45 protein-coding genes (2 of these 45 only partly in view) are annotated in these 57671 nt (G+C 70.8%); 15 read left to right on the top strand and 30 right to left on the bottom strand.

Going from position 1 to position 57671, the window contains the following annotated elements:
- The 11 genes in view from K8640_RS21530 to K8640_RS21480 are tightly spaced (at most 38 nt apart) and all read right to left on the bottom strand, a layout consistent with a single transcriptional unit that may run on beyond the window.
- Positions 1–156, bottom strand: partial view of an aminotransferase class I/II-fold pyridoxal phosphate-dependent enzyme gene (locus K8640_RS21530; RefSeq protein ID WP_223748736.1) — the start only. The gene continues 936 nt to the left of window position 1, outside the view; 156 of the gene's 1092 nt are visible here — the first part of the coding sequence; the start codon lies at positions 154–156; its stop codon lies off the left edge, out of view.
- Between the two features lie 2 nt (positions 157–158).
- Positions 159–1175 (bottom strand): TauD/TfdA family dioxygenase, encoded by a 1017-nt coding sequence (locus tag K8640_RS21525; RefSeq protein WP_141323952.1) that lies wholly within the window; start codon positions 1173–1175, stop codon positions 159–161.
- Entirely contained in the window at positions 1172–1729 is a 558-nt protein-coding gene (locus K8640_RS21520; RefSeq protein ID WP_141323953.1) for a GNAT family N-acetyltransferase, read from the bottom strand. The genes K8640_RS21525 and K8640_RS21520 overlap by 4 nt, the downstream gene beginning before the upstream one ends.
- Positions 1726–2220 carry a GNAT family N-acetyltransferase gene (locus K8640_RS21515; RefSeq protein ID WP_223748735.1) on the bottom strand — a complete coding sequence of 165 codons (495 nt, stop codon included), beginning with the start codon at positions 2218–2220 and terminating at the stop codon, positions 1726–1728. Before K8640_RS21515 ends, K8640_RS21520 begins: the two co-directional genes overlap by 4 nt.
- A gap of 15 nt (positions 2221–2235) precedes the next feature.
- Positions 2236–3960 carry a fatty acyl-AMP ligase gene (locus K8640_RS21510; RefSeq protein ID WP_223748734.1) on the bottom strand — a complete coding sequence of 575 codons (1725 nt, stop codon included), beginning with the start codon at positions 3958–3960 and terminating at the stop codon, positions 2236–2238.
- A 38-nt stretch (positions 3961–3998) separates the two neighbouring features.
- On the bottom strand, positions 3999–5000 hold the full coding sequence (locus tag K8640_RS21505) for an acyl-CoA desaturase (protein WP_141323956.1): 1002 nt from the start codon (positions 4998–5000) through the stop codon (positions 3999–4001).
- A 16-nt stretch (positions 5001–5016) separates the two neighbouring features.
- On the bottom strand, positions 5017–6045 hold the full coding sequence (locus K8640_RS21500) for a zinc-dependent alcohol dehydrogenase (RefSeq protein WP_223748733.1): 1029 nt from the start codon (positions 6043–6045) through the stop codon (positions 5017–5019).
- On the bottom strand, positions 6042–6830 hold the full coding sequence (locus tag K8640_RS21495; RefSeq protein ID WP_223748732.1) for a thioesterase II family protein: 789 nt from the start codon (positions 6828–6830) through the stop codon (positions 6042–6044). The genes K8640_RS21500 and K8640_RS21495 overlap by 4 nt, the downstream gene beginning before the upstream one ends.
- A gap of 3 nt (positions 6831–6833) precedes the next feature.
- Positions 6834–7796 carry a cyclopropane-fatty-acyl-phospholipid synthase family protein gene (locus K8640_RS21490; protein ID WP_141323959.1) on the bottom strand — a complete coding sequence of 321 codons (963 nt, stop codon included), beginning with the start codon at positions 7794–7796 and terminating at the stop codon, positions 6834–6836.
- Positions 7796–8068, bottom strand: a complete 273-nt coding sequence (locus tag K8640_RS21485; RefSeq protein ID WP_141323960.1) for an acyl carrier protein — start codon at positions 8066–8068, stop codon at positions 7796–7798. Before K8640_RS21485 ends, K8640_RS21490 begins: the two co-directional genes overlap by 1 nt.
- Positions 8049–9077, bottom strand: a complete 1029-nt coding sequence (locus K8640_RS21480) for an acyl-CoA desaturase (protein WP_223748731.1) — start codon at positions 9075–9077, stop codon at positions 8049–8051. Before K8640_RS21480 ends, K8640_RS21485 begins: the two co-directional genes overlap by 20 nt.
- Before the next feature lie 74 nt (positions 9078–9151).
- On the opposite strand from K8640_RS21480, the gene K8640_RS21475 reads away from it, so the two are divergent.
- A complete protein-coding gene (locus tag K8640_RS21475) occupies positions 9152–9991 on the top strand; it encodes a carbon-nitrogen hydrolase family protein (protein ID WP_223748730.1) in 840 nt (279 codons plus the stop codon).
- A 12-nt stretch (positions 9992–10003) separates the two neighbouring features.
- Here the strand turns inward: K8640_RS21475 and K8640_RS21470 are convergent, their stop codons facing one another.
- Positions 10004–10576, bottom strand: a complete 573-nt coding sequence (locus K8640_RS21470) for a 2OG-Fe(II) oxygenase (protein ID WP_223748729.1) — start codon at positions 10574–10576, stop codon at positions 10004–10006.
- Positions 10576–10896 (bottom strand): hypothetical protein, encoded by a 321-nt coding sequence (locus K8640_RS21465; protein ID WP_223748728.1) that lies wholly within the window; start codon positions 10894–10896, stop codon positions 10576–10578. Before K8640_RS21465 ends, K8640_RS21470 begins: the two co-directional genes overlap by 1 nt.
- 443 nt (positions 10897–11339) lie before the next feature.
- Here K8640_RS21465 and K8640_RS21460 point away from each other — a divergent pair, with 443 nt between their 5' ends.
- Positions 11340–12164: a hypothetical protein gene (locus K8640_RS21460; RefSeq protein ID WP_223748727.1), complete on the top strand. Its 825-nt coding sequence runs from the start codon at positions 11340–11342 to the stop codon at positions 12162–12164.
- A 53-nt stretch (positions 12165–12217) separates the two neighbouring features.
- Here the strand turns inward: K8640_RS21460 and K8640_RS21455 are convergent, their stop codons facing one another.
- A complete protein-coding gene (locus tag K8640_RS21455) occupies positions 12218–12994 on the bottom strand; it encodes a DUF6209 family protein (RefSeq protein WP_223748726.1) in 777 nt (258 codons plus the stop codon).
- A 172-nt stretch (positions 12995–13166) separates the two neighbouring features.
- On the opposite strand from K8640_RS21455, the gene K8640_RS21450 reads away from it, so the two are divergent.
- Complete coding sequence (locus K8640_RS21450) at positions 13167–14984, top strand: ATPase (protein WP_223748725.1); 1818 nt, start codon at positions 13167–13169, stop codon at positions 14982–14984.
- A 17-nt stretch (positions 14985–15001) separates the two neighbouring features.
- On the opposite strand, the gene K8640_RS21445 is transcribed toward K8640_RS21450, so the two are convergent.
- Entirely contained in the window at positions 15002–15784 is a 783-nt protein-coding gene (locus tag K8640_RS21445; protein ID WP_223748724.1) for a WbqC family protein, read from the bottom strand.
- 139 nt (positions 15785–15923) lie between these two features.
- Here K8640_RS21445 and K8640_RS21440 point away from each other — a divergent pair, with 139 nt between their 5' ends.
- Complete coding sequence (locus K8640_RS21440) at positions 15924–17984, top strand: ATP-binding protein (RefSeq protein ID WP_223748723.1); 2061 nt, start codon at positions 15924–15926, stop codon at positions 17982–17984.
- An 8-nt stretch (positions 17985–17992) separates the two neighbouring features.
- On the opposite strand, the gene K8640_RS21435 is transcribed toward K8640_RS21440, so the two are convergent.
- A complete protein-coding gene (locus K8640_RS21435) occupies positions 17993–18784 on the bottom strand; it encodes a phytanoyl-CoA dioxygenase family protein (protein ID WP_223748722.1) in 792 nt (263 codons plus the stop codon).
- Between the two features lie 104 nt (positions 18785–18888).
- On the opposite strand from K8640_RS21435, the gene K8640_RS21430 reads away from it, so the two are divergent.
- From K8640_RS21430 to K8640_RS21420, 3 genes are all read left to right on the top strand, one after another.
- The gene (locus K8640_RS21430; protein ID WP_223748721.1) at positions 18889–19842 is read left to right on the top strand and encodes an alpha/beta fold hydrolase; all 954 of its coding nucleotides are present in this window, start codon (positions 18889–18891) and stop codon (positions 19840–19842) included.
- Between the two features lie 65 nt (positions 19843–19907).
- Entirely contained in the window at positions 19908–20594 is a 687-nt protein-coding gene (locus tag K8640_RS21425) for a response regulator transcription factor (protein WP_223748720.1), read from the top strand.
- Entirely contained in the window at positions 20591–21997 is a 1407-nt protein-coding gene (locus tag K8640_RS21420) for a HAMP domain-containing sensor histidine kinase (RefSeq protein ID WP_223748719.1), read from the top strand. The genes K8640_RS21425 and K8640_RS21420 overlap by 4 nt, the downstream gene beginning before the upstream one ends.
- A gap of 45 nt (positions 21998–22042) precedes the next feature.
- Here K8640_RS21420 and K8640_RS21415 read toward each other — a convergent pair whose 3' ends face one another.
- The 4 genes from K8640_RS21415 to K8640_RS21400 all read right to left on the bottom strand — a co-directional run bounded on the left by K8640_RS21415 (position 22043) and on the right by K8640_RS21400 (position 32158).
- Positions 22043–23629, bottom strand: coding sequence for an ABC transporter substrate-binding protein (locus tag K8640_RS21415; RefSeq protein WP_223748718.1), 1587 nt, complete (start codon positions 23627–23629; stop codon positions 22043–22045).
- Positions 23630–23633: 4 nt separating this feature from the next.
- Positions 23634–24740 carry an SCO family protein gene (locus tag K8640_RS21410; RefSeq protein ID WP_223748717.1) on the bottom strand — a complete coding sequence of 369 codons (1107 nt, stop codon included), beginning with the start codon at positions 24738–24740 and terminating at the stop codon, positions 23634–23636.
- A gap of 8 nt (positions 24741–24748) precedes the next feature.
- A complete protein-coding gene (locus K8640_RS21405; protein WP_223748716.1) occupies positions 24749–26734 on the bottom strand; it encodes a hypothetical protein in 1986 nt (661 codons plus the stop codon).
- A gap of 84 nt (positions 26735–26818) precedes the next feature.
- Positions 26819–32158: a copper oxidase gene (locus K8640_RS21400; protein WP_223748715.1), complete on the bottom strand. Its 5340-nt coding sequence runs from the start codon at positions 32156–32158 to the stop codon at positions 26819–26821.
- A 410-nt stretch (positions 32159–32568) separates the two neighbouring features.
- Between K8640_RS21400 and K8640_RS21395 the strand changes: the two genes are divergently transcribed.
- The 3 genes from K8640_RS21395 to K8640_RS21385 all read left to right on the top strand — a co-directional run bounded on the left by K8640_RS21395 (position 32569) and on the right by K8640_RS21385 (position 38434).
- Entirely contained in the window at positions 32569–36777 is a 4209-nt protein-coding gene (locus K8640_RS21395) for a lamin tail domain-containing protein (RefSeq protein WP_223748714.1), read from the top strand.
- A gap of 85 nt (positions 36778–36862) precedes the next feature.
- Positions 36863–37645 carry an exodeoxyribonuclease III gene (locus K8640_RS21390; RefSeq protein ID WP_223748713.1) on the top strand — a complete coding sequence of 261 codons (783 nt, stop codon included), beginning with the start codon at positions 36863–36865 and terminating at the stop codon, positions 37643–37645.
- 18 nt (positions 37646–37663) lie between these two features.
- Positions 37664–38434: a 1-acyl-sn-glycerol-3-phosphate acyltransferase gene (locus K8640_RS21385; RefSeq protein ID WP_141327203.1), complete on the top strand. Its 771-nt coding sequence runs from the start codon at positions 37664–37666 to the stop codon at positions 38432–38434.
- A gap of 22 nt (positions 38435–38456) precedes the next feature.
- Here the strand turns inward: K8640_RS21385 and K8640_RS21380 are convergent, their stop codons facing one another.
- On the bottom strand, positions 38457–38987 hold the full coding sequence (locus K8640_RS21380; RefSeq protein ID WP_223748712.1) for a hypothetical protein: 531 nt from the start codon (positions 38985–38987) through the stop codon (positions 38457–38459).
- Between the two features lie 261 nt (positions 38988–39248).
- Here K8640_RS21380 and K8640_RS21375 point away from each other — a divergent pair, with 261 nt between their 5' ends.
- Positions 39249–40199 carry a hypothetical protein gene (locus K8640_RS21375; RefSeq protein ID WP_223748711.1) on the top strand — a complete coding sequence of 317 codons (951 nt, stop codon included), beginning with the start codon at positions 39249–39251 and terminating at the stop codon, positions 40197–40199.
- Between the two features lie 11 nt (positions 40200–40210).
- Here K8640_RS21375 and K8640_RS21370 read toward each other — a convergent pair whose 3' ends face one another.
- Positions 40211–40678, bottom strand: coding sequence for a universal stress protein (locus K8640_RS21370; protein ID WP_223748710.1), 468 nt, complete (start codon positions 40676–40678; stop codon positions 40211–40213).
- A 161-nt stretch (positions 40679–40839) separates the two neighbouring features.
- On the opposite strand from K8640_RS21370, the gene K8640_RS21365 reads away from it, so the two are divergent.
- A complete protein-coding gene (locus K8640_RS21365; RefSeq protein WP_223748709.1) occupies positions 40840–41703 on the top strand; it encodes an SDR family oxidoreductase in 864 nt (287 codons plus the stop codon).
- Between the two features lie 4 nt (positions 41704–41707).
- On the opposite strand, the gene K8640_RS21360 is transcribed toward K8640_RS21365, so the two are convergent.
- The 7 genes from K8640_RS21360 to truD form a co-directional block, all read right to left on the bottom strand.
- Entirely contained in the window at positions 41708–42502 is a 795-nt protein-coding gene (locus K8640_RS21360; RefSeq protein ID WP_223748708.1) for a serine protease, read from the bottom strand.
- A 349-nt stretch (positions 42503–42851) separates the two neighbouring features.
- Positions 42852–44339, bottom strand: a complete 1488-nt coding sequence (locus K8640_RS21355; RefSeq protein ID WP_223748707.1) for an FAD-dependent oxidoreductase — start codon at positions 44337–44339, stop codon at positions 42852–42854.
- The gene (locus K8640_RS21350) at positions 44336–45682 is read right to left on the bottom strand and encodes a 2Fe-2S iron-sulfur cluster-binding protein (protein WP_223748706.1); all 1347 of its coding nucleotides are present in this window, start codon (positions 45680–45682) and stop codon (positions 44336–44338) included. The genes K8640_RS21355 and K8640_RS21350 overlap by 4 nt, the downstream gene beginning before the upstream one ends.
- Positions 45683–45930: 248 nt before the next feature.
- Entirely contained in the window at positions 45931–47403 is a 1473-nt protein-coding gene (locus K8640_RS21345; RefSeq protein ID WP_223748705.1) for a polymer-forming cytoskeletal protein, read from the bottom strand.
- A gap of 7 nt (positions 47404–47410) precedes the next feature.
- Positions 47411–47914, bottom strand: a complete 504-nt coding sequence (locus K8640_RS21340; protein WP_223748704.1) for a hypothetical protein — start codon at positions 47912–47914, stop codon at positions 47411–47413.
- The gene (locus K8640_RS21335) at positions 47911–48480 is read right to left on the bottom strand and encodes an RNA polymerase sigma factor (RefSeq protein WP_174816812.1); all 570 of its coding nucleotides are present in this window, start codon (positions 48478–48480) and stop codon (positions 47911–47913) included. Before K8640_RS21335 ends, K8640_RS21340 begins: the two co-directional genes overlap by 4 nt.
- Before the next feature lie 122 nt (positions 48481–48602).
- Positions 48603–50252 carry a tRNA pseudouridine(13) synthase TruD gene (gene truD, locus K8640_RS21330; RefSeq protein ID WP_223748703.1) on the bottom strand — a complete coding sequence of 550 codons (1650 nt, stop codon included), beginning with the start codon at positions 50250–50252 and terminating at the stop codon, positions 48603–48605.
- Positions 50253–50467: 215 nt separating this feature from the next.
- On the opposite strand from truD, the gene K8640_RS21325 reads away from it, so the two are divergent.
- The 3 genes from K8640_RS21325 (at position 50468) to K8640_RS21315 (ending at position 56340) form a co-directional block, all read left to right on the top strand.
- Positions 50468–52126 (top strand): adenylate/guanylate cyclase domain-containing protein, encoded by a 1659-nt coding sequence (locus K8640_RS21325; RefSeq protein WP_223748702.1) that lies wholly within the window; start codon positions 50468–50470, stop codon positions 52124–52126.
- A complete protein-coding gene (locus tag K8640_RS43165; RefSeq protein ID WP_370640369.1) occupies positions 52123–54960 on the top strand; it encodes a protein kinase domain-containing protein in 2838 nt (945 codons plus the stop codon). Before K8640_RS21325 ends, K8640_RS43165 begins: the two co-directional genes overlap by 4 nt.
- Before the next feature lie 432 nt (positions 54961–55392).
- Positions 55393–56340: a hypothetical protein gene (locus K8640_RS21315; RefSeq protein ID WP_223748701.1), complete on the top strand. Its 948-nt coding sequence runs from the start codon at positions 55393–55395 to the stop codon at positions 56338–56340.
- Positions 56341–56487: 147 nt separating this feature from the next.
- Here K8640_RS21315 and K8640_RS21310 read toward each other — a convergent pair whose 3' ends face one another.
- Positions 56488–57671, bottom strand: the 3' portion of a protein-coding gene (locus tag K8640_RS21310; RefSeq protein ID WP_223748700.1) for a hypothetical protein. It continues 1153 nt past the right edge of the window; only the last 1184 of its 2337 coding nucleotides appear in the window; its start codon lies off the right edge, out of view; it ends in the stop codon at positions 56488–56490.

The following is a 57671-nucleotide window of genomic DNA, read 5'->3' as shown; positions in this document are numbered from 1 at the left end:
CACCCGCGAGACGGCGGGGGACACGCCGAACAGACACTCGTTGGCGCCCAGCCGGACCCGGTAGGGGCGCCCCCGCTTGCGCTCCAGCTCCCGCCGCCCCGGGAACGGCTGCGACAGGTTCAGCGAGGCCACCAGATGGGAGAAGGAGGGAGGCATCGTCAGTCCTTGATCATCCCAACGAGGATGCGGCGCTGGCCCCGGTACTGGCGGCGGCCGTGCATGGCCAGGACGTTGTCGAGCAGCAGCACGTCACCGCGCTCCCAACGCAGGGGGACCTCCGACTGCTCGAGCACGTCCCAGACGTGCTCCGCGTCCTCGGCGGACACGCGGGTGCCGTCGCGGTGGAAGCAGTGGTCCATCAGCTCCGGCGTCTCGGCCATCTGTCGCCGCAGGTCCGCCGCGTCCGCGGAGCGGCCATCGCGCAGCGCCCAGCGCACCATGCACTCCGGCATGTGGTAGTGGACCTGGTTCGCCCAGACGCGCTCCCCGGTGCGCGGGTGGGCCTTGAAGGCGGGGAGCACCTGCTGCCACAGCAGCATGGACTCGTCCGGGCGCCACTCCACCTTCCATTCCTTCTCGCGCGCGATGCGCTCCACCTCGTCCCGGTCCGTGGTGAGGAACACCTGGTTCCAGGGACGGGGGATGCTGTTCTCCTCGCCGGTGGACGGGCTGCGCAGGGCGCGCCGCACGCCGACCCCCTGGGCGTCGAACCGCGCGCGCACGCCCGCGTCCAGCCGCTCGGTCACCTTCCGCGCGTCGGCCAGCGGCGTCTCGCCCATCTCGTCGGGGGGAACCTCGCAGAACAGCGCCAGCGCGTCGGGGCGGCTGGCCTGGTAGGCCATCTCCTGATGCAGCGCGAGCGAGTGTGTCCCCGGCAGTCCGGACGCCGTGGTGACGCGGCCGTGGACGACCTTGCGAGGCGCCGTGCCGCCCACGTACTCCATCAAGTCATTGGCGATGGCGCCCAGCACGTCCGCGAAGGCCGGCGCGGAGTCCAGCGCCTGGAAGCCGCGCACCAGCACCGCGCCATGTCGGTCCCGGGCGGCGTTGAGCGCGCCCTTGTGCTCGCGCAGCCAGTCCACCATCTGCTCGCGCGAGGCGTCCTGTCCCTGGGTGATGCGCCAGACCCGGGGCAGCGGCTCGTCACCCACGAAGGTCTCCTCGAAACGAATCACCGTGCGCCTCCTCGACTCGATGGAACCTTCTCCAGCAGGTGACGCAGCGCGGGCGGGTCCTCCTCCAGGAGGTCCTTCTGGATCCACGCCACGTTCTCGAAGTGGTCGCCGAAGGTCGCCACGCCCGGCAGCAGGGCCATGGGCCGGAAGCCCGCCTGCAGACAGCCGGAGATGCTGACCACGTTCTTCTCGAACGCCAGCGACACCAGCGAGCGCAGCCCGCGCTTGCGAGCCTCGGACACCAGACACGCCAGGAGCAGGCCGCCGATGCCGCTCGCGCGATGCGTCTCGTCCACGTACGCGGAGATCTCCGCGATGCCCGGGTAGGACGGCCGGACGGCGAAGGGGATGAGCGAGCACCAGCCCTGCACGTCACCGGACGGTGTCTCGTAGACCCACGCGCCGAAGGGCGCCTGGAAGCGCTTGAGCCACGCGACGCGGTCCTCGGCGGTGACGGGCTTGTTCACCGGGACGGCGTAGATGCCCGGCTTCATCGCCTGGTTGTAGATGCGCGCCAGCGCGGGCGCGTCTCGCTCCTCGGCGGGCCTCATCATGTCAGCGTCCTCTGGAAGACGAGGGTGTCACGCCACTCGGCGCCCACGGGCACCACGCCCTTGAGCCAGCCCACGTTGCGGAAGCCCTGGCGCACACACCACGCGATGAGGAACGCGGGCGTGGGCTGCACGAGCACCACCAGCGCCCGCAGCTCCAGCGCGCGTGCCCGGGCCAGCGCGTGCTGCGCCAGCTCCCGGCCGATGCCATGGCGGCGCTTGGGCTCATCGACGAAGAGCGCCACCTCCGCGATGGTGTCGTAGATGTCGCGTTGCGTGTGGCTGGTCAGGGCACCCCAGCCCGCCAGCTCGCCCGGCGTGTCCTCCCACACCCAGGACTCCAGCGGCCGGGGCCCGCCGGAGAGCCGCGCCCCCAGCTGGTCGGCGGTCAGCTCCGCCGGTCCCCAGGTGGAGCCACCTCGCGCAATCTCCGCGTTGCAGATGCGGACCGCGGCGGGCAGGTCGGTGGGCTCCAGTCGTCGAATCGCTCCCATGCCATCCTCCTCCCGCTAGCTCTGACCGACGAGGGGCAGCTGCTCCTTCTGCCAGAGCTCACGGGTGGCCTTGCGTCGTATCTTCCCGCTGGTGGTGCGCGGTATTGCCCCGGAGGTCGTGAGCAGCACTTTGTAGGTGGTGAGCTCATGCTCGTGGACCACCGCGCGTCGCACCGCGCCGACGACGTCCGCCACGTCCAAGCCGGCGACCTGGTCCTCTCGCACCTCGCACGCGATGACCAGCTGCTCCTGCTCCTGCGAGCCCGCCAGCGTGAAGGCGGCCGAGTGTCCCCGGCGGATCGCGGGGTGGCTCTTCTCCGCCGTCAGCTCCAGGTCCTGGGGGTAGAAGTTGGAGCCCCGGATGATGAGGATGTCCTTGAGACGACCGGTGATGAACAGCTCGCCGGTGTCGTCCATGCAACCCAGGTCCCCGGTGCGCAGCCACGTGGCGCCGTCCTCGCCGACGATGCGGGCCTCGAAGATCTCCCGCGTGGCGTCCGTTTTCTGCCAGTACCCGTGCGCGACGTTGGGGCCGTGCACCCAGATCTCCCCCACGTGCCCGGGGGGGAGCCGCTGGTGCGAGTCGGGCGCGACGATGGCCAGCTTCTCGCCGGTGAGGGCCCTGCCGCAGCCGACCAGGTCCTGCGAGCGCTCACCGGGCGCGGGCGCCAGCGCGCGATCCTTCTGCAGTGACTCACGCCCCACGTTCCACAGCCGGGGCGGACTGCCGCGCTTGCCCACGGAGATTTGAAGGGTGGCCTCCGCCATGCCGTAGGTGGGGCGCGGCGAGAAGCGGGGGAGGCCGTGGGCAGCGAAGACCTCCGCGAAGCGGGTGATGGTGCTGGCGCGCACGGGCTCGGCGCCGTTGAGCGCCAGCTCCCAGCACGACAGGTCCGTGCCCTTCATCCGCTCCGCGTCGTACTTCTCCAGGCACAGGTCGTAGGCGAAGTTCGGCGCGATGGCCATCTCCGCCCGGTACGTGCTGATGGCGCGAGGCCACGACAGCGGATGCGCGACGAAGGCCTGGGGCGACATCAGCACGCACTGCGCGCCGACGTACGCGCCCTGGAGGGCGTTAAAGATGAGCCCCATGTCGTGGTACATCGGAATCCACCCGACGCGCGTCGCGTGGCGCCACAGGTCGCCGCCCTGGCTGATCATCTCCACGTTCGCGCACAGGTTGCCGTGGCTGACCATCACGCCCTTGGGCGCCGACGTGGACCCGGACGTGTACTGCAGGAGTGTGATGGCGTTCGGGTCCGGCTCCCTCACCGCGAGCGGCGGCCCGCTGTCGTCGGTGGCGTTCGCATCCACGCCCAGCCACTCCATGCTCCGGGCGGCGGGCACCTGCGCATAGGCGGCGCTCACGGCCTCGCGAGCCGCGGCGGTGGTGAGGCCGAGCCTGGGCGCGCAGTCCTCGACGATGGAGATGCTGGAGTCGCGCAGGCGCATCTGGCGCGGGAGGATGGTGGGCACCGCCACGATGCCCGCGTACTGGCAGGCGAAGAAGGCGACGAGGAACTCCAGGCCCGGAGGGAAGGCCAGGAGCGCGCGCTCACCGGGGCCCGCCTTCGCGGCCATCACCCTGGCGAGCGCGGTGGCGCGTCGGTCCAGCTCCGCGTACGTCAGGACGGCGGCCTCCTCCCCGCGCTCGCCCAGGAAGACGTAGGCGCGGTCCTCGGGGTGGTCGGAGGCATGGGTGCGCAGCGCGGTGACGAGGGAGGGGTAGCGGGTCTGCATGGAAGCCTCGCGCAAGCAGGTCGTGGGGAACGGGGGACTCAGCCCGGCATCCGGGCGCCAGCGGTGGGCTCGGCGGCGGGCTCGTCGAGCGCCTCCAGGCGCTGGATGCGGCCGGCGATGCGCTCGGCGTCCGGGCGCTTCACGTCCCAGACGAGCCCCACCGCCTCCATGACGCGGATGATCCAATAGCCCGGGTCCAGCTGGTACCAGCGGAACCCGAAGTTGGCCGAGTCCGGGAACGCGTGGTGGTTGTTGTGCCAGCCCTCGCCCCAGGTGATGAGGCCGAAGAGCGCGTTGTTGTGGCTGTGGTTGTCCTTCATCTTGAACATCCGCGTGCCGAACATGTGCGTCAGCGAGTTGAGCGCGGACACCTGCTGGGCCACCACGAACTGGCGCACCACGCCGCCCCACAAGAAGCCGGTGAGCGCACCCAGCCAGCTCTGCGTCAGCGCGCCGGCGATGACGCCGGGCAGGACGAGCCCCAGCACCGCCCAGCGCAGGTAGCCCCGGTCCGCCTTCATGATGGCCTTGTCGGCCAGCAGGTCCGGCACGTAGTGCACCACGTTGGGGTACTCGTGCTTGAGCATCCAGCTGAAGTGCGAGTACCAGAGGCCCTTGAGGCGCAGGCGCCACGTCTGGCCGAACAGGTTGGGCGAGTGCACGTCGCCCTCATGGTCCGCCAGCTCGTGGTGGCGCCGGTGCTGCGACGTCCAGGTGATCATGGAGCTGCGCGCCGCCATGCAGCCGAAGACGGTGAGCAGCACGCGCACGGGCGTGCTCGTCTTGAAGGCGCGATGGGTGAACAGCCGGTGGAAGCCGATGCTGACCGAGAAGCCCGTCAGCGCCCACATCACCGCGAACAGGGTGAGGTCCAGGGCCGTGGGCGGCCGGACGGTGAAGGCGAGCCACAGCGCGCCCACGGTGCCCAGCGTGGGGAGGATGTCGAAGAGGATGAAGTGGCGGCGCTGCAGCTTGTGCAGATACGGGCTGCTCACCGCCTTCTTGTCCCGCTTGCCTGCGACCTGCTCGACGTGGGCCATGGGGCTCCTCCGCGTGTTACGTCATCCTCAACACCAGGCGTCCCTGGACCTGCCGCTGGCGCAGCGCGGTGATGGCGCCGTTGACGTCGTCCAGCGTCCTGCTCTCCACCAGCGGCCGCACCTTGCCGGCGGCCACCAGCGCCAGCGCCTCGCGCACGTCCCGCCGGGTGCCGATGAGCGTCCCGCGCACCGACAGCCCCTTGATGACCAGGTCGAACACGGACAGGGGCAGGGGCTCCGGCGCCACGCCGACCACCATCAGCGTCCCGGCCCGCCGGAGCATCCGCGCGCCTTGCTCCATCGCCTTCGCCGCGCCCGTGGTGACCACCACGCCGTGCGCGCCGCCCCCGGTGCGGTGGACGATGCGGTTGACGGGGAACTCCTTCTCCGCGTTGACGGTGAAGGACGCGCCGAGCGACTCGGCCAGCGCCGCCTTCTCCGCGCTCACGTCGACGGCGGCGACCTTCAACCCCAGCGCAGTCGCGTACTGGATGGCCAGGTGGCCCGCGCCGCCCACGCCGGAGACGACGACCCACGAGTCCGGCCGCGCGTCGAGCGTCTTCAGCGCCTTGTAGCTCGTCACGCCCGCGCAGAGGATGGGCGCCAGCTCCTCCATGGAGGGCCCGTCCGGCAGCGGCACGGCGAAGGACTCGGACACCACGCAGTAGTCCGCGTAGGTGCCGTTCACGTTGTAGCCGGTGCCCACCTGGCGCACGCACAAGGGCTCGTGGTCCGTGGCGCAGTCCTCGCACGTGCCGCAGGCGGAGTTCAGCCAGAACACGCCGACGCGGTCTCCCTCCTTGTGCGAGCGCACGCCCTCGCCCAGGCCCGCGACGTAGCCGGTGGCCTCGTGACCCAGCACCACCGGGAAGCGGGGCTTCTTCATCGGCCACTCGCCGTCGAGGATGCTCACGTCCGTGTGGCACACGCCGCTGGCGGCGATTCGCACCAGCACCTCGCCGGGGCCGGGCTCGGGGATGGGGACCTCGCGCAGCTTCAGGGGCTCGCCGATGGCCTCCGCGAAGGCGGCGCGCATGAGCTTCATGATGCGGACCTCAGGGGCGTGGGAGTGGACGCGGACAGCGTCGCGCGGACGCCCTCCACGATGGAGGTGATGAGCACGGCCTGGCCCTCCTTGCCGAAGAAGTGGCCGCCCGGGAGCACCCGCCGGGTGAAGGTGCCGCCCGCCAGCTCGGACCAGGCCTCCCAGTCCTCGCGGACCACCAGGTTGTCGTGCTCTCCGATGAACGTGTGCAGCGGGAACGGCAACGGAGGCTCGCGCCGGTACGCGTACTCGTCCGACAGGGCGAGGTCCGCGCGGATGGTGGGCAGGTAGTACTCGCGACGCTTCGCGGTGCCGAGCAGCCCCGGGGGGATTCCGCCCAGCGCGTGGAGCCGGTCCACCAGCTCCATCTCCGGCAGCGTGTGCAGCTCGTGCGCGGGACGCAGCGGCTTGTGCGGCGCGCGGCGGCCGGAGATGAAGAGCGCCAGCGGCAGGGGCTCCTGCTGGCGACGCAGCTCGCTCGCCAGCTCGAAGGCGATGAGCGCGCCCATGCTGTGCCCGTAGATGACCAGGGGCAGGTCCAGCAGCGCGCGCACCTGGGCGAACAACGGCGGCAGGACCTCTTCCACCCGCTCACATGGCGGCGTGTCCCTGCGGTCCTCGCGGCCCGGGAGCTGGACCTTCACCAGCTCCAGCCAGTCGGGCAGGACGGCGCGCCAGCCATTGAAGCTGGAGGCGCCGCCGCCCGCGTGGCCCAGGCACAGCAGGCGCGCCGAGGGCGGAGCCGTGCCCTCCGCGTGGCGCAGCCAGGGTGAGTGGATGGACATGGCTCAGGCGCCCCGGGGACCCCAGTGGTCGGTGCCGTTGACGGACCAGTGGGGCGAGATGGGCCGCAGCATGAAGCGCAGCAGGTGCTGCTTGCCCAGGCGGAAGCCCATGGAGGTGAGCTTGAAGTAGCGCTCCGTGCGCGCCACCGTCTCCTCGCCGACGAGCTTCACCGCCTCGGCGCGATGGCGGCGCAGGTTGGTGGCCCACCGGTCGTACGTGCGCGCGTAGTGGAGCCTGTCGTTGCGGAAGGCGACGATCTCGAACAGCCCCTCGGCCGCGGCCACGATCTCCCCGAGGAAGGGCAGGTCCGAGTCCGGGAAGATCTCCCGGTTCATGAAGTCGCTGGCGTCCTCGCGCCGCATGTCCCCGAAGGCGATGGTCTGCAGGGACAGCCGCCCGGACGGCGTGAGCCACTTGTGGCAGCGCGCGAAGAAGTCCGCGTAGACGGCGACCTTCTCCTCGGGCGTCTCCTCGCGCTTGGCGAAGTGCTCCAGCGCGCCCACGGAGATGATGGAGTCGTAGGGCCGGGCGGGCTCGTGCGTGGCCCAGTTCTCCACCCGCACCTCCACCCGGGGCAGGTTCAGCGAGCGCAGGTAGTCGGCCTGCAGCGGGCTGAGCGTGAGGCCCACCGTGCGCTCCACGGAGGGACGCGCGGAGGTGTGCCGCAGCACCGAGCCCCAGCCGCACCCCACGTCGAGCACCGTGCGCGCGTTGGCCACGTTGGCGCTCGCCAGGTGCCAGTCGATCTTCCGGATCTGCGCCCGCTCCAGCGGCTCGTCCGGGTCCTCGAAGAGCGCGCAGGAGTAGGTCATCGTCGGACCGAGGACCAGCTCCCAGAAGCGCGCGTCGTGGTCGTAGTGCGCCTGGATGCCCTCCTGTGAGCCGCCGTACTTGTCGCCCTCGCGCTCCCGGAGCGCCGCGGCGGTGCCGGTGGGCGCCTCGTCCACCCGAGCCGGGCTGCCCATCACGCGCCTCCCGCCGCCGAGGGCAGCTTCGTGGCCAGGTGCTTGGAGATGGACGCGAGGGTGGGGTACTCGAAGAGCAGCTCCGGCATCAGCTCGATGCCCAGGTGCTCCTCCAGGGACATGATCAACGCCACGGCCGTGGACGAGTCCAGGCCCAGCCGCTCCACCTCCACGTTGGGGTCGATGCGGGATGGAGGTGTGTCGAGGATCCTCGCCACGTAGTTGATGCACCACGACTGAATCGACGCCGCGTCATGAGCCTTGGCTTCCATGGGTCGCTTCGTTCCTCTGTAGGTGGGCGTTGCTGTCCTTGATGGCCGCGCGGGCGCGGCGTGCTTCCTTCTGCTCCGGCGTGGGGACGATGACGTGCGTGGCCAGCCCGAGCTTCTCGAGCAGGCGGATGAACCAGTAGGAGAGGTCCACCCGGTACCAGGCCAGGGCGAACGAGGCGGACCGGGGGAAGGCGTGGTGGTTGTGGTGCCAGCCCTCGCCCCAGATGAGCATCCCCAACAACGGGTTGTTGCGGCTGTTGTCCTTCAGCTGGAAGGGCCGGGAGCCCAGCGTGTGGAGGATGGAGTTCAGCGCGGAGATGGACTGCGCCACCACGAACATCCGCACCACGCCACCCCACAGGAAGCCCGCGAGCGCGCCCTCCCAGGTCCGCGTCACCAGGGCGCCGATGGCCGTCGGCACGACGAGCCCCAGCACCACCCACGTCTGGTAGTGGCGCGAGGCGCGGACGATGGCCCGGTCCTCCAGGAGGTCGGGCACGTAGTGCACGATGTTCGGATACTCGTGCTGGAGCATCCACGTGAAGTGCGCGTGGACCAGACCGCGCACCCGGCCCCCGAAGTCCGCGCCGTGCAGGTTGGGCGAGTGCATGTCCCCCGGGCGGTCCGCCAGCCGGTGGTGACGCCGGTGCATGGCCGCCCAGGAGATGACCGGCCCCAGCGCCGCCATGCTCCCCATGATGGCGAGCGCCACGCGAACGGGCGTGGGCGCCTTGAAGGAGCGGTGCGTGAAGAAGCGGTGGTAGCCCGCCGACACACCCAGCCCGGTGATGAGCCACATCACCCCGAACAACCCCAGCTCCAGCGCGCCGATGGGCCGCACGAAGGCCCAGCCCACCGCCGCGAGCGTCCCGAGCAACGGGCCCACGTTGAACAGGAAGAAGTGTCTGCGCTGCATCCGACGGAGGAAGGGGCTCTCAATCGCCAGGCGTCTGGCTTTGCCCTCCCGAGCGTCGCCCTCCAGGCCGTCCACGTCGAGTGCGTTGGACATAGCGGAACGAAGCCCCTTTCCGAAAGCCGGTATATAAAGACAACCGCGTTATTGGTCAAGGAGCCAAGAGAGACATGTCGAAGCTCATCGTCGGCCTCATCCAGGTGAATGCGCGCAATGAAATGGCGCCAAATATTTCGTTCATCGAGGAGCAGGCGCGCAAGGCATTGGCGGCCGGCGCGAACTTTGTGATGACGCCGGAGAACTCCACGCTCCTAGGGGCAAACCACGAGGATACATTGTCGAAGGTGGTGGCAGAGGAGCACCACCCCGGGCTGATGTCGGCGAAGGGCCTGGCGCGGGAACACGGTGTCTGGTTTTTGATTGGCTCCATCCACGTCAAGGTGGAGGGCGAGCGGTGCGCCAACCGCTCCTATGTCATCGATCCGGAGGGCCGGGTGGTGGCCTGGTATGACAAGATTCACATGTTCGACGCGGAGTTACCCAACGGTGAGCGCTACCGCGAGTCCGCCGTCTTCAGGCCGGGCGAGCGCGCGGTGGTGGCCCGCACGCCCTGGGGTGGGCTGGGAATGGGCATCTGCTACGACATGCGCTTCGGGCACCTGCAGCGCGCGCTGGCGCGTGCGGGCGCGACGCTGTTGACGCTGCCGTCCTCCTTCACCGTGCCCACGGGGCGCGCGCACTGGCACGTGCTGCTGCGGGCTCGCGCCATCGAGACCGGCTGCTTCGTGTTCGCGCCCGCGCAGGTGGGGCTCCACACGGGAGGGCGGCGCACGTACGGGCACTCGCTGGTGGTGAGCCCCTGGGGCGAGGTGCTGGCGGACGCGGGCGGGGACTCGGCGGGCTTCGTGACGGCGGAGATCGACCTGGCGCGCGTGGAGGAGGCGCGCCGGGCGCTCCCGTCGCTGGGGCATGACCGGGACTTCCGGGGGCCGGAGGTCCTGGAGTCATAGCGTGCGTCGGCTTCAGGGCCGGGGCGGCTGCGCGCGGAACACGCGGGGGCCGGGGCGCCTTCCCAGCAGGAAGGTGACGGCCACGTACTTGGTGCCGGAGGTGACGTCCGCCGGGTAATGACAGTAGTGCGAGGGGAAGACGGCGACCTTCCCCGCGCGCGGCTCGATGCGCAGGGCCAGGTCCGGGAACACGGTGGCGCCGCCCTGGTAGTCGTCGTTGAGGTACCCGATGACGGTGAAGAAGCGCTCCGGGGTGCCCAGGTGGTCGAAGTGTGGCGGGTACATCTGCCCGGGCTCGTAGCGGACCAGGTGCGCCTGGGGCAGGTGCTCGCGCAACGACAGACTCCACCGCGCGTTCGCCGCGTCGATCAGCGCGCCCTCCACCAGCGCGCGGTAGGGCGCGAGCGCCGGGAGCGTCATCTCCAGGGTGCGCATGTTCGCGTGCTTGTCCGTGACGGACGCGTTCGCCGTGGGCTGCCAGCCGTCGGGCTCGCGCGCCAGCTCCAGCAGGGCCTTCGTGTCCGTCAGCGCGTCAGGGAACTCGAGGATGCCGCCCGCACCCTCCACGGGGGTGAGCGCGCCCATCAGCGTCCCGGGGTCGGGTAGTAGGAGGCGTAGGGATAGGCGTACCAGGTCGGCATCCAGCCCCAATAGGACGGGTACGCGCCGGCGTAGGCGTTCATCGCGTAGGGCGCGGAATGGGGCTGGGCGCTCGGGGCGGGGGAGGCCGCCGCCAGCGAGCGCGCCATCAATTCCTCCTCGGTGGCCAACGTGGCGGAGTCGAGGATCCTCTCGTCGAGCGGGACCCCCTGCTCCTTGAAGAACCGTGACAGGGCGGCGTGGAACTCCAGCCGCATCCGGCCATTCAAGGCCAGATGGGTCCGCAACGAGTGGATGTCATTCATGACCGGAAAGCCTCGCGGACAGCCGGCATGGATTGCACACGCCCCCGGCGTCACTCAGGGGCCGACTGTCAATGATCGAGCAATCCACGCAGGGGGCCGCGTCGGGAATGGTGGGGAAGCAGGCAGGCTGTCGGCTCCCGTGAGCCCGGCCCATGCCTCCTGGGTTGGGCGGCGCCAAGGCATACTCTGCGTATGCATTCTTACGGGAAATTTCCTTCCCAACCTCGTTGATCTCTGCGATGGGTCGGATCCGCTCCGAGTCTGGGGCGGGGTGAACCCAGATCGCCTGATTTCCGCGAAAAATGCAGTCGGGTTGCGATATTGCGGGGAGGCTGGATATAGTTGCCCGCAGAGCGATGAATATGCAGATCAGTACACCTGGTGCGTCCCGGACCCACTCCATGGAACCAGCATCCCGAACGGTGACCCAGGTTTCACGCCCTGTGCTGCGCACCGTGCTTCATGAGGCCCTGGAGAGCCACCAGGGAGGTGAGGTGGTGGTGAAGTCCGCCAGCGTCTCCGGGCGGATCTTCATCGTCGGGCAGAAGGTGGCCTGGGCGGTCCTGAACGGGCCCGGGGTGCAGAACTTCTCGTCCGTGTTGATCCACCAGCAGCTCGTCACGCGCGACGACGTCGAGCAGGTCATGGCGGAGTGTCGCAAGAGTGGCGGCAACTTCTGCGAGGTGTTGGTGTCGTGGGGGCTGGTACCGCGCGAGACGTTGCGCGACCTGCTGCGCGAGCACATGGCCGGCCACGTCCAGGCGCTGCTGGCGGTGCCGGATGCGCAGGCGCTCTTCGTTCCCCAACCGCGCACCTACTCCAGCCAGCTGACGTTCACGCTGGAGGAGCTGGTGCACCCTGTCGAGCAGCACCCCACCCACCCCCCAGTCGAAAGAGAAGTCATGGCGAACGTGAAGCAGACCCTGGAAGAGACACTGAAGATCGAAGGCGCGTTCGCTGCGTGCCTGGTGGATGCGAAGAGCGGCATGTGTCTGGGTTCCCAGGGCGGCACCGCGGCCTTCAACATCGAGACGGCGGCCGCGGCGAACACCGAGGTGGTGCGCGCCAAGATGAAGGCGATGAGCGTCATCGGCATCAAGGACAAGATCGAGGACATCCTCATCACGCTCGGCGAGCAGTACCACATCATCCGGCCGCTCTCGACGCGTGACGGTCTGTTCTTCTACCTCGCGCTGAACCGCGCCAACGCGAACCTGGCGATGGCGCGCTTCAAGCTGGCGGACATCGAGAAGAGCCTGGCGCTCTGAATCACCACGCGTCGGCGCCCGGCTCCTCCACGAGCGGGCGCCGACCGGGATGCCTACGGCTGCAGCGCGAGGCGGTAGTTCTGTCCGTGCAGGGAGTCCCAGCGGCGGCAGTAGCCGCGGTCCCAGTTCTCGAACCACAGCGTCACGGCGCGGGCGCCCGCGGGCGGGGTGAGTGTCACCGGGACGCCGTAGCGCGAGTAGCCGCTGACCTGCGTGATGCTCTGGCTCCCGGTGACGCCGTTGTCGAAGCGGTAGTGCACCCAGACCTCCCACGTGGGCGCGCCGTTGTAGAGCAGGCGGCACTCGGGCAGCCGGTCGATGTCGTAGTCCACCAGGAAGGGCTGTCCCGCCTTCACGGTGCCCACCGTGTACTCGAGCCAGCCCTCCTGGAACACCCACGTCGGCGTCGGCGCAGTGCCCGCCGCGCGCACGGCGAACTGGAAGTTGGAGCCGAAGTGGGAGTCGTAGTGCTCGCAGCCGGGGCTCGAGACTCGGAACCACAGCGCCAGCGTGCCCTCCGCGGGCAGCGACACCACGGGCGGGGCGCCGGCGGTGGGCTGGCCCGCGACGTCGAAGCTGCCCTCGGGGCCGCCGTTGACGCGGTAGTGGCCGGTGAGGCTCCAGCCCGGCGTGCCATCCGGAAGCGTGAGCCGGCACTGCGGCAGCCGGTTCGTGTCGTACGTCACCTGGACCGCGTCGCCCGCGACCAGCGTGCGGGACTGGGTGAGCGTCCAGTCGGCGTGGAAGGAGATGCCGGGCGCGCCCTGGGCCGCGGCGGCGCTGGCGATGAACAGCAGGGGCAGGGTGAACAGGGTCAGGATGTGTTTCAAGGGTGTGGCTCCTGGGTGAATGGCGGGCCCGGGCCGGCGTGGACGCCGGCGACAGACCCCCTCCATGGGGAGGCGCGCGCATCATGGCCCGTGGGGCCCACGCCCGGGGCGCCTCGTTGTCCCCCGTCATTTCGGGTAGGCTCGCTGGCGAACACCCTGGAGCGAGCACCGAATGACCCTGTTCAGGAGGCCGTCCCCCCCGACGGCGGGTGAGTCGAGCGACGATTCGAGTCGCAGCGCCACCCCCACGGAGACGCCCGCGCAGTCCGACATCCCCAGCCCGGTCCTCAGCTCCCCCCCGCGCGCCCGCGGCCCGTTGGCAGGCGCGTCCCCCGGGCTCGGCGAGCGCAGGCCCGGTGCTTCCATGCGACCCCAGCCGCCTCCCTCGGATGATCCGGAGTTCCCCACCGAGCGGCGCACCGCCCAGCCGGGCCCGGGCGCCGAGCGCCGTCCTCCCCCGCCGGCCGGCGCGCTGCCGTCCGTCATCGTGTCCAACCAGGAGGGCGCCGCCCGCCGTCCTCCCTCCGCCGCCCCGGGCGCCCCGGAGCGCCGTCCCCAGGCCGCGGCCCCGGGCGGTGGTGGTGCCTTCGGGGGCGCCGAGCGCAGGACGGTGCCTCCTCCGGCCTATTCAGGCCCGGAGCGCCGGTCCGCCGTCACCGGCTCGCGTCGCGCGCTCGAGTCGGGCGGCCCCGGGGCTCCGGACCGCTTCTGGCCCACCCAGCCCCGCGACCTGTCCGAGACGGGGCTCACGGCCACGTTCGTCGAGGAGCTGGTGCTCAAGGCGCTGTTCTTCGCCGGCGAGATGCGCGGCATGGACCTGGCCAGCCGGCTGCAATTGCCCACGTCCATCGTCGACGACATCATCGAGGGCCTGCGCCGCCAGAAGTACGTGGACATCCGCGGCGGCGGCGCGTCCGGCGTGGGCAAGTCGACGATGATCTACCAACTCACGCCCTTCGTGACGGACGTGCTCCGGCAGATCACGGACCGCAATCGCTACAACGGTCCGGCGCCCGTGCCCTTCCAGGAGTACGTGGCGGCGGTGAAGAAGCAGACGGTGCGCGGCAATCGCATCACCCGCGCGCGGATGCAGGACAAGTTCGGCGACCTCATCATCCGCGACTACATCTACGACGGCATCGGTCCGGCGATGAACTCCGGGCGCGCCATCTTCTTCTACGGGCCGCCGGGCAATGGCAAGACAGCCATCTGCCAGGGCATGGTGAACTGCTTCGACGGGGACATCTTCATCCCCCACGCCATCCTCATCGACGACTTCGTGGTGCGCGTCTTCGACAGCAACCTCCACAAGCCCGTGGAGGAGGAGGGGGCCCCCTCGTACGACAGGCGCTGGGTGCGCTGCCGGCGGCCGCTCGTCGTCGTGGGCGGTGAGCTGACGCTGGAGATGCTCGACCTCGTGTACTCGCCCGAGGTGAAGTACTACGAGGCCCCGTTCCAGATGAAGGCCAGCAACGGGATGCTCCTCATCGACGACTTCGGCCGGCAGAAGGTCTCCCCCAAGGACCTGCTCAACCGGTGGATCGTCCCGCTGGAGAGCGACATCGACATGCTCACCCTGCACACCGGCAAGAAGCTGCAGGTGCCCTTCGATGTGTTCGCCGCCTTCTCCACCAACCTGGACCCCAGCGCGCTCGTGGACGACGCCTTCCTGCGCCGCGTCCGCTACAAGCTGGAGGTGCAGCGCCCGGACGAGGAGCAGTTCCATCAGATCTTCGAGGTGATGTGTCGCAAGCGCGGCGTGGCCTACAACGCCAACGCGGTCGACTACCTCATCGAGCAGCACTACCGGCCCACCCAGCGGCCCTTCGCGGCCTGCCAGCCGCGCGACCTGCTGGACCAGGTCATCGACATGTCCCATTACATGGGGCAGGAGCCTCGCCTGGACCCGGCGCTGCTGGACGCCGCCGTGCGCAGCTACTTCGTGCGCTTCGACAAGCCCGCGGAGACCACCGCGGCCTCCGCGGGCTGAAGGCCCTTCAGCGCTCCTTAGGGGGGCGCCGGCGCGAAGGGGCCCCACGGCGAGGGCTCCAACCACCGGCGCACCTCGTCCACGGGGACGTTGGACAGCACGTCGACGATGGACATCCCCTGCACGAACCTCCCGTCGCGCCCCTGCTCGTAGGGCGGGTGGCGGAAGCGCTGCCACAGCACGCGCACGTCCGCGCTCCGGAACAGCCCCACCTGGAGGTACAGCGACGAGCCCAGCCCCGAGTAGTACGTGTGGGCCTTCAGCTGTCGGCAGTACTCCACCAGCCGCGCCGACTTCTCGTCGCCCTGCTTCCGCAGCGTGGAGGCCAGCAGGATGCGCGGCGACAGCCCCAGCGGCGCGTGGAAGAGGGCGGTGCTCGCGAGCAACACCCTCAGGAGCGAGCCGGGGCCCGCCTCCGTCGCGACGCCGTCATAGAAGGGCTCCAGCAGCGGAAGCACCTGGGTGGCGAAATGGGGCCGCCGCCGGTACAGCGTCACCAGCGTGTCCAGGTGCTTGCGCGCCCAGCGCTGACGCGAGTCCACCGCCAGGTCGGCGATGAGTGTGTCGCGATGTGGGTCCTCCAGCGGAATGGACAGCCATTGGAAGCCGGGCTCGGTGGGCGGAGGTGTGGGCACGGTGGCGGGCAGCGCCACGCGCGTCCTGCGCTGCCAGCCACGCCGGAGCCACTGCACGTTGTCGAGTACCAGCAACGTGTCCGCGCGCGCCGTCTGCTCATAGAAGTCCACCCAGGGCAGGTAGTGGGGTTGCTCGGCGACGACGACTCCTGGACTGCCCGGCACGCACGGCCTCTTTTCCGCGGAGGGTTGCTGGGGTGGCGCGGCCCCTCACTGTCGGACCGGACGCGGTGGATTGCTCCTGCTGCTAGATTGTAACATTCCAAAGCCGGTCAGGGACCTTCGCCGAGGTGGAAACGAACGGATGAGGTACCTGTGCATCAGCGCGGACCCGCAGCATCCCGTCGCGGAGGAGCTCCGACGTCAGGGGCAGGACGTGCTCATCCGGGGCGAGGCGGCGGAGGCGGACGCGGAGCTGGTGCACGGCCACGTGGATGTGCTCATCGTGGAGGCCGCGTCGCTCGCGCCGGATGCCCGGTGGCTGGATGCGCTGCGTGGGCGCGCCAGGCCCGAGGATCCGCTGGTGCTGGGGCTGGCGGACGAGGCGACGGACGAGGCGCTCGCGCCGCTGTTGTCGGCGGGCGTGGAGGAGTTCCTCGTGGCGCCCTTCCACACGGTGGAGGTGCGCGCGCGCCGGCTGCTGCTGGAGCGCCGGGCGGCGCGGCGTCGGCAGATGCAGAGCACCCAGGCCGCGGCGCGTGGGGAGATGGAGCGGCTGGCCTCCATCATCCAGACGCAGGCGGACGTGGCGCTGGCGGGGCTGGACCTGTCGGGGGTGATGAGCCTGTTGTGCGAGCGCGCGCGGGTGTTGTGCGGCGCGGACGGGGCGGCGGTGGCGCTGCTGGAGGAGGGCTACGTGGAGTACCGGGTGGCCACCGGCAGCCTGCGGCGGCACATGGGCTTCCGGCTGAAGGTGGAGGGAAGCCTCACCGGCACCAGCCTCTTGCGCGGCGAGGTGATGCGCACCGACGACACCGAGGACGACGTGCGCGTCAACGTGGCGGCCACGCGGCAGGTGGGCGCGCGCTCCATGGTCTGCGTCCCGTTGTGGCGCGAGGCGCGGCCCGTGGGGGCGCTGAACCTGACCTCGCACCTGCCCAACGCGTTCGATGACCGGGACGTGCGCACGCTGGAGCTGATGGCGGGCCTGTTGGGCGCGGCCATGGGGAACGCGGCGGAGGCGGCGGCGAGGCATGCGTTGATGGAGGAGCGCGCGGCGGCGCTCGCGGCGCTGCAGGAGTCCCAGGCGCTGTTCGCGGCCTTCATGAACCACAGCCCCGCGGTGGCGTACATGAAGGACTCGCAGGGGCGCCGTGTCTGGGTGAACGAACCCTATCGTCGCTTCTTCGGCCTGGCCGATGGCGCGGACGTGGAGGGGATGGACGACGCGCGGCTGATGCCCGCGGCCTCCGCGGAGCACGTGCGGCGCGAGGACCAGGCGGTGCTCGCGTCGGGGGAGCCCAGCGCGACGGAGGGCATGATTCCCGCGCCGGACGGCTCGGAGCGGCACTGGCTCACCTACCGCTTCATCGTGCGCGACCGCTCAGGGCGGAGGCTCCTGGGGGGCGTGTCGCTGGACGTCACGGACCGCAAGGCGATGCAGGCGCAGCTGGTCGTGTCGGACCGGCTGGCCGCGGTGGGCACGCTGGCGGCGGGCGTGGCGCATGAAATCAACAACCCGCTGGCCTTCGTGCTCTCCAACCTGTCGTTCCTCTCCGTGGAGCTGCAGAACGTGACGCGCGAGCTGCCCCCGGGGCGCACGTCCGAGATGGAGGAGGTGCTGCGCGAGGCGGTGGATGGCGCGCACCGGGTGCGGCAGATCGTCCGGGACCTGAGGACCTTCTCGCGCGGGGACGACGAGGTGGCCACCGCCGTCAACCTGCAGGCGGTGCTCGAGTCCGCCATCACCATGGCGCGCGGAGAGCTGAAGATGCGCGCGCAGATCATCCGCGACTTCGGCGACGTGCCTCCGGTGGAGGGCAGCGAGGGGCGCTTCGGGCAGGTGTTCCTCAACCTGCTCATCAACGCCGCGCATGCGATTCCAGAGGGCAAGCCGGAGCACCACGAGGTGCGCGTGGTGCTGCGCGCCTCGGGGGACCGGGTCATCGTGGAGGTGAGCGACACCGGCGTGGGCATGACGCCGGAGGTGCGCGCGCGCATCTTCGACCCGTTCTTCACCACCAAGCCCGTGGGGGAGGGGACGGGCCTGGGCCTGTCCATCTGCCACGGCATCGTCACCGGCTTCGGCGGGGACATCTCCGTGGAGAGCGAGGTGGGGCGGGGCAGCACCTTCCGCGTCTCCCTGCCGGTGGGGCACCGCGCGCGCGCGCTGGGACGTCCCCCTCCGTTGCACCTGGTGGGCTGAAGGCCGCTTCAGTCGCGTCCGTGGCGGAACAGCGGATGGAACACGCGGGGCGCCTTCTTCTTGCGCACGCAGCGGGTGTCCGCGCTCATGTAGCAGGCGGAGAACGCGCGGCGCCTCAGGCCAGGGCGGCCACGGCCGGAGCGGTGCCACAGGTGGTTGTGCACCAGGATGACCTCGCCCGCGAGCGCGGGGAGGGGCACCGCGCGGTGCTCCGCGTCCTCGGCGGCCACCTGGTCCGGCGGGATGACGCCGCCCAGCTCCGTCACCAGTCCTCGCCGGTGACTGCCGGGCACCACCTCCAGGCAGCCGCCGTCCTCGGGGGCGTCATCCAGCGCGGTCCACAGCTGGAGCTCCGGCTCCCGGGTGAGTCCCCAGAGCCGACCTCCGTCCTGGTGCCAGGGCAGGTTGCTGCCGCCGGCCTGGCCCTTGTGGAAGAGGATGGCGCGGTACAGGACGATGTCGCCGGGGATGCGCGCGCGGACGATGCGCTCGAACAGCGGATTCTCCAGCCACGCGAGGAAGCGCGCGTCCTTCTCCAGCTTCTCCAGCTTGCGGTAGTCCAGCGAGGGCCCCTGCCAGCCGAGCCCCAGGGGGGCGTCCTCGTAGCGTCCGGTGGTGGCGTCCGGCTGGAAGAACATGCCGGGGTAGACCACGCGGCCGAGCATCAGGTCGTCCGCCCGCTCGCGCAGGGCCACGAGGCCCTCCTCGTCCAGGACCCTGCCCAGCCGGGCATAGCCATGCTCGGCGTAGTGCGCGAGCACCGGGGTGAGGTCGAGCGCCTGCGCGTCGTCACGAAGCATGCGCCCTCATACCTCGGACGCCTGCGGTGGAGGAGTGTGACGACGGGGGCCTGGGGCACGCACGGCTTGCGCGCTCGCCGTCCTCGCACCATGGTGAGGGCGGCATGCCCTACCGTCGCACCACGCGCTTCGTCGTCGCTCCGGATGGAACCCGGGTGGCCTGGCATACGCACCTGGGGGAGCTGCTCGAGGAGTCCTCGGACGAGGCGCTCAAGCCGCGCGCCACCGTGCTCCTGAGCAATGGCATCGGCTCCTCGGAGAACTTCTGGCGCCACGTCGTCGCCAGCCTGGAGCAGGACCACCGGGTGGTGCACTGGAACTACCGGGGCCACGGGGGCAGCGAGGAGTCGCGCGGAGGCGACTACGACTTCTCCGTGCACGTGGGGGACCTGGAGCGCGTCACGGAGGAGGTGATGGCGCTCGGCGACGGACGGCCCCCGCACCAGGTGGCCTACTCCATGGGCGTGCGCGTCCTGTTGGAGCTGTATCGCCGCCGTCCGGACCTGGTGCCGGCGATGACGCTCATCGCGGGGAGCCCGGGCGCGGCGGGCTCGGGGGACGCGGGGCTGGCGGCGAGGACGCTGCTGGGCACGGCGCGCGAGGCCCTCCGTCTGGCGACGCCCGCGGTGCCTCTGGCGACACCCGTGGTGCGCGCGTTCCTGGGCAGCCGGCTGGCGTATCCGTTGGCCCGCGCGGTGGGGGCGCTGAGGCCCCGGGCTCCGCGTGACGACATCGACGAGTTCCTGCGCGCGCTGCGGACGATGAGCCCCCAGGCCTACTGGCACACGCTGCGTGGGTTCGCGGAGGGGCACGCCTGGGACGTGCTGCCCCAGGTGAAGGTGCCCACGCAGATCATCGCCGCGCGTCATGACACCCTCGTCCCGCTGCGGGAGATGGTGCGCATGCGTGACGCGCTGCCACATGCCCACTGGATGCTGGTGGAGGACGCCGGGCACGCGGGATTGTTGGAGGCCGGGACGGAGATCGCCGACGCGGTGCGCGGCTTCCTGGTGGACCACGGGCTGCGGCCGGCGGAGGCCCCCCCTCCTTCTTCGTGACGGGAACGATGCTGGTCCGTTCTCCCGGAGCGTGGAAAGCTCTGGAGCGCAGGGGGGACGTGCCCATGCGACTGCTGCTCGTCGAAGACGAAGTGAAGATGGTGGTGTTGCTCCAGCGGGGGCTGGAGGAGGAAGGCCACAGCCTGGAGGTCTGTACCGGCGGGCGTGAGGCGTTGGAGCGGGGCCGCGAGGAGGGGTTCGACGTCATCGTGCTCGACTGGGCGCTGCCCGAGGTCGACGGTGTCACCTTGCTCAAGCACTGGCGGGGCGCGGGCGTGCGCACACCGGTGCTGATGCTCACCGCGCGTGGCACCACGCCGGAGAAGGTCACCGGGCTGCGCTCGGGCGCGGACGACTACCTGGTGAAGCCCTTCGATTTCGAGGAGCTGCTGGCCCGGCTGGAGGCGCTGGCCCGGCGTGGGGAGTCCGAGGATGGACCGGTGCGCCTGGGCTCGGTGGTGTTGGATCCACGGCGGCGGGTGCTGGGCCGCTCCGGCCGCGAGGAGCCGCTGACGGCGCGTGAGTTCGCGCTCTTCTCCGCGCTGGCGAAGCACCCGGGAGAGGCGCAGGTGCGCGCGCGGCTGCTGGCGCAGGCGTGGGGGCGGGACTTCGAGGGGCATGGCAACGTGCTCGATGTGTATGTCGGCTATCTGCGCGCGAAGCTCGAGCGGCTCTCGGCGACGGACGTGGCCATCCGCGCAGTGCGGGGCGTGGGGTACAAGCTGACGGTGTCGGAGGCCGTGACACCGTGACGTTGACCCGGCGGCTGTGGCTGCTGGGCGCGCTCGTTCCCGCGTTGGCGATGGTGGTCGCGCTGGGCAGCGCGGCGCGGCTGTTCCGCTACGACCTGGAGCGCTCGTTGGACAGAGCGCTGCTGGCGCAGGCGGCGGTGGAGAGCGCCAGCCTCTTCGACGGGCCCGAGCGCAAGGCCCACCTCCACATGACGGTGTCCCCGTTGCTGGAGCAGGTACGCCCCTTCGCACCGCACGGCTATCTCCATGGTCCGGATGGAGCCCTGGTGGCGCGCTATCCGCCCGGGCTCCAGGTGGAGGAGTCCGAGTCGAGACGGGTTCCGGGTGCGCCCGGTGCGCCGCCCCAACTGGTCACGCGCATCGGAACGGATGGGGTGCGCTGGCGCGAGGTGCAGGTGGATGTCCGCTCTCCGCAGGGCGCGCCGTACGCGCTGCGACTGTCGGCGTCCCTGGGGCAGGTGGATGGCTCGGTGGGGACGTACCACCAGCTGGCGCTCTTCCTCGCGGTGTCGTTGGGGCTGGCCTTGCTGGTGGTGCAGACCTGGCAGGCGCGCAAGCTGGCGCGGAGGCTGGCGGCCATCACCCGGCACCTGCGGCGTCTGCGGGAAGGGGACTTCTCCCATGCCCCGGTGGAGGACCCGGCGCGTGATGAAATCGGACAGCTGCGCGCCGTGCTGGCGGAGGCGACGGAGCGTCTTCGGGGCGCGCGTGAGGCGCAGGAGCGGCTCATCGCGGGCGCGGCCCATGAGCTGCGGACACCCCTGACGCTGATGCGCACGAGCATGGACCTGGCGCTGCGACGGGAGCGGTCGCGTGAGGAGCTGCGGGTGGGGCTGGAAGAGGCGCGGCGCGAGGTGGACCGGCTGGCGGTGCTCGCGGGGAATCTGCTCGACCTCGCGGTGGCGGGGCGGGGGGCGTGGGACCGGAAACAGGGAGACCTGTCGCGGCTCGTCGCGCAGGCGGTGGAGGGGGCGCGCGCGGAAGCCGAGCGACGCGGGTTGCTGATTCGCGCGGAGGTGTCGGCGCCAGCCGAGGCCCTCTTCGACGCGGGGAGCCTGCGGCAGGCGGTGGACAATGTCTTGTCGAACGCGATGAAGTTCTCGCCCGCGGGCGGTGAGATTCAAGTGCGGCTCGTTCGCGAGGCGGAGCGTTATCAAGTCCGGGTCGCGGATGCCGGGCCGGGGATTCCGCTGGCGGAGCACCAGTCCGTGTTCGAGCCATTCCACCGGTTGGCTGGAACGGCGCACACGCCGGGCACTGGACTGGGGCTGTCCATCGTCCGCGAGGTGGCGGAGCAACATGGTGGCCGGGCCTATGTCGCTCCGGAGCCGCGTCGTTTCGGAACCGAGGTGGTCATCGAGCTGCCGAGGGACTCATCGGAGGAGCGGGTCCGCGCGCGCTGAGCCGCGGCGGCGTCAGAGGCAGCGGATGCGACCGGTGGGGCGTCGTCACGGCGACAAGGGGAGCCACTCCGACGCGGGCACGAGTCGACCCGTGCCCGATTCCAGCGCGGCGAGCTGTCCTCCCTGCACCCCCACGCGGCGGTTGACGCCGAAGGTGAGCGGCGGCGAGACGCCTGTATCGAAATCCCGCAGGGATTCGAGCTGGAGCATCAAGCTCGCGCGGGTGACCTCCGCGCCCGTGCGCGTGAGTGCCTCCACGAGCACTCGCGCCGCCGCGTAGGCTCCGAGCTGGAAGGCGGCGTGGCCTTGCTCGAGGCCATGACGCGCCATGAACTCGGAGAAGGCCTCCAGCCTGGGCGCACGCTCACCCAGGCCCACGGGCGAGAGGAACCGGAGCTGCAACGAGGTCGCCCCGACGACCTCCGGCCGCGCGAGGCGGGCTGGCGCCAGCACCAGGACCGACGGGGCTCGAGCCTCCAACCATCGGAGCAGTGGAGCGAGATCCTCGGGTGCTCCCGCATAGAGCACCGCGACGGGGGGCCTCGCTGGCCATTCGCCGGGGAGTCCTCGAGGCAGGACGAGCTCCGTGATGGACGGCAGCGCCCGGCGCGTCATCTCGTCCGTCACGGCGCGGGTCCACTCCGCGCCCACGTCATCTCCCGAGTGTGCCACGACGAGTGAAGCACGCCGCAAACGAGGCTCCTGGCTGTTCGCGAGCCACTGCACCGCGAGCCGCGCCAGCGAGGGCTCATCCGGGTAGAGGAAGAACACGGGGCTGTCCACGTCGGAGGTTCCGCCACGCAAGACCAGCGGCAGCACGAGCGGAGCCCCCTCCCGCGTGAGCCTCGCATCAGAGGCTCGAGGTCCTCGACGCAGGCTTCCCACCAGCGCGAGCACGCCACGCTCCAGGAGGCGCTCCGTGGCATCCGCCTGCAGCGAGGGGACCTGTGCCGCGTCATCCTCCACCACCAGCTCCAGACGCCTGCGGAACACGCCGCCCCGCGCGTTCACGTCGTCGAACACCGCGCGCAGGACCGCGGCGGCCTCCCGACCCGCGGGCCCCAGGCTCCCCGTGAGCGGCAGCGCCGCGCCCACCGTGAGCGTCGTGGGGCTCACTCCCGGGTCGGGGCGTTCACCCAGCTCCCCCAGGTACGCCAGCAGCTCCCGGCGCGAGAGGTCGTCCAGCTCGTAACGAGGCATCGCCACGCTCAGCGTCCGGCCGCTCGCGGAGCGGCCCTCGGTGATGGCGCGCAGCAGCGTGTCGCGCGTGTAGGCCGGCCGCGACCTGTCCTCCAGTTCGCCCACGGCGCGGGGGCGTGAGTGGAAGAGCGCGCCCGGCGTGATGTCGGGCACCTCCACGCCGCCCTCGGCGCTCCCGCGTCCCGCGGGGCCGTGGCATCGCGCGCACGCGGCCACCTCGCCGCCGAGCTCCACGCGCTCGGGCGCGAGCAAGCCCACCAGCGGCATGCCACGCACACTCTGCCCTCGCTGGAACAGCATGCGTCCACGCCGGGCATGCTCAGGATCCTCGGGCGTCGAGGCCGACTTGCAGCCGAACCACACCGAAGCGAGCACCATCAGGAGGACGTGGTGCTGGCGCGCACTCACGGACAGGCCTCCGAGACCGCGCATGGGACTACCTCGGCGCATTCAGGTTCTCGACGGCGTGGACGATGTTCTCCACCTGCGCCATCGCCGGGGATTTCACCCACACGCCCGTGGCCGCGTCTCCGATGAGCAGCGTGGTGTTGTGTGCATCCGGGTCATCCACGTAGCCACCCAGCTTCTTCAGCACGAGCGTGATGTTCTCTCGCGCCCCCGTGAGGAAGTACCAACCGGGCTTCACCCCGAGCTTCTTCGTGAAGGCCCCCAGGCTCTTCGGTGTGTCGTTCGCCGGGTCCACCGAGAGGGTGATCATCGTGATGTCCCGCCCGACGCGCTCACCGAGCCGCTGTTGGACCTGGGTCAGGTGCTTCGTGATGGGCGAGCACGCGCCCTTGCAGGACGTGAAGGCGAAGTTGATGAGCACCTTCCGGCCTCGCACCAGGTCCTCGTAGAAGCGGTGCGTGCGGCCGTCCTGGTCCACCAGCTCCGTGTTCGTGAAGTACTTCGCCGCGGCCTCGTCCTGCGCGCGCGCATCGTCCTGGGGCGCGGCACCGCGCAGCTCGGACGGCCCCGCCGAAGCGGCCTGCACCTCACGAATCGCGGCGAGCAACGCGCTCGGAGCGCCCAGCCCATCCACCCGTGTCCACGTGTCGGAGACTGCATTGCCCACCAGCACGGTGGGACGGTGGGCCTCCTTGTCCGGCACATAGCCCCCCAATGCGACCAGCGCCTGCTTCACCTTCGCGGGGTCTCCCGTGAGGAAGGACCAACCCGGACGAGGCTGGAAGGGCGCCGCGAAGCGCGCGAGGCGCTCGGGCGTGTCGTTGGCCACGTCCAAGGTGATCGAGATGAAGCGCACCGGACTGTCCGGCCCCAGCTCCTTCTGGACGCGCGCGACGGTGGCCGTCATCGGCGAGCAGATGGTCTTGCAGCGCGTGAAGATGAAGTTGATCGCCACCGTGTGGCCACGGACCAGGTCCGACCACAGCTTCACCGGGCGGCCCGTCTGGTCCATCAGCTCCACGTCGGGAACCTCGATGCGCAACGAGGCGGAGTCCCTGGGCGGCGTGGGCACCGCCACGTCCTCGGCCCCGGCGAGGGCGCTCCACAGGGTGAGCAGCACGAACAGCGAGCGCATGGACACAGTCATCGTGCGACCTCGGAGAGGGAAGCGCGCGTCGGAGCCGAAGCCTCGACGACGCCGAAGGTGAAGTGCGGCAGACGACCCAGGTCGATGTTCCGGCTCTCCACGCCGACCACCAGCTTGTACTGGCCCGGAGAGGGCGGGGCGAAGTCCACCTCGAGGTCTCCGTCGTCGGTGAGGCGAGGCTCGGTGCGCCACTGCCACGTCCCGGGCGTCTTGAACATCAACACCCGGACCTCCTCGGGCCCCACCGGACGCGGGTCCATGCCCGGCGTGGGCTCCAGTCGGAAGCGCAAGGGCGTAGAGGTCCCCGCGGTGAAGTGCCGGGCCGGGTCGAACCGCGGCGTGAGCTTCAGGGGGAGCTTCTTCGCGAGCGCCGCGTCCTCGGGCACGCCTCCCACCTTCCACTCCATGCAGACGATGGTGCGTGGATTGTCCAGCAGGAAGGCCACGTCGTAGGTGCCGTTCTCGCGCACCGTGGCGGTGGCCGTGTACGTCCCGGCCTCCACCTCGCGCAGGGAGCGGTCCAGCACCAGCACGGCCCGAGGCTCGCGGCCGTAGTTCAGGTGCGTCCCGCGCGGCGCCATCATGCCCTCCTGGTAGAGGAACAGCGCCCGGTCCGCCGCGCCCGCGACGATGACCCCATTGCCCTCCGGGAGCGCGGCGATGGGGTCGGAGCGTCCCAGTCCACGCGCATCCGCCGGCGCCAACTGCCCCATGGTGACGTTCACCACGGACGGAGTGCTCGCGCCGCCCAGGGTGCTCAGGTCCACCAGCGACACGCGCCCGCTGGTGGTGTTGCGCACGTAGGCGAACGCATCGGTGAACACGACGGAGTCCGGCGCGGCGAAGCCGTGGAGCGAGTGCGCCACCTGGCTGGTCGCCGCGTCGATGATGTCCACGCTGCCCGCGTCCGGGTGGAGCAGGAAGGCCCAGCGCCCCGTGCGGTCGAGCCTCAGCGCCCCCAGCCCCGGCTTCACCGCGATGCGGCGGGACACCTCACGCCGCCCCACGTCCAACACCAGCACCTCGCTGGTGCGCGGCTGCGCGACGAAGACCGCGCGAGCCACGGCGCTCCACGCGACGTCACCCGCGCCGACGCCCACGCTCACGGTGCCCAGCACCTCGCGGGACGCGACATCCACCGCCGTCAGCGCGTCCGCCTCCGTGCTGGTGAGCCACGCGGTGCGACCCTCGTCGGAGAAGGTCACCTCGTGGCGCCCCGCGCCCACCTCCAGTGCCGCCAGCTCCGTGTGCGCCGTGGTGTCGAGGATGCTCACCGTGCCGTCCCCGTCATTGCTCACCCAGGCCGTGCGGCCGTCGGGCGCCACCACGATGCGCCCGGGGCGCTGACCGACGCGAATCGTGCGCGTCGTGAGGAAGCGCCGCAGGTCCACCACGGACACGCTGTCGCCACTGGTCACCGTCGCGTACAGCGCCGAGCGGTCCTTCAGGAGCGCCCAGTCCGCCACCTCGCCGCCCAGGGACACCAGGCTGTGCAGCTTGGTGCGCTCGAAGGCGAGCTGCGGGTTGATGACCGACACCGTCTGGTCATGGTTCAGCGTGAGGAACCAATAGGCGTTCAGGTCCACCTCCGCCTTCGTGGAGAGCAGTCCCCCCAGATAGGACTTCACGCGCTCCTTGCAGGCCGCGTCGTCCGGAGCCTCGGCGCCCGGGGCGCGAGGCGCCATCCAGCCCAGCACGCGCCGTCCCTGGAGGGACGCGCCGGTCTTCGCGTCCGCGAGCATGAAGCGCGCGGTGCCCTGCAGCGCGGACCCGGCGGCGGCCTCGCGGGGGCGCGCCTTGAGCGCGAGGTCGAAGGACACGCGGACACCCTCGCGCTCCGCGAAGGCAGGGGCCGCGGGCAGCGGAGGAGGTGGGTCTTCGAGAGGTGGCGACGCGTCCGGGCGCAGGGCGCCGTGCACGGTGGCGAGGGCGCCCGCGAACAGCACGCCCGAGACGAGGAGGACGAGGCTCTTGCGCATCATGAGGAGGGTGCTTCGAGACGACGAGAGGACGGGGCGGCGCGGCGCCGACTCGCGCCACGCCGTCCGAGGGTTGCCACACGCGCGCTACTCCACCCGGAGCACGCCCCACAGACCGCCGCCGCTCCACAGGAAGCTGGAGTGGTCGCGGTACAGGTAGTCACCCGAGGACTGGGTGATGCCCCCGGCGCCGTACTCGGGAATCATCGTGTACGACTGCATCACCGACGCGCCGCCCTGCGTGGAGATGATGGGCGACGAGGCGTTGGGCCCCATCACCCGCGACTGGCTGCCCGCGCGCCAGGGGTTGCGGCGCCACTCCGCGCCGTGCACGGAGAGCGCGTGCTGACGCGAGTGTCCTGACGGGTGACCGAAGCGCCAGCGCAGCGGGTCTCCCGGCTTCGCCCGGAACAGCGGCGTGGCCGGGTCCAGGTGCACGCTGGAGGCGAGGATGTGGTGCAGGTCGAAGTCGTTGATGGCCTCGGGGCTCGTCTGCGGCGGCACGCCCAGCCGGGCCCACAGCGGCTCGGTGCGGTAGTTGAACGCCTTCTGCCCGGTGTCCTGCGAGTCGTCGATGCCCGCGGTGTTGCGCAGCGCGGTGCCGCTCTCCAGCCCGTCCGTGTCCCAGAAGGTGGAGTCGTCGCTGTGCAGGCCCAGGTCATCTTGGAGGAGGGCGACCAGCTCGCGGAACGTCTCCTGCGTGCCGTCCGGCAGGGTGTGCGAGACATAGGCCTGGGCCTCGGTGCCCGGGTCCGTCATCCAGTACGCGTTCGTCGGCTCGATGATGAGCGCGCCGATGGCGCCGTGCATGCCGTGGTTCACCACGTCCGCCATGTTGCGCAGGTTGACGATGCCCAGCTCCATCGGTGTGCGGCGTCCCCAGGGGAAGGGAATCCCGAAGGGAGAGCTCTTGAACTCGCCCGCGAACCACCGGTACGTGCGCACCCCGCCGGGCGGCACCGTCTGCACGGCGTTGAGGCCCACGTTGGCGCCGTCATCCACGTTCACGTCGTAGTTGACGAGCTGCGGATGCAGCGACACGTGGTTCGACATCCGCACCTGGTTCACGTTGAAGTAGGGCGTGATGGCGGCGTGGTGCGCCCAGGTGTTCTGCTTCGTCAGCGTGCTCGAGGGCAACCGGTTGGTCAGCACCACCTGGACGCACTCACCCGCGCGGGCGCGGAGGATGAGCGGCTCGGGCTTGCGGCTGCCGTTCTTCAGCGCGGCCAGGTGCGCGTCCTGCGCGAAGATGATGGCGTCCGGGTCGTAGATCTTGTGCGCGTCGTTGTAGACGAGCCGCTTGCCGTACAGCCACGTCTTCGCGTCGATGGCGGACACCCGGTACAGCCGCACCGGCGCACCCACGGGGCACGAGTCCGTCTTGACGGGCTTGATGCCGAACCAGCCGAGCTCCTCGTATTTGAGCACCAGGTCCTTGTCGATGCGCATCATCCCGTCGCGGTCCGCCATGACGTGCTCGACCAGGCGCGGCTTCACCGGCTTGCCATCCTCGTCCACCTCGTACGAGTCCTGGACCGAGTCGCGCTCCTTCTCCGGGTCCATCACCTCCAGGCCCGCCTCCTCGGGCAGGTCCAGCAGCTCCATGGGCGGATACGCCTGCGCCTGGGGCTCCGCGGCGCCTCGCGTGGTGAAGATGTGCAGCTTCGGGTTCTCGTCCGCCGCCAGCAGCGCCACGTCCGCCAGCGAGCGCAGGCCGCGCTGCCGGTGCTTGTACGTGCGGAGGATGCCCCACAGGCCGTTCCACAGGTCCCCCGTGGACGCGCTCATGTACATGTAGTCCGCGGTCTCGTACGGGCCGATGATCTGCGGCAGGCCTCCGGTCAGGTTGAACTCGAAGTGCTCGGAGATGCCGATGGCCTGCGCGTTGTAGTAGCCGCTGTCCGGGTCGTACATCTCCTTGAGCCACTTGTTGCCGTGCAGCGTGAAGGAGTGCTGTTCCTCCTGCGCGCCCTGGATGAGGCGGATGCGGATGTTGTCGCCCGGGTAGCCCGCCATCACCGGCGTGTACGGGTCGCCGTGGATGTCCGAGCGGAACACGTTCGCCATGTCGCCCCGCGCGCCGAGCCGCTGCACGCGCCCGCCGCAGGAGAGCCGGCTGCTGATGCGCAGGGGGATGGGCTCGTTGTGGTAGTTGATGGTCATCCCGCCGGGGTCCGCCGCGCTGATGGCCTCCGGCATGGGCACCGACTCGAAGTCCACGGCCCACGGCAGCTTCGTCTCCTTGTAGTTGGGCGGGTTCACCGGCTGACCACACTCGTCGTACAGCGGCACGTAGTCCGCGAAGGCGAGCCCGAACTCACGGAAGCTGTCGGCGGGGTTGGCGGCGATGATGTCCGCGCGCCAGCTGGTGGGTCCGCCGTCCGCCACGCGCGAGCCGAAGTAGACGCCCGTGCGCGGGTCCCTCCACTTGGAGCCCTCGGGCTCGACGATGAGCGCGCCGTAGAAGCCGTGCTGCTGATGGGACGACGGGCCGAAGTGGTCGTGCGTGAAGACGGTCTCCAGCGGGTGCTTGCGGCCGGTGTTGCTGGGCAGCGGGTCCGCCCACCAGCGCTGCACGGTGGTCTGCGCGGTGCCCGGCGCGCGAGGGATGCGCGGGTGGGTGGCCGGTGCGCTCAGGTACACGCGCGGCCCGGACTCGCCCACCGTGCCGTCCGCAGCGAACGCGCCGCCCGCGGCGTTGGCCAGGTGGATGCGGTGGGCCACCGTGTCCGAGGACAGCGTGCCGTCCTCGTAGTTCCAGCCGTTGCCGGCGCCGTCCGCCGCCATCACGTCGAACTTCACCAGGTGGATGTGCTGCCCGATGACGTCCGTGGGCGTGTAGATCTGGAAGTCGTCTGGGTTGAGGTGCGCGGGGATGATGTTGGTGGCGTAGAAGTTGATGCACTCGCCGGACGCGGCCCGGAAGAAGAAGGGCTCCGGGGCGCGCTTGCCGTCCTGCGTGGCGGCCACGTCCTCGTTGAGCACCATCAGCCGCGCCTGCGGGTCATGCCACCCGGCGCGGTTCACCCGCTGCATGGCGACCTGGAGATACGTCGCGCGGTAGTTGCGCTTCGTGGTGCGCTCGGGGCACGGGTCCGCGAAGGGTGCGCCGGCCACGGGCTTGCGGCCGTTGATCAGGAACCGCCCGGTGCCTCCCAGCGCGGTGTAGCCGGGGTAGTAGCGCGCCATCTCCGCGAAGGCGGGGTCGGCGTGCAGCGGCGCCACCGCGGGCGCGCTCGTCCCGGCGCTGCTGGGGAACTCGCCCGCGTGGAACGCCATGGCGGCCTTCTCCGTGGGCGTGCCGTCGTGGGGCAGCAGCTTGATGTTGAGTGCGGTGGGGTCCACGTCGAAGCGCCCCGAGTTGCCGTAGGCCACCGGGCCCACCGCGTTGGTGACGATGTGCCGCGGCAGGCCGCCGTCGTACTCCAGGTCCAGCGGCGCCTGCGGCGCGCGTCGGCCCGGCATGCCGGCGATGTAGAAGGGGAAGCCCGGGAACGCGGGCCGCGACATGGGGCCCGAGGGCGTGGTCACCGTCGTGGCGACGTACGTGGGCATGGGCGGCATGGCCCGCTGGGGGATGGGGATGACGGCGGGGTTGGGCGTGCCACCGGAGATCTCCGGGTCCGGCAGGCGGCGGTCCTTGGTGCCGGCCTCGAACACGTCGTGCACGCGCCACAGCGCCCACATGCCCTGCGCGAAGTGCGGGTAGAGGTGGCAGTGGTGGATGGAGTCGCCCGCGGTGAAGTTGCGGTTGCCCGAGCCTCCGAAGTTGATGTCGTAGGTGAAGGCGGAGCCGGGACCCACCGTCTGCGAGTCCAGGTAGTTGGAGTCCTCCGCGCCGGGCGAGTACTTCCACTGGTGCGCGTGCAGGTGGAAGACGTGCGTCTCCGCGGGGCCCGCGTGGATGTTGCGGATGCGCACCGGGTCGCCCAGGTAGCTGTGGTGCACGTTGGACGGGTCATCCGGGTAGAGCGCGCCCACGGCCTTGCCGCTGGCGTCCTTCTCCACGTTCATCGCCGGATCCCCATTCGCCCAGGATTCGAGGAAGAACTCCTCGTACTCACAGGTGACGCAGTCCTTGGTGGGGCCGATCTTCGCGCGGTTGGCGAGCAGCTCCGCGCCCAGGCCCGCGACGCCGTAGTTGACGCCGAAGCCGTCGCGGACGCTGTGGAAGGTGGGGTTCCACTCCAGCTCGTCGAACGCCTGCACCGCCTTGATCTCATCGTGGTAGATGGCGGTGAGCTCGCGGAAGTGGCCCTGGTCGATGGATGAACGGGTACCCATCACCGTGCTGGAGTAGCCGGTGATGATGGCCTCCAGGTCGCCGTGGCGGATCTTGTGGTTGGCGTCGAGGATGGCCAGGTGCGGGCGCCCGGTGTCGTCCAGCTTCGCGTAGTCGATGAGGGGCGTGCCGTCCGGGTTGAGGCCGGTGGTGACGGACTTGAGCACCGACGCGCTCACCTTGGAGCGGTACCAGACGCTCCCGGGAGGCTCGACGTTGACGGCGCCGAAGAGCCCCTGCGCGGTGGAGCCGCCGTCGCCCTCGCCGCCGAACGAGGCGCCCATGCTGTGGAAGAAGAAGACGCCCTCGTGGTCGGCGTACCAGTGGTAGTCCGTCTGGCCGCCGGAGGGGACCAGGCTGCTGGTGTTCCGGCCCACCCAGGCCCCGTCCGAGTCGATGCTCCAGTACTGCAGGCCCTGGATGTGGAGCGAGGCGTGGCGCGTGGCGGGGGAGTTGTCGCGGTGGTCGTTCTCCGCCTCCAGCTCCTGGCCCCACCAGAACCACCGGCCGCCCACGGCCTTGTTCTGCACCAGGGACTCGACGGGGTCATAGGTGGGCGTCCACACCCACGAGGGCAGCACCTTGCGCAGGAAGGAGAGGGTGGTGGAGCCCTCCGCCTTGCTCACGCCCGGCTGGGACTGGTTCGGGCTCGGGATGGCGGAGCGCGTGGGCGCCAGCCAGTTGAAGAACTTCACGTGGAGGCAGTCCCCCACGTTCGCGCGAAGGGTGAGGGGGCGTGGCCGCTTGCTCGTCTTGAGCCGCGTGTTGCCGGGCCCCAGGGGCTTGCTCGGGCTGATGGGCTCCACGTCCTCCATCAGCGCGTAGATCATCCCCGTGGGGTTGAACGAGCCCAGCCGGTTGTACGTGTACACCTGGTCCAGCGCGACGACGTCCGCGTGGACCGTGCGCGCGCAGCGGGGGGCGGCGACCTTCTGGGGGGAAGGGTCCACCTGCCGCGTCTGCGCCTCCGCCATGGGCTGGTTCCCCGGCGCCGCGGCGACCGTGGACGCGGCGTCCTTGTCGGGCTGGCAGGACAGGGTGAGGAAGGTGGTCGCCGCCAGGAGGAGCCGCTGTCGCGCGCGCCCCTCCGGACCTCGGGGCGGAGGTGTTCCACCCGGGTGATGTCGTTTCTCGCTCGAAGACACACTTCCCCCAGTATCGGCCCCCTTCGGGGCGATTCTCTGATTAAGCCGCCAGGCGTGAGACTTCTGTTTCTGAGAGACTTCTCACAAACCCAGACGTTGTCTGTGTCTGGGATTTCTCACTATGGGTGCTTGCCGCCGGAAGTAAACACAGCGTGTAAACACCCGGACTCGCGACACTCCTCGGACGTTCCGTGAGGTTGTCTGAGAAGTTTCAAAGGAACAGGGAGTGCGGGGTTGTCTCGGGCGTACAGGTAATTGTTTGAATTGCCTGAATTTTCCTGGGGTGAAACCCACCCAGTGGGTGGCAATTTGCTACGCCGATGTTGGAATTTTGCCAGCTCGAAGGAGGGGCGACGGTTGTAGGCTGCAGGCCCCCCCGCAGGTCACACCTACTTCGGAGTCTCTCCTTCATGTCTTTCCGCCAATTGCTGGCGCCGCTCACGGCGCTACTCCTGGTCGTCACCGCTTGCGGCGATGATGATCCCCCCAGTCCTGTCTGTGGCAACGGTGTCGTCGAGCGCGGCGAAGCCTGTGACGACGGAAACACCACCAACGGCGATGGGTGTGAGAGCTCATGTCAGCCGACCCCGAGGCCGGATGCCGGTCCGGGCGGAGGCGACGGCGGCCCGGGCGAGCCCGATGCGGGTCCGGGTGAGACCGACGGTGGCCACGTCGAGCCCGACGCGGGCCCCGGTGAGACCGACGGTGGCCATGTCGAGCCCGACGCGGGCCCTGGTGAGACGGACGGTGGCCAGGTCGAGCCCGACGCGGGCCCCGGTGAGACGGATGGCGGCTCGGGGATTCCCGACGCGGGTCCGGGCGAGACGGATGGCGGCTCCGGTACGCCCGACGCGGGCCCCGGTGAGACGGACGGTGGCTCGGGGACTCCCGACGCCGGTCCGGGTGAGACGGACGGCGGCTCGGGGACTCCCGACGCGGGTCCGGGTGAGACGGACGGCGGCTCGGGGACTCCCGACGCCGGCCCGGGTGAGCCCGATGCGGGTCCGGGGGGGGGCACCGTCGTGATGTGCCCCGCGGCGAACCTGCCTCCTCCGACGACGGGGAGCTGCACGGTGACGTCGGGTAGCGCGGCGAAGCTGTTCACGGGCATCGTGCTCGCGCCCGACAAGGTCTATCACGGGGGCCAGGTGCTCGTGGACTCCGCGGGTGTCATCCAGTGCGTGAGCTGTGATTGCTCGCAGGCGGCGGGCGCGGCCTCGGCCACGCAGGTGACGTGCCCCCAGGCGGTGGTGTCGCCGGGTCTCATCAACGCGCACGACCACATCACCTTCCAGAAGGCGCCCTTCGCCCGGACGGATGAGAAGTACGAGCACCGTCACGACTGGCGCCAGGGCAACAACCAGCACACGCGTCTGCCCGCGGGCAACACGGTGGGCGCGGACGGCATCCGCTGGGCGGAGCTGCGCCAGGTCATCGCGGGCACCACGTCCATCGCCGGCTCCGGCGGCGCCAAGGGCCTGCTGCGCAACCTGGACGCGCCGAACACGTCCGACACGGGCACCAACCAGGAAGGCCTGGGCGCGGGCTCGGGCGCGGAGTATCAGACGTTCCCCCTGGGTGACTCGGATGGTCGCGAGCGCGCGAGCGGCTGTGATTACGAGCGCGTCGACTCTCCGTCGGTCATCCCGGCCGCCTCGGCCTACCTGCCGCACATCGCCGAGGGCATCGAGACGAGCGCGCGCAACGAGTTCCTCTGCCTCTCCGGTCAGCAGACCGGTGGCCAGAACATCCTGAGCTCCCGCACCGCGCTGGTCCACGGCATCGGCCTGAGCGCCAGCGACATCCGGATGATGGCCACCTCGAGCACCAGCCTGGTCTGGTCGCCGCGCTCCAACATCGGCCTGTATGGCGATACCGCGGCCATCCCGCTCTACAAGTACCTGGGCGTCAACATGACGCTGGGCACCGACTGGCTGCAGTCCGGCTCCATGAACATCCTGCGCGAGCTGCGCTGCGCGGACGACCTGGACACCGATTACTTCAATGACTCGCTCAGCGACGCGGAGACGTGGGCGCTGGTGACGGGCAACGCGGCGCATGCCTTCCAGGCGACGAACACCGGCGCGCTGGTGCCGGGCAAGGTGGCGGACGTGGCCATCTTCCGGCTCAACGGCCACCAGGCCTCTCCGCACCGCGCCGTCATCCGGGCGGAGCCCGCGGACGTGGTGCTGACGATGCGCGGCGGCAAGGCGCTCTACGGCGAGACCTCCGTCATCTCCGCCCTGAGCGGGGCGGGCTGCGACACGCTGGATGTCTGCGGCGTCGAGCGCTCGGTGTGCCTCCAGACCGAAATCAGCATGTCGCTGTCCACGCTGCAGTCGCGCAACTCCGGCGCCTACCCGCTGTTCGCGTGTGGCGTGCCGACGGATGAGCCGACGTGCGAGCCGTCCCGCACCTCCACCAACGCGCGCTGGCCGGCCTCCGTGTCGGGCTCCACCGTGTACTCCGGTGGCCTGTCGGGCGCGGACGTCGATGGCGACGGCATCCCCGACGAGGTGGACAACTGCCCCGGCGTGTTCAACCCGGTGCGCCCGATGGACCAGGGCGTGCAGCCCGACGTCGACGGCGACGGCGTGGGTGACGCGTGCGACGTGTGCCCGTTCGCGCCCGGCACCACCGAGTGCACCCGCCCCGACCCGAACGACACCGACGGTGACGGCGTCCCGAACGCCTCGGACAACTGCCCCAACACCCACAACCCGGACCAGGCGGACTCGGATGGCGACGGCAAGGGCGACGCGTGCGACCTCTGCCCGACGCCCAACCCGGGTGACGCGGCCTGCTCGCTGTCCATCTACACGGTGAAGCAGCCGGGGCCCGGTGGAACGTCTCCGTGGCTGGGCCAGCGCGTGTTCGTCTCCAACGCCACCGTCACCGGCGTGGGCGCGACGGGCTTCTTCGTGCAGGTCAACCCGTTGGATCAGGGCTACCAGGGGCCGGACTACTCCGGCGCCTTCGTCTTCACCCGCACGGCGCCGCCGAGCACCGTGATGGCCGGCTCGCGTGTGAACGTCGACGCGACGGTGGCCAACTACTTCGGTCAGCTCCAGCTCGCCTCACCCTCCGTGGAGGTGGTCTCCCAGGGCAGCACGCTGCCTCCTCCGCAGGTGGTGACGCCCGCCGAGGTGGCCACGGGGGGCTCGCGCGCCACGCCGCTGGAGGGGGTGCTGGTGCGCGTGTCGCAGGTGCAGGTGACCCACACCGCGCCCGCCCCGGGTGGTGGCGACTCCGCGCCCACCGGTGAGTTCGAGGTGGACGGCACGCTGCGCATCAACGACTACCTGTTCTCGTTCCCGCTGCCGGCGCTGGGAGACCGCTACTTCTCCATCACCGGCGTGCTGGAGCTGCGCAACGACCACTCGAAGATCGAGCCGCGCTCCGCCGCGGACCTCGTGCCCGCGAGCGCGGGCGAGGTGTCGCTGGCGTCGCTGGCGCCCACGGGCGTCTTCGTGCGCTCGGGCGTCAACGGCCCCACGTTCCCGGAGCCGCTGACGGTGACGCTCACCGGACCGGTGACGGTGGACACGGTGGTGACGGTGGTGTCGTCCAGCCCCGCCGTCTCCGTGGTGGGGGGCCAGGTGGTGATCCCCGCGGGCGAGCGCTCCGCGGTGGTGCTCCTGAACACCGACTCCGCGTTGGACCCGGACGCGAAGAAGGCCACCCTCACGGCCACGCTGGGCACGGTGTCCCGCGACGCCACGGTGACGGTGCTGGCGGTGGACCAGCCGGCGGCGCTGGAGCAGCTGTCTCCCGAGCTCGTCGTGGTGACGGGCGGCGGGACGGCCACGCTCACGGTGACGCTGGATGTGCCTCCGTCGGTGGACACGGTGGTGAGCCTGTCCGTGCAGCCGGCCAGCCTGGGCGCGGTGCCGGCCCAGGTGGTGGTGCGCGCCGACACGCTGTCCGCGAAGTTCGACTTCACGGCGGCCAACGTCAGCGGCGAGGGCCAGGTGGTGGCGAGCCTGGGCGGCGACTCGGTGTCCGCGCAGCTGCGCGTCACGGAGCAGCCCGCGGGCGCCAACCACGTGGTCATCAGCGAGGCGGCGCCGGCGGGCCCGGGCGGCGCGAACGACGAGTTCGTCGAGCTGTTCAACCCGACGACGAGCCCGGTGGACCTGTCCGGCTGGAAGCTCCAGTACAAGAGCGCGACGGGCACCACGTACCTGTCGTTCACGCTGCCCGCGGGGTCGGTCATCCAGCCCCGGGGCTTCTTCCTGGTGACGCATCCGGACTACGCCGGCTCCGTCGCGGGTGACGCGAACTGGGGTCCGGCGTTCTCCATGTCCGCCAGCCGCACCGGCGGTGGCAACCTGCGCCTGGGTGGGCCGGCGTTGACGACCACCAACATGAACGACCCGGCCAAGGTGGACGCCTTCGCCTATGGAACGGGCAATGCCCCCGAGGGCACCGCCTTCCCGACGGTCCCCGCGGAGGCCGGCTCCTTCGAGCGCAAGGCGACCGTCTCCTCGACGGCGGCCACCATGGAGGGCGGCTCGGACGCGGCTGCGGGCAACGGGTATGACTCCGACGACAACGCGTCCGACTTCATCCTCCGGACGCAGCGCCAGCCGCAGAACAGCGCCAGTCCCACGGAGTAGTTGACTCAGGGCCTTCCGGCCCCTACCGGGTCCATCAACCGGTAGGGGCTGGAAAACCCGGCGCGGCCGGGTCATAAGCGTTCCCGTGCGAGTCGTCTCATGGAACGTGAATGGGCTGCGCTCGGCCCATACCAAGGGCTTCCTGCCCTGGCTGTCGGGCGCCCGGGCGCAGGTGGTGGCATTGCAGGAGGTGCGCGCGCGCCCCGAGCAACTGCCGGATGAGGTCCGTGCTCCGGCCCGGTGGAAGACGCACTTCTCGGCCGCGGAGCGTCCTGGCTACAGCGGAGTGGGGCTGTTCTCCCGCGACGAGCCGGACACGGTGGAGACCCGGCTGGGAGTCCCGGAGATGGACGCGGAGGGGCGGCTGCAGCTCGCCCGCTTCGGCAAGCTCACCGTGGCCAACGTGTACTTCCCCAACGGCAACGGGAAGGACCGGGACCTGAGCCGCATCCCGTTCAAGCTCGCCTTCTACCGACGCCTGTTCGACCAGCTGGAGAAGCCGCTGCGCGACGGTGAGCGGCTGCTCGTCGTGGGCGACTTCAACACCGCGCACCAGGACATCGACCTGGCCCGGCCCCGGGAGAACCGCGAGACGAGCGGCTTCCGTCCCGAGGAGCGCGAGGAGCTGGACCGCTGGCTGCGCGCCGGCTGGGTGGACAGCTTCCGACACTTCCACAAGGGCGCCGGCCACTACTCGTGGTGGAGCCAGCGCTTCGGCGTGCGCGAGAAGAACATCGGCTGGCGCATCGACTACGTGCTGGCGTCCCCCGCGGCCATGGCCTTCGTCAAGCGCGCCGCCATCCACCCCGACGTGTCGGGCTCCGACCACTGCCCGGTGAGCGTGGACCTGGACTCCGCCGTCCGCTGATCCCCCTCGAGGCTCTCAATGAACGCACTGCTCTCCATCTGGACCTGGGTCGAGATTGGCATCGTCGCGCTGGTCGGCTTCTTCGTTCAGCTCGTCATCGCCGTCTTCACGTTGCCGTTCGACAAGAAGCGCTACGCGGTGGGGCGGTGCTTCCGCATGGTGGGCGTCACCGCCGCGAAGCTGACGCCGTACTGGCGCTTCGGCATCCACGGGCCGGTGCCGGACCAGGTGGCCCCCAACACGGTGGTGGTCAGCAACCACGAGTCCAACGCGGACCCGTTCCTCATCTCCCGCCTGCCGTGGGAGATGAAGTGGCTGGGCAAGGCGAGCCTGTTCAAGGTGCCGGTGGTGGGGTGGATGATGGGCATCGCCGGGGACATCCCCGTGCACCGCGGCGACAAGGAGTCCGCCACGGGCGCCATGGCGCGCTGCAAGCAGTGGATGAGCAAGGGCATGCCGGTGATGATCTTCCCGGAGGGCACCCGCTCGAAGACGGACGAGCTGTTGCCCTTCAAGGACGGCGCCTTCCGCCTGGCCATCGAGCAGCAGGCGGACGTGCTCCCGCTGGCGGTGAGCGGCACGCGCAAGGCGCTGCCCAAGCACTCCTGGCGCTTCTCCACCTCGCGCGGCCTGGTGACGGTGGGCACGCCCATCTCCACCAAGGGCATGACGCTCGATGACGTGGAGAAGCTCAAGACGCTGGTGCGCGAGCAGATCCTCGCCCTGCGCGCCACGCTGCAGCCGCTCACCCAGGATGCCGCGACGCCGGGGACTCCCAGCGCCGCGTAGCGGCTTCGACGAGGCACGCCGCTCAGGCGTCCGTGACTTCGTTGTCGATGATGTGGCAGCCCGACTCCTCGTCGAGCGCGTCCTCGATGAAGCCGCGCAGCAGGTCCTTCCCGCCGATCTCGAAGGACAGGCTGATGCGGTCGCCCTCGATGTGGACGTCCTTGTCGGTGGTCAGCTTGCCGCCCAGGGCCACGGCGCTGCCCTCGACGCGGGCGTTGCCCCGGAGGCGGACCTCGCCGCCCATGGACACCGCGTCGCCCTTCACCACGGCGCCGGCCTCCACGATGACGCGGCCCCGGATGGCGACCGCGTCGTCGACGGTGGCGCCCTTGCGGATGATGATGTCGCCCTCCACGGCGACCACGTCCTTGGCCTTCTCGCCCGCCTCGATGACCAGGTCCGTGCCCTGCACCACGCGGCTGCCGTCCTTGGCCGTGGTGTCGCAGACGACCTTCACCGGGGAGGTCGACTTCCTGGCCGCGTCATCGCCGGCGAAGGCGGGCAGGGCCAGGGTGGACGCGAGGGCCAGAGTGGAAAGGAAGCGTGAGCGCATGGACGGCTCCTGGGAACGACCGGGTTGAGAGGTCTACGCGGCAGGCCCACACCCATTGCATGGGTTTGTTTCCCTCCCGGGAGGCAGGTCGGGGCGCGCGGCTTGCAGTAGGGTGGGGGAGGCCCTGGCCCGCACGCCCCGAGGTTTCCCCTGGTCACATCGTCGACGCAGCAAGACTCCTCCTCGCATGACCTGACCATCTGGGCCTATGCCTTCGGCTATTTCGCGGCGTATGCCCCGTACAGCGCGCTGACGAAGGCGTTGTCGAGCGGCTCCCTGCCGGGCATGGAGGAGGGCATCGTCGGCTTCACGCTCCTGCCGGTGAGCGCGGCGACGTCGATGGTGGGGATGTTCGTCTTCCTCTCGCTCAAGCGCTGGTGGCGCTTCGCGGCGCACCGCCAGGTGCTGGGCCTGCGGGTGCCCGCGCCGGGGGCGTGGACGTTCCTGTCGGGGATGTGCTCGGCGGCCATCATCGGCACCACGACGCTGGCGTACACGCTGGAGGGCACCTCCATCGTCTTCATGATGCTGCTGATGCGCGGCGGGGTGCTGGTGCTGGCGCCCATCGTGGACGTGCTCAGCCGCAGGCACGTGCGCTGGCCCTCGTGGGTGGCGCTGGGGCTGAGCTTCGCCGCCGTGCTCGTCGCGTCGGGGAAGGACGCGCGCGCCACCCTGACGTGGGTGGCCGCGCTGGACGTCGGCGTGTACCTGCTGAGCTACTTCATCCGCCTGCGCGCGATGAGCCGGCTGGCCAAGTCCGAGGACAAGAGCCTGTCCATCCGCTACTTCGTGGAGGAGCAGATGGTGGCCACGCCCTTCCTGGTGCTGGTGCTCGGGCTGGTGGCGGTGTGGGGCGGCGCGGGGCCGGCGCTGGACATCCGCGAGGGCTTCACCGGCATGTTCGCCCGCGGGCGGCTCTTGGAGGAGATGCTGGTGGGGCTGTTGTCCCAGGGCACCGGCATCTTCGGTGGGCTCATCCTGCTGGACGCGCGGGAGAACGCGTTCTCCGTGCCGGTGAACCGGGCCTCCAGCGTGCTCGCGGGCGTGGTGGCCACGCTGGGGCTGTCGCTGTGGCTGGGGCTACCGGGCGTGGGGCCGCGCGAGCTTCTGGGCGCGGCGCTGGTCATGGTGGCCATGACGGTGCTGGCGGTGCCCACGGTGCTCGCGGCGCGCCGGCGCGAGGCCGCCCTGAAGGCGGCGCTCGGGCCTTGAGTCCCTGACGCCTACTTCTGGGTGTCCTGCGGGACGTGCAGCGTCAGCACGGGGCAGGGCGCGCGGGAGACCAGCTTCTGCGCCACGCTGCCCAGCAGCATGCGCGACAGCCCCCGGCGGCCGTGGGTGCCCATGATGATGAGGTCGAAGCCCTCCTTCTCCACCAGCTCCAGGATGGTGGAGGCCGCCTCGCCCACCACCACGCGGTGCTTGAGCGGGACGGAGGCCGGCTCCATCTGCTTGAGCAGCGTGGCCAGCTCCTTGCCCGCCGTGTCCAGGGCGACCTGCTCCAGCGAGAGCGGGTTCCATCCGGGGGCGGCGACGAGCAAGTCCGGCGCGACGTACTGAGGGGGCTCCCACGCGTGGAGGACCTCCACCGACGCGTTGAAGGGACGGGCGAGCTGGAGGGCGTAGTCGACGATGGAGCGAGAGCCCTCGCTCAGGTCGACGGGGACGAGAATTCGGGATGGCGCTGCCATGGTCGGCTCCTCGCTGAGGTGAAAGGCCCTCTCTTGGGGTGGGGCCGAACGTCCTCAGATGGAAGTTGCGTGCCAGCGCCTGCCCGCCCGTTCGCCACCGCGACGCGCAAAGCTTGCGGGGAGGCGAGCGCGGCCCGCGATTCGTGCGCAGGATGGCCCCCATGCGACCTCCTATCGATCAGGCCACGGTCCTCATCACCGGCGCGGCCGGGGGTATCGGCCGGGAGCTTGCCCGGCTTTTGTCCCGGCGCGTCCGCACGCTGGTCCTGGTGGACCGCGAGGTGGCGCGGCTGGAGCCGCTGCGTGAGGAGCTGCTCACGCGCTATCCCACCCTGGGCGTCCTCCTCCACGCCTGCGACGTGTGCGAGCCGCGCGAGGTCGACGCGATGGTGGCCTCGCTGGAGGCGCAGTTCGTCCGGGTGGACGTGCTGGTGAACACCGCCACGCTGGGCCTGCGGGGGCTCTACGCGGAGGCGCGCTGGGGAGGGCTGGAGGAGCTCCTGCGCTCGAACGTGTGGGTGCCCGCGCTGCTGACGCACCGGCTGCTCGCGCCCATGCTGGAGCGGGGGCGGGGCGGGGTGCTGAACATCGGCTCGGGCGCGGCGCAGCTCATGCTGCCCGGCTCCGCGATGTTCGCCGCCACGCAGCGCTTCCTCGACGGCTTCACCGAGTCGCTCCGGCTGGAGGTGGAGGGGCGCGGCGTGGTCATCACCCGCGTGGCTCCGGGACCGGTGGGGGACTCGGGCGCCGAGGAGGCGGGGCGCGCGCCCTTCTTCCAGATGTCGCTCGAGCGCTGCGCTCGCGCCGCGCTGGCGGCCTTCGAGCGGGGCGAGGCGCTGGTGTACCCGGGCTGGGGACACCGCTGGGTGATGCGGCTGTTGCCCCTCTTGCCACGCGGGCTCCAGCGGAGCCTGGGGCGGCTGGCGCTGCGCGGTGTCCGCCGCGAGGCCCTGGCCGCGCCCGACGCCCTGCCCGTGGGGCTCGCGTCGCCCGTGCTGCTGGCGCGCGAGCCCAATCCGGCGTGACGGCCTAGAGGCCGATCTCCGCCAGACGCGCCTTCACGCGGGTGGCCTTCACGCCGGTGTTGGCCGTGCCGCGGCCCTGCGAGTTGCCGCCCAGGCCGATGTGGTGCAGGCCCACCACCTGGTTGGAGCCCGTCGACAGCACCGGCGAGCCCGACGAGCCGCCCAGCGTGTCCGCGTCGTAGGACAGGTCCGTGGTGGAGTAGTTCGCGTTCTTCACCACGCCCGGCGACAGCTTCTTCGTCGGCGAGCAGCCCGACGACGTGTAGTAGTCGCAGTTCTGGTGCACCACGTAGATGCTCGCGTTGGTGGCGGCGTTGGCGCTGGCCACCGTCAGGTAGCCCTGCACGTTGCCGGGGAGCTGGCCGTTGGTCGCCGAGCAGCGCAGCGCCGTCATGTCGTCGGTGGACCACGTCCTGATGAACGTGGCGCAGGAGTACCAGACGCGGCTGGCCGAGGCGACGCCGTCGATGTAGTTGAAGGACACCCGGGCCCCCACGGCCTCGGACGCGCTGCCCACGCAGTGGTTGTTGGTGATGATGACATCCGGTGACACCAGCCACGCGGTGCAGCGGCTGCCCACCGCCGGGATGGACAGGTAGCCCACCGCCTTGGCCGCCGTGGCCTGCGCGCCCGTCAGCGTGGTGGAGCTCACCCAGTTCACCGAGCCGACGATGACGTTGGATTCCTGCGACTGCAGCGGCTCGTTCGCCTCCTGGTCCGGGACATCGGGGGACTGCTCGGTACCGCAGGCCGACAGGGCACCCATCACGAACAACGCACGCAGGCTCTTGGCGAACATCGGGTCTCCTCCACACGCGGGATTGCGCGCGGCGTGCCCAAGGCACTCTCCATGCCAGCGTTCCGCGCGGGACACTTCCACTCGACAGCCCTCCTCGCGCCGGGCCCCGGGTGGTGCGCGCGTGCTCCGCTCCGTCATCGGCGGTTGTAAAGCCCCTTCGCGTCGCCGCCGAGAGTCTTCATGATATTCGCGATTTACAATTAATTCCGGAACTGTCCTGTAATGGGACGCTCCCGGCGTCGGGTGTCGTGGTCCCGGACAGCGACGGAAAAATCCACGGGCCGCGTTCCGCTCGCTCATTGAAGAGGGGGAACGCGGCCCGGGGGCGCGGTGAGCGGAGCGCGGGCGCCTAGCCGATGATCATGTCCTCGCGCTCCAGCGTGCCCTCGGAGAAGCGGCGCAGGTTGAAGCGGGTGAAGAGCTCGTCGGACTCGCCGGTGCGCATCCACTTCGCCATCCGCTCGGCGACGGCGGGGGCCATCATGAAGCCGTGGCCGACGAAGCCGGACATCTGGAGCAGGTTGTCCAGGCCCGGGGTGCGCCCGAGGATGGGGTTGTTGTCCGGCGTCACGTCGTAGCAGCCGGCCCACTGGCGCAGCACCTTCACGTGGCCCACGTGGGGCAGCTGCTCCATGAGGGCCTGGGCGAAGCGGGACACGAAGCGCAGGGTGCTGCCCATGTTGAGCCCGGCGGGCTCCTTGGGGTCACCCATGCCGCCCACGATTTCGCCGCGCATGGACTGGCTGAAGTACAGGCCCGAGTCGAGCACGGACACGAGCGGCCCCAGGAAGGGCTTGAGGGGCTCGGTGCTGAGGATCTCGTGGCGGTGCGGCTCGTTGGGCAGCTGCACGCCGACGAGCTTCGCCACCTCGGGGCTCCACGCGCCGGAGGCGAGCACCACGGTGTCACAGGCGATGTCGCCGCGGTCCGTCTTCACCTTGCGGATCTGTCCGCCGCTGACGTCGAAGCCCGTCACCTCCGTGTACGTCTCCACGCGCACGCCCTTCTTGCGGCAGCCCTGCGCGTAACCCCACAGGAAGGGCCAGGGGAAGATGACGCCGTCCTCGGGGTTGAAGGACGCGGCCACGCAGCCCTTCATCGTGAGGCCCGGGACGATGTCGCGCGCTGCGTCCGGCGTGACGAGCCGGGTGGGCACGTCGAAGCGGTTGTGCAGCGCCACGTTGCGCTCCAGCCGCCTGGCCACCGCGTCGGTGCGCGCGAGGAACAGGTAGCCGCCCTGGCGCAGCCACACGTTGATGCCCATCTCCCGGGCGAAGCCCTTCATCAGGTCGATGGAGCGCTTGGCCAGCTCCACCAGCGCCGGGGTGCCCCACTGCATGCGCACGCCGCCGCCGTTGCGGCCGGACGCGCCCGCGCAGAGGTAGCCGCGCTCCAGCACCACCACGTCCGTCTCGCCCTCGCGCGCCAGGTTGTACGCGAGCGCCAGGCCCATGATGCCGCCGCCGATGATGACCACCTTGGCCCTGGCGGGCAGGGGCTCGGTGGGGCGCAGGCCCTTGGGGAAGACATCCACCTCCTGGGGCACGCCGCCCACGGGGGGCTGGGACTCGTCCACCGGGGCGCTCGCGAGCAGCCGCAGCTCGGTGGGGTAGAGCGGAGGCCTGGGCGTGAAGGGCACCACCGCGTCGGCCTTGAGCGCCTTCTCCTGCTCCAGGAGCGCGGCCACGGCGGACAGGCAGCTCTTGCCCTGGCAGATGCCCGTGCCGAAGCCCGTGTAGCGCTTCACCGACTCCACGTCGCAGTAGCCCCGCGACACCGCGTGCCGCACGTCGTCCGCGGTGACGTCCTCGCAGGAGCAGATCATCGACTTGCTCATGACAGTCCCTCCACCAGCGCCTGGGCCGCGCGGCGGCCCGCATCGGACGCCTCCTTCGCGCTGCCACCGCCCGTCACGTCTCCGGCCACGAACACGTCCGCCGCGTCGGTGCGGCCCTCGGCGCTCGCCTCCACCCGGAACAGTCCGCGCGAGGCCTCGAACGAGACCTTGGCGCCGCCCTGCCGCGCCAGCTCGAAGCTGGGCGTCACCGGCACCGACACCAGCACCGCGTCGCAGTCCACCTTGCGCCGTCCCCCCTGGCGCGGCGTGAAGCTGAACCCGCTCACGTGCCGGAGGCCGTGCGCCTTGGGCTCCGAGCCCTCCACCGTCGTCGGATGCGCTCCCGCGCCCGGCGCGCCCTTCAGGTCCACCACGACGGCGACCTTCACGCCGTGCTCCTCGAGCAGCCGCGCCAGCCCTTGCAGCTCCTGGCCCCAGCCCACCAGCGCCGCGCGCTCCGGCGCCACCGCGTGCCGACGCAACAGCAGGCTGGCCGCGCGGCCCGCGTAGACGCCGGGCAGGTCATTGTTCTCGAAGGGCACCATCGGAGGGTGTCCACCGGGCGTCAGCAGGAAGCGCTCCGCGTAGACCTTGAGCAGCCGCGCCTCGCCGTTCTCCCGGGCGCCCACCGCGAGGTAGCGGCCCTGCTCGTCGTCGTACAGGCCCAGCGCCGTGGCGCGGGTGACGACGCTGTCCCGCGCGAGCGTGGCCACGTCGTCGATGGCGGGCGCGTCCGCCTCCGGGGCGCCGTGCGCCAGCCGGCCACCCACGTGGTCCTCGCGCTCGAACATCAGGAAGGGGATGCCCCGTCCGGTCAGCTCCCTCGCGGCGGCGAGCCCGGCGGCGCCCGCGCCCACCACCGCGACGCGGGTGCGCAGCGTGCGAGACGGCGGGGGAGCGGGGGCTGCGTCCTTGGGCAGCAGGCCCAGGCCCGCCAACTGCCGGGCCACCTTGGCCATCACCGTCTCCGCGACGGGCACGCCGGCGAACATCTCGTGGTGGTCCAGGCCGTTGGGGAAGAACCAGTCGATGGTCTCGAACACGTCCACCTTCGCGGAGGGGTACGCGTTCTGCCGCTCCAGCTTCATGCCGTCGCGCGCGGGCGTGCGGCACGTGTAGACGTTGGGCAGCCCGTCCACGCGCATCAGGCACTGCGAGCACGCGGCGGCGAAGCAGTAGGGCCCGCGAGGGCGGTGGTACTTCACGGAACGGGCGAGCATGGGCTCGCCCGCGGCGACGAGGGAACATGCCACCGGCTCGCCCTCGATGGCGGGGATGCTCTCGCCCTCGAGGTCCACGGTGATGGCCCTGCCGCGCAACGAGGCATCTGGGAGACGTCGCATGGGTGCCGCGCAAAATGGCGTAACGCCCGCGGGTGGTCAAAGCCTGTCGGCGCATGACGCACCCCGGTCATGAGGCCCAGCCGACAGTCGAGGTGATGGCGCGCTGGAACTTCTCTAAGACTCCCGCAGAACGTCACCGGGGACCGCGACGGGCCGTCTCAGGCCTCGTGGCGATCCCCGGTGGGTGGAGCGGGCGGCCGTGCAGGCCGTGGTCCTTGACGCGCCGGGCAAATCCCGGCGCGGGTGCGTCAGAGCGGCTGCTCCCCGTGGGTGTGGATGGGCTCGGGGATGCCCATGCCGCGCGGCCGGTAGCCGAAGCGGGTCCGGATGACCGCGCCCAGGGCGATGAGCACCACCAGGCAGGAGACGATGGCGCCGAAGACGGGGATGGCGCCCACCACCAGCAACACCAGCAACCCCAGCGCGAGCACCACCGCCTGCGTCTTGCGTCCGCGCATCACCGGCAGCCGCGTGCCCAGCTCGCTCGCCACCGCCGCGAAGCCCAGGGCCGCCGCCAGGGGCGCCGCCATCCACAGCACCAGCGCCGCGGGGATGCCGATGATGGTGATGGCCAGCACCACCGTGAGCGGAATCATCGCCACCACCCCGAGCAGGCCCGTCAGGCCGCTCTGCACCGGCCGCGCGCGGATCTCATCCCCCAGCTGCTTCATCCGCGAGGGGAAGAACATCTGGCCCAGGAAGCCCAGCCCGAAGAGCACCGCGAACGTGAGGATGAACCCGGCGAGCCCGCCCCCGTCGTCGTCGTCGCGGTTGCGCCGCCGCTCCTCGCCCTCGTCGCTGGACTCCTGGAGGCCCTTGTTGAGCTCCTTCGCGACGACGCGGCCGATGTTGGCCCCGCCGAAGGTGTTGATGCTGCCCTCCACGTTCGCGCCGTCCTCGCGGTCCACGTTGCCGCCGAAGGAGGACACGTCGCCCTCCACGGAGGCGCCGGGCTTGAGGACCACGTTGCCGCCGAAGGCGTGCGCGTCACCCTCCACGTGGCCGTGGACGATGAGGTTGCCACCGAAGGCCACCGCGTCCTTCTCCACGTTGCCCTTCACCACCAGGTTGCCGCCGTACACCACGGCGCTCTCCACCGTCTGTCCCTCCTTCACCTCCAGGGACTGACCGCGCGCCACCACGTTGCGGGCCCCCGAGCGGCGCGAGCGCTTGAGCTCGTCGCGGGTGCGGTGCATCTGCTCGCGGATCTGCTCGCGCACCTCGCGCATCGTCTCCGCGTCCGTGGCGGAGTCCTCTTCGTGCTCGGAGCCATCGGAGGCGACCGCGGGCGCCGCCGGAGCGGATGGCGCGGGCGGGGCCACGGGCGCGGGGACCGCCTGGGGCGCGGGCGCCGGCTCGGCGAGCCCCTGGGCCGCGGCCTCCTTCTCCGAGGGCGTCATGGGGCGCAGGGTGATGATGGAGCCGTCCTGCTCCATGCGCAGCGAGTAGGCGCGGGACACGGTGCGCAGGGCCTGGTCGGCGGAGATGCCGCGCAGGTGGACCTCGGCGGGGACGTCCAGGTCGCCGGTGACGACCAGGTTGAGGCCGCCCTTGTCGGCGATGGTCTTCAGCGCGTCGCGCAGGCTGCCTCGGAAGGAGACGTCGATGCTCTTCGCGGCGGGTGCGGACTCGGCGGCGCGGGCGGCGGGCGCGGACTCGGCGAGCGCGAGGGGGGCGCCCAGGAGCAACGCGGGGATGAGGAATCGGGAGGAGATCTTCATGGGTCGCTCAGGCTTCGGAGGGGGTGGGGGCGCTGCCCGCGAGCCGCTTGAGACCGGCCAGCGACGTCAGGAGGAGGAACGCGAGGAATGCGGCCACGGCCAGGCCCTCGGTCGACCACAACGCGCGGGCGCCGCTCAGCACGCCCTCGGCCAGGAAGCGCCCCTCCACGAGGAAGGACGCCACGCCCGTGCCCAGCCGGCCGAGCGCCTGGTCGTTCATCACCAGGTAGCCCAGCCCACCGAGCAACGAGGTCAGCAGGATGGCGAGCCCGGACCAGACCTCGCGACGCTGAGGTACGGGCTCCGCCGCCACGCGTGCCATGACGCTGGCGACCAGGGTCGGCGGCGGGAGGGGATCCGCCAGCCGGTACAGGTCGTTCTCCATCAGCCGGTGCTCTTCGAGGACCCCCGCGCAGGCGTCACACTCGGCGGCGTGGTCCAGCGCGGGGCCTTCACCTTCCTCCAGCTCGGCGAAGAGGACCTCGAGGTCGGGGCAGGGGTGCGCGCTCATCGGGGGGCCTCCTCCGTGCTCATCTTCTTGCGAAGCTTCTCTCGGGCCCTGAAGAGCCGGGCCATGATGGTGCCAGGGGCGCACCCGAGGATCTGGGCGATCTCCTTCGTCGTGCGCTTCTGGACGTAGTAGAGCGCGAGGACTTCACGATCATCGACGGAGAGCGTGGCCATGGCCTCCTCCAGCGACTGGCGCTCCTCGCGGGCGATGGCGCCCTCCTCCTGGGAGGCCTCGTTGCTGGGGAGCACCTCCTTCATGGGCTCCAGCTCCTCGGTGCGCACCTTGGTGCGGCGGCGGAGCAGGTCCAGGCAGAGGTTGCGGGTGATGGCCAGCACCCAGAGGTCGAACGGGCGCGAGTCGTCGTACCGGTGCAGGTTCTGGTACGCGCGCAGGAGCGCCTCCTGGGACACCTCCGCGGCCTCGGCCTCGCTCTGCAGCAGCCGGAGCGCCAGGCCGTAGACCTGGCGCTGGACGCTGCGCACCAGGGACTCGAAGGCGGACGGATCTCCACGGCGGGCCGCCTGCACGTCGGCCTTCCAGGGGAGGGGGACGGCGTCGTCAGCCATCAGCATCCCGATGGCGTGGGCGAGGGTCCCGGGAGCGTCGTCGAGGGCAAGAGCGTTCACACCTGGGTCTACGGTGTGCGCGCTCCCCCATTGCGTCCAGGTGTTTCATCGCCGTTGCAGACTTATTTCTTCCGTGATTTCGAGCGCTTGGCTTCGGTCTCCGCCCGGGCGACCTCGCGGGCGGCCTTGCGCTGGCGCTGTTTTTCACGGAAGCCGAGCGGGGCGGCGGGCTCCTGCCTGGGCTTGGGCTCCGCCTGCTGGGCGAGCGAGCGGCCCCGGGTGGGCGTCTCGGAGACCTCGGCCGTGCTCTTGCGTCCGGGACGGGCGGGGGCCTCGACCTCGGAGGTGGTGCGCCGACCGGGCCGGCTGGGGGCCTCGCCGCGCGCGGGCGCACGGCGGTCCGAGGCGCGCGGACGCTCCTCGTCGACGGTGGTCTCGGCGCGGCGGCCGGCGGCGCCACGGGCGGCGGGGGCCCGGCGGCCGGTGCCCCGCTCCTCACGGACGGGAGGGCCGCGGCGGCTGGAGGGGGCACCCTCGGCCTGCTCCTGCTCGACGAGGTGCGCGCGCTGGGAGGCGCGGATCTCCTCCGCGGTGTCCTCGGCGTACTCGAAGTGGAACAGGCGCTTGACGACGAGCGTGGCGTACGCGCCCGGCGGCAGGGTGAAGGCGACGTTGACCTTGATGTTGCCCCGGTTGAGCTCGTCGGGCTGCGTGCGACCGATGACCAGCTTGTGCGGGAAGGAGAGGACCGGGCGCTCCTCGTGCTTGAAGAAGAGCATGCGCTCGGCCCCGGGGATGACCAGGTCCGACAGCTTGAGCTTCTCGCGGCCGAGCACCCAGCGCACGGCGTCCTCGACCTTCGGATCCGTGAAGGTGCTGTTGGGCGCGAGCAGGGGGAAGGTGGCGTCGCGCAGCACGCGCAGCGTCTGCGGATCCGCGTCCTTGTGGAACAGGAGCGAGCCGGCCTGGTAGCGCATGGGGAACAGCGACTCACGCGGCAACAGCAGTTGCAGGTAGCGCCGCACGCCCTCGTTCCAGAGGTAGCTCTGGTAGGTGAACAGCTGCATCGCGCGGTAGTCCGCGTCGATCTGCAGGAAGGCGCGGGTGAAGTTCTTGGGCTCCTCGCGCAGCGAGCGCAGGACGCGGTGGTACTTCTTGGTGCCCTCGAAGGGGACGCGCGCGTCCCAGTGGCCCCAGTTGTCGCGCCAGAAGGCCTTCACCTTGGCGTCCTCGGAGCGGTCCAGCTCCGACGGCTTGGCCAGGTAGTTGTGGAGCGCCGCCTCGAAGTCGCCCCGGATGAGGTCCTTGGCGATGAAGCCCTGCCCGTGCTTGAGCGAGCCGAAGCGCTGGCTGTCGAAGTAGTTGATGACGCCCAGGCGGTTCACCTCGGCGGCCGCCACGTTGAGGGGGCCCAGGGACGACTCCTCCAGGGCCCTCACCGTCACGGAGAAGCGGTTGGACGTGATGTTCGCCGAGGACAGGGCCTTGTTCGTCCGGCCCAGGTACTTCAGGCGGAGGTCCGGCTCCTGCATGTCCACGTCGGCGCCGTCCACGGCGATGAGCTGCTCGGTGCGGCCCTGCTTGTCCTTCAGGCCGCAATAGCTGATGGAGCCCGGCTTGAGACCGAACGCGTCCCGCAGGCGTGCCACGGCGTCGAACGTGGACAGCTTCTGCTTGTCCATCAGGTAGACGCGGAAACGCCCGGAGGCGACTTCATCGAAGCGGTAGGATTCCTTGACGCTGAAGTCTTCGGGCTTCTGTTTGATTCGCACGGGCCCCCCTTACCAGTGTGGGCCCTGGGAGAGAAGCGGGGCGGAGGACGGGGGACCAGGGGGAGGGGGGTGGACGGAGCTGACGCGCCGTCCCAGGAGCGGGACCCTGACCGGCCGTGCAGCCCTCCGGAGGGTGCCCTGGTCGGCCAGCGCCACCAGACGTTCCCCGCTTCCCAGGCGGCTCTGGTAGTGTCCGGGCCGGTGAGGATTCGCGCGTGAGCCAGGTTCCCGCCCCATTCGCTCCGAAATCCGGGCAACAGCTCCGAGGCCCCCGGCTGACCGGGCGCTTCGCGGACGGCACTCTGGGGGAGTTCCCCCTGGGGCCGTTGACGTCGCTCGGCCGTCATCCGTCCAACACGCTGCGCCTGGTGGACCGCGAGGTCTCCAAGGAGCACGCGACCATCGAGAAGGTGGGCAAGGACTTCGTCCTCAAGGACCTGGGGTCCTCGAACGGGACGTTCGTCAACGGCAAGCGGGTGAAGGAACTGCGGCTGAAGGACGGGGACGAGATCGCCCTGGGCTCCTCGCGGCTCATCTTCCACAGCGGCGAGCAGCCGGCGGTCCCCGCGCCCGCGGCGCCCGGCGTGACGGTGGTGGCGCAGTCGGTGTCCATGCCCGCGTTCCTGGCGCAGATGGACCAGGTGCCGCAGAACTTCCGTCCGGTGGACCAGATGACGGACGGCGAGGCGCTGCGCCGCGACTACGAGAAGCTGCGCATCGCCCACGAGTTCCACCGGCAGGTGAGCACGCAGGGCAGCCAGACGGGGCTGTTCGAGCAGATCCTCAAGGTGGCCTTCCAGCTGCTCGCGGCGGACCACGGCGTCATCCTGAAGGTGGCCGGGGACGGGGAGTTCATCCCGGCGGCGGTGCACCACCGCACGGGCAAGCCGGTCAACGTCATGCTGTCCGACACGGTGCTCAAGCGCGTGGTGGAGACGGGCAAGGCGGTGCTGACGGCGGACGCCATCATCGACGAGCGCTTCTCCGCGGCGGAGAGCATCGTGGCGCAGGGCATCCGTTCGGCCATGGCGGTGCCGCTGATGGTGAACTCCAAGATTCAAGCGGTGCTCTTCCTGGACAGCCGCCAGCAGATCAACGCCTTCTCGGAGAAGGACCTGAACATCCTCTCCGGCATCGCCTCGCAGGCGAGCATCGCGCTGGAGAACGCGGCGTTGGGCGAGCAGATCCGCGCGGAGGCGGTGACGCGCGCGGAGCTGAGCCGCTTCCTGTCCAAGGCGGTGGCGGACGCGGTGATCTCCGGTGAGACGGAGGACCTGCGGCAGAGCCGGCTGGCGGAGGTGAGCTGCCTGTTCGCGGACATCCGCGGCTTCACCACCATCTCCGAGAACGAGTCGCCGCAGGAAGTGGTGTCGATGCTCAACACGTTCTTCACGGCGATGGCGGACGTGGTGTTCCGCTACGAGGGGAACCTGGACAAGTTCATCGGCGACTGCGTGATGGCGGTGTGGGGTCCGCCGCTGTCGCATCCGGACGACGCGGCGCGGGCGGTGCGGGCGGCGCTGGAGATGCAGGAGGCGGTGGATCAGATCAACCGCAACCGCGTGGCGGCCGGCAAGGCGCCCATCGAGGTGGGCATCGGCATCAACACGGGCCAGGCGGTCGTCGGCTACATGGGCAGCGCGGAGCGGCACGAGTTCACGGCCATCGGCGACACGGTGAACACGGCCTCGCGGTTGTGTGGCATGGCCAAGAGCGGCGAGGTGCTCGCGTCGGAGTCGACGGTGCGCAGGTCCGGCGCGGGCTTCGACGTGGAGGAGCTGCCGGCGCTGCAGGTCAAGGGCAAGGAGAAGGCCGTCCCCACCTACCGCGTCCATGGCGTGGAACATACGACCGCCGCCTCCCCGCGCCGATGACGACGACCCAGGAGTGTCCCAACTGCGGGACCCAACATGACACCCGGGTCTATGTCAGCGGGCAGAAGCTGACGTGCCGTTGCGGCATCCGCTTCGAGGTGCGTCGTCAGGACGTAGGCGGTGTGAAGCCGGTGGGGGCGGGCAACTCGAACATCACGTTCGCGCCGCACCGGGCGCAGCCGTTGAACGAGCACACGCGCGACACGGTGGTCCCGGGGCTGGGGGGGGAGGAGCGCGCGTCGCGCAGCCCCAGCTATGCGAACGGCGGAGCGCTGCGGGATGCGTCCGCGGGGTCGAGCGGAATCGATTGGAGTGAGGAGCGGGAGCCCGGCTCGTCGAGGGTCGGCGCGGCTCCGAGTGGAATCGCGAGGGCGGGTGCCTCGTGGGTGGGTGGGACGTCCGCGGCCGGCGTGACGTCGGGCTCCGAGGCGCGAGCGCGCCTGGGCGCCGCTGTGAGCGCGGGTGGTGACGCCGCGTCAGTGGGCCCGGTGGCGCGCGTGGACGCGTCTTCGGGTGTGGCCGACATGAGAGACGTGGAAGCGGCGGGGGACGCGGCGCGCGACAGTGGTGTGGAGGTGTCCTTCGGGGACACGGACGTGCCCGGCCTGCGGGTGACGGGGACCGCCATCGATTCCTCACCGGGCGGCGTCGCGCTGCCGGGCGTGCGCGTGGGCGGCGAGGCTCCGGTGGCCTCGGGGCTTGCCGGAGGCGAGGCCTCCGTCCGTGGCGGCGTGTCGCCAGGCGCGCCGTTCGGAGTGGCAGTGCCAGGGGTGGGCGCAGCGGGTGATGCGCTGGCGCGCGTCGCCGCGTCTCCGAACGCTGCGGGGGGCGATGCTCCCGGGCATGGCGGGGCATCTCCGGGCGCACCGTTCGGCGTGCCCCTGCCGGGCGTTCGCGCGGGCGAGGTGCCCGTGCAGAGCGCTTCGGGCGGAGGAGAGGGTCCGGGTAACGGTCGGCAGGGCGTCCCTCAGTCCTCGAACGAGTCGGGCGGCGTTGGCCCGAGTGGCGTGGCGCTGCCCTCCTCGACGCCGGGGATGGATGTGCCCGTGGACGCGACGGTGGTGCGCTCGACGCGGCCGACGGGGCGGGGCGACGCCGACTCCGACCTGGACATCCACTCGGTGGAGACGTTCGTGGCGGCGGCGCGGGTGACGCTGCCGGGCTTCGAGCTGAAGGAGCTGCTGGGCCGCGGCGGCATGGGCGAGGTGTGGCTCGCGCGCCAGACTTCGCTGGGTCGCACGGTGGCGGTGAAGCTGCTCCCGCCGAAGCTGGCGAAGGACCCTGAGTTCGTGGCGCGGTTCGAGAAGGAGGCCACGGCGCTGGCCGCCCTCAACCACCCGAACATCGTGCAGATCATCGACCGGGGCGTGGCCGGCGAGCACTACTACTTCGTGATGGAGTTCGTGGAGGGCCGCTCGCTGCGCGAGGCCATCTCCACCGGCTCGTTGACGCCGCAGCAGGGCCTGAAGCTGATGCTCCAGGCGGCGCGCGCCATCGAGTGCGCGCACGACAAGGACATCATCCACCGCGACCTCAAGCCGGAGAACATCCTGCTGGACGGGCGCGGTAACGTGAAGGTGGCGGACTTCGGTCTCGCCGGCATCCGTCAGTCCGAGGCCCGGCTGCAGCTCACCGCGACGGCGGTGGCCATGGGCACGCTCAACTACATGGCCCCCGAGCAGCGGCGCGACGCGAAGAGCGTGGACGGCCGCGCGGACCTGTTCTCGTTGGGCGTGGTCCTCTACGAGCTGCTCACCGGGGAGCTTCCCCTGGGACGCTTCAAGCTGCCGTCCAAGCGGGTGCCGGGCCTGGACCCGCGCGTGGACCACATCATCGACCGGCTGCTGGAGACGGACCCCGAGGCGCGCTACGCGAAGGCCACGGAGCTGTGCGAGGCGCTGGAGCTGCTGGTCGCCTCGACGTCCGCGCCCAACCAGACGGCCCGGCCGACGCATCAACTGGAGGGGCGTCGCAAGTCGACGAGTCAGATCACCCGCAAGCTGCGGACGGGGTGGCGTCGGGTGCGCGCCGGCCTGTCGGTGGTGGGTGGACTCGCGGTGCTGGGGCTCGGCGCGCGATGGGTCAACGGGCGGATGCCCGAGAAGCCGAACCCGCCGAACACGTACGCGGAGGCCTTCTCCACGGCGACCCTGGTCGAGGCGGCGACGCCGGATGGCGAGGCGCGCTTCGAGGTGTCCTTCGACGACAAGGGCCCCGAGGAGCTCAATCTCCACAGCGGTTTGTGGAAGGTCGAAGGCGGACAGCTCCGCGCATGGCAGGGGGGGCAGGATGCCGGTGGCCGGCGGCTGGTGCCTCGCGCCTATGTGGCGACGCGCTACTTCGCGGCGGACCACTTCGACGCCTCGGTGATGATGGACGTGAAGCCGCTCGGGGATGAGTACCGTCCGGACGAGCCGGACTCACAGCACTACGGCGAGCTGTCCTTCCGCATCCGGGACCTCCAGGTGTCGGCCTTCGCGATTCCGGAGGTCGGCATGCGCCTGGCGTGGCGCTACTTCGCCGAGGACGGACAGGAGATCGTCGGCAACAGCGCGCAGGACACGGACGGGCTCGTCGAGGACGAGATGCCGCTGCCCGACCGGGGGCCCTACCAGGTGCGCCTGAAGCTCAGCCGCGTGAAGGGCGGCGTGCTCGCGGAAGGGTTCCTCGGACGGCAGCGCTTCGCCCGCAAGCTGCTGCCCGGCCTGGAGAACCGCGTCGCCAAGGTGGCGGTGGGATGCCGCAACCTCGCTTGTACCTTCGATGACCTGAAGGTGAAGGGACAGCTTCGCGAGCAGCCGCTGCGCCGGGCCTCCGCGGGCCAGGAGCAGTAGTGGGTTCAGCGGCCTGAGGCGACTCGGGGGGGAAGGCGCCGTCGCTACCACTCACCCGGACAGCTTGTCCGAGAGCAGCCGAAGCATCTATCGAGCTCCGCGATTCCTCGCGAACGTGCGGGTGCGGCAACTCCATGGCCGTCTGAAGCGCACTCTCTTGCTTCCTGAGCTGTTTCTCCAGCACCTGCGCGCCGAAGCGGGCTGGGCTCACGACTTGTCGGCGCCTGTCGTGGAATCCTCACGTACTCAACACTTCCCTCGCACGACCCGGCCGGACTCCGTCCGACGGAGGGCGGTTCCCGCGGCACCTGTCAGGCGCGGGACGGGGTGAGACTCCGGGCGACCTTGCGCGAGCCTGTCCGGCGTACCACCTTCCCTCGGTATCCGGGGTCTGGCGTGGAGCGGGCCCTGTTCGTGCGGCCGGGGGACGGGATGGAATTCTGGCGCGCCGTGCTGGCGCCCATCTATGCGGCGCTCCTGGCGGGACTGGTGGTGGCCGTGCTGACCGTGGGACGGCGGGGGCCGGACTCGCGAGTCCCCCGTCTGCCGCTCGTCTGGTTCGGGTTGCTGGCCTTCGGTGGCTTCCTGCTCGTCTCCGGGCTGGGCAATGTCGCCTTCGTGGTGTGGTCGTCCGAGTCGTTCGGCAGGTCGCTGGGCATCGCGCTGCTGGTGGCGGCGGCCCTGCTCGCGGTGCGGGGCACCCGGGTCCGTTCGGGGTCGGAGCTGCTGCGCGACTCGGCGCCGAAGACCCTGGATGACGCCGTGGCGGAGCTGCGCGCCGGAGCCACCACGAGCTGGGGTGTCTTCCAGGGCACGCTCGATGCGCAGGAGGAACTGACGTCGCCGGGGGGCGTGGGCTGCGCGTTCTACGAAGCGGAGCTGCGCGAGGTCGCCTCGGATGGGCGCAAGGGGACGCTGCTGTCTCGTGAGCGCGCCTATTCCCCGACGCTGACATTGCGCGGCGCGCGCATCCGGGCGCGAGTGCGCTTCTCGCCCGCGTCGTTGATGGCGCCCGTGCGGCCCCGCCGCTGCAGGACGGTCTGTCTGCCGACGCCCTCAGCGTGGCTCGAGGAGCGGCCGGTGACGCCGGAGGGCGCCGCGGTGCCCGAGGCTCGCCAGCTGACGGACGAGCCCTGGGCCTTGTCCTGGGAGCGCGTGGGGACCGCGGGCGAGACGTGCTTCGTGGTGGGGGAGCTCCGACGGGGCCCGAGCGAGGGCTCCTACGAGCTGTGCGGCCGCGGCGGCGGACCCGCCCTGGTCGTCCTGGGGCCGGAGGCGCAGGACACGCGAGGTACGCTGGCTCGCCGCGCCTGGACGCACTTCACGGCGGCCGGGGTGATGTCCGTGGCCGCCGCGCTGATGCTGTCGCGCACGCTGTAAGCTCCGCGCCCTGACGACGAACGGGGCTCACGAACCGTGGCCGCCGCGTGGATGCGGCAGCGCATGCTTTGAGCCCCGCGCCCTGACGTCGGCGATGAACAGGGCTCACGAACCGTGGCCGCCGCGCGGACGCGACAAGCGCCCTGCCTACGTTGACGACGACGGGCCCCACGCGGTGGAGAACACGAGCTGCTCCTGGCTGCTCGCGATCCGTACGGTGAACGTGCGCTCGATGCCGCCGAGCCCGCGAGGAGTCGCCTTCGCGACCTCGGCGAGCAGTGCCCCCGCGGCGCGCAGGTGGAACCCCGTGTTCCACATCCCCTCCAACTCACCGTGCACCGCGCGCAGCTCCTCGCCGCTCCGCCGCTCGTCGATGGAGCGACGCAGCCGCACGAGGCCCTCCACGAACCGGCGGCACTTGCCCAGCGTCCCGCTGTTCGCCTGCGTCACCTCCGCGAAGGTGAACCTGCCGCCGATACCGTTCCACGTCTTCTCGCGCAGCAGCAGGTCCGAGGCGAGCTGCTTCACCGTCGCGTCGCGCTCGATGAACCACTGGGCGATCTGCGCGGCGCGGGTGGGGGAGAGGTCTCCGGACAGGAAGCTGCCCTTGTCGAGCACCTCGTTCAGATACGACTCCCAGATGGGCGCATAGACCAGCTTGCGGAACTCCGGGGACACGCGCGCCGTCTGCTCGCTCCACGGCATGGCCCGGGCGAGCGCGCGGGAGAACAGGTTGACGTCGAAGCCCTGCAGTCTCGGCAGGAGCTCGCGCAGCATGTCGTCCGACACCTTGAGCTCCAGCTGCGTCTCCACGTCCGACCTGCCCACGTGCGCGTCGAGCTTCGTCAGCACCGTGGCGGCGTCGTTCGCGTCCAGCACGCCCCACACGACGGCGTCGTCCACCGCCTCGCGCAGCTCCTGCTTCGACAGCTTCTTCTTCTGGCCCCACAGCAGCATGTGCAGGCCCAGGCGGAAGTCCGGCGCCGTCGGGGCCAGGGTGAACGTCTCCATGTCCGCGCGGAAGTCCACCACCCACCGGCCACGGTGGCCCAGGAACGAGTCCTCGTACGCGCGCTGCCCGAGGAACGCCTGCCGCCGCGCGCCCTGGAGGTTCTCCTGGTTCACCCAGGTCTGCTTCCGCGTGGAGCGCGCCTTGAGCACCTCGAAGCTGCCCAGGCCGAGCGTGAAGCCCACGGTCGACTGGAGCGTGGCGGAGGAGGTGTTCAGGTAGTTGCGCAGCGTGTAGCTCCCCGCGTTCGCGGGCTCACGCAGCCACGCGAGCAGGTCCACCAGGCTGCCGCGCAGCAGCGAGCCGTGGAAGCGCAGCGCGG

Source organism: Myxococcus sp. XM-1-1-1, assembly GCF_020037095.1.
GTDB lineage: Bacteria > Myxococcota > Myxococcia > Myxococcales > Myxococcaceae > Myxococcus > Myxococcus fulvus.
The sequence above is the reverse complement of the archived record's forward strand: the minus strand, read 5'-3'. Positions and strand labels throughout refer to the sequence as shown.

Bases quoted from the DNA above. Each gene is read 5' to 3' on its own strand.
- K8640_RS21465 (WP_223748728.1), bottom strand. From the start codon at position 10,896: ATGAATGACATCCACTCGTTGCGGACCCATCTGGCCTTGAATGGCCGG.
- K8640_RS21435 (WP_223748722.1), bottom strand. From the start codon at position 18,784: ATGCTTCGTGACGACGCGCAGGCGCTCGACCTCACCCCGGTGCTCGCG.
- K8640_RS21345 (WP_223748705.1), bottom strand. From the start codon at position 47,403: ATGAAGATCTCCTCCCGATTCCTCATCCCCGCGTTGCTCCTGGGCGCC.
- K8640_RS21480 (WP_223748731.1), bottom strand. From the start codon at position 9,077: ATGTCCAACGCACTCGACGTGGACGGCCTGGAGGGCGACGCTCGGGAG.
- K8640_RS21430 (WP_223748721.1), top strand. From the start codon at position 18,889: ATGCCCTACCGTCGCACCACGCGCTTCGTCGTCGCTCCGGATGGAACC.
- K8640_RS21495 (WP_223748732.1), bottom strand. From the start codon at position 6,830: ATGTCCATCCACTCACCCTGGCTGCGCCACGCGGAGGGCACGGCTCCG.
- K8640_RS21475 (WP_223748730.1), top strand. From the start codon at position 9,152: ATGTCGAAGCTCATCGTCGGCCTCATCCAGGTGAATGCGCGCAATGAA.
- K8640_RS21415 (WP_223748718.1), bottom strand. From the start codon at position 23,629: ATGCGCGGTCTCGGAGGCCTGTCCGTGAGTGCGCGCCAGCACCACGTC.
- K8640_RS21355 (WP_223748707.1), bottom strand. From the start codon at position 44,339: ATGAGCAAGTCGATGATCTGCTCCTGCGAGGACGTCACCGCGGACGAC.
- K8640_RS21350 (WP_223748706.1), bottom strand. From the start codon at position 45,682: ATGCGACGTCTCCCAGATGCCTCGTTGCGCGGCAGGGCCATCACCGTG.
- K8640_RS21470 (WP_223748729.1), bottom strand. From the start codon at position 10,576: ATGGGCGCGCTCACCCCCGTGGAGGGTGCGGGCGGCATCCTCGAGTTC.
- K8640_RS21365 (WP_223748709.1), top strand. From the start codon at position 40,840: ATGCGACCTCCTATCGATCAGGCCACGGTCCTCATCACCGGCGCGGCC.
- K8640_RS21370 (WP_223748710.1), bottom strand. From the start codon at position 40,678: ATGGCAGCGCCATCCCGAATTCTCGTCCCCGTCGACCTGAGCGAGGGC.
- K8640_RS21315 (WP_223748701.1), top strand. From the start codon at position 55,393: ATGGAATTCTGGCGCGCCGTGCTGGCGCCCATCTATGCGGCGCTCCTG.
- K8640_RS21440 (WP_223748723.1), top strand. From the start codon at position 15,924: ATGAGGTACCTGTGCATCAGCGCGGACCCGCAGCATCCCGTCGCGGAG.
- K8640_RS21395 (WP_223748714.1), top strand. From the start codon at position 32,569: ATGTCTTTCCGCCAATTGCTGGCGCCGCTCACGGCGCTACTCCTGGTC.
- K8640_RS21520 (WP_141323953.1), bottom strand. From the start codon at position 1,729: ATGATGAGGCCCGCCGAGGAGCGAGACGCGCCCGCGCTGGCGCGCATC.
- K8640_RS21485 (WP_141323960.1), bottom strand. From the start codon at position 8,068: ATGGAAGCCAAGGCTCATGACGCGGCGTCGATTCAGTCGTGGTGCATC.
- K8640_RS21450 (WP_223748725.1), top strand. From the start codon at position 13,167: ATGACCCTGTTCAGGAGGCCGTCCCCCCCGACGGCGGGTGAGTCGAGC.
- K8640_RS21410 (WP_223748717.1), bottom strand. From the start codon at position 24,740: ATGCGCTCGCTGTTCGTGCTGCTCACCCTGTGGAGCGCCCTCGCCGGG.
- K8640_RS21490 (WP_141323959.1), bottom strand. From the start codon at position 7,796: ATGGGCAGCCCGGCTCGGGTGGACGAGGCGCCCACCGGCACCGCCGCG.
- K8640_RS21425 (WP_223748720.1), top strand. From the start codon at position 19,908: ATGCGACTGCTGCTCGTCGAAGACGAAGTGAAGATGGTGGTGTTGCTC.
- K8640_RS21340 (WP_223748704.1), bottom strand. From the start codon at position 47,914: ATGAGCGCGCACCCCTGCCCCGACCTCGAGGTCCTCTTCGCCGAGCTG.
- K8640_RS21500 (WP_223748733.1), bottom strand. From the start codon at position 6,045: ATGAAGCTCATGCGCGCCGCCTTCGCGGAGGCCATCGGCGAGCCCCTG.
- K8640_RS21335 (WP_174816812.1), bottom strand. From the start codon at position 48,480: ATGGCTGACGACGCCGTCCCCCTCCCCTGGAAGGCCGACGTGCAGGCG.
- K8640_RS21515 (WP_223748735.1), bottom strand. From the start codon at position 2,220: ATGGGAGCGATTCGACGACTGGAGCCCACCGACCTGCCCGCCGCGGTC.
- K8640_RS21510 (WP_223748734.1), bottom strand. From the start codon at position 3,960: ATGCAGACCCGCTACCCCTCCCTCGTCACCGCGCTGCGCACCCATGCC.
- K8640_RS21380 (WP_223748712.1), bottom strand. From the start codon at position 38,987: ATGCGCTCACGCTTCCTTTCCACTCTGGCCCTCGCGTCCACCCTGGCC.
- K8640_RS43165 (WP_370640369.1), top strand. From the start codon at position 52,123: ATGACGACGACCCAGGAGTGTCCCAACTGCGGGACCCAACATGACACC.
- K8640_RS21385 (WP_141327203.1), top strand. From the start codon at position 37,664: ATGAACGCACTGCTCTCCATCTGGACCTGGGTCGAGATTGGCATCGTC.
- K8640_RS21405 (WP_223748716.1), bottom strand. From the start codon at position 26,734: ATGATGCGCAAGAGCCTCGTCCTCCTCGTCTCGGGCGTGCTGTTCGCG.
- K8640_RS21360 (WP_223748708.1), bottom strand. From the start codon at position 42,502: ATGTTCGCCAAGAGCCTGCGTGCGTTGTTCGTGATGGGTGCCCTGTCG.
- K8640_RS21505 (WP_141323956.1), bottom strand. From the start codon at position 5,000: ATGGCCCACGTCGAGCAGGTCGCAGGCAAGCGGGACAAGAAGGCGGTG.